The sequence below is a fragment of the Staphylococcus sp. HMSC62D11 genome (assembly GCF_001839145.1).
In the GTDB taxonomy this organism is placed as follows: domain Bacteria; phylum Bacillota; class Bacilli; order Staphylococcales; family Staphylococcaceae; genus Staphylococcus; species Staphylococcus lugdunensis.
The window spans coordinates 286,951-330,076 of sequence record NZ_KV840197.1 but is presented as its reverse complement, the minus strand read 5'-3'; the positions used below and the strand labels follow the sequence as shown (position 1 = coordinate 330,076).

Below are 43,126 nucleotides of genomic sequence, written 5' to 3'. Positions count from 1 at the left end.
AACTGTAAAAAAGAAAAACACTTCACTAGCATATTCTTCCATATATGCAACTAAATATACTTTCTCCCATGGGCCAGGAATCATATCGCTCACATAATTCGCTATTTTATTGTATTGTTCTCCTAATTTCTCTTCAAATTTCATTGTATATCGCCCCTGTCCATTCTGACTATAATTTCCAACTGGTTTCCATTTTCACCTATTTGGTTAAGAATACTTTAATAATTCATTAACTTATAGATATTCTATTTCATTATTTACTATTTAATCGCTTTCGCTGAATTTGAAAAACAAAATATGTACCAATCGCAAAAAATAACAAACTCAATATAAGCATTGGCATATTTATTATATTAAATGTATTACCATATAATTTTATTCCTATATCTGAATTTCCATCATCCAACACCACGTAGTCAAGTATGTTCATTAAAACAAGTATTACAAAAATACCTATGATAGATGCGTATATCGTTGGTTTAGCCGTACTTTCGAAAGCTTGAGTATTATTCTTTGGCGTATACACAGTTAACCAAATAATATTCAAAACTAAAATGATTAGTGCGCCAAATCCAATTAAATACCCATGAACACTCAACAAACCTAGAACACCAGCTATAGCTAAAATAATCCACCAGGCATTACCTATATTATTTTTCTCAATGACTATTCCTTTAAGTGCTTCTTTATTTTTTAACAACAATACGCCACAAAATGTCCATGCAAAAATCGCAATCAAATTAAGGCTTACAAAACCACCAATAATATAAAGCACTGCACTCATTGTTGTCTTTTTTGTCATAATTTTTAAAGCTATAATACCAATAATAAATGAAATGATACTTACAGCCATAAGTACAGCCAAAATCCAATTATAGATTAATGATGACGTTTCAGCACTTTGCATCGTTGTTTCACCATTAACTGTGGTTTGAATCTCAGATTGAGACAAACCGGAAATTGACGTTGCGAAAAAAAGGGCGAACATTAACGATAGAAATCCTTCCAAAATAAGTCCGATAAGAGATGTTACTTTAATTGTTTTAATCACAGTATTCACCTTTACTTTTTATATAATTTTAACACAATATATGTAGCAGAACTCACTTTATTTAATCTTGTTATAGCTTTGGAACAGGTAATTGAAGTCTTTTTATAGAAAAATATTTTAAATAACAAATGATTATTATACATTAATATTTGACGTAGAGCCCATTGAAAAAGGAGATTAAACAGATAGTGTTTGTCTAATCTCCTTTTATTAATTTATCTAATTTTATTATTTCTCTTGGCTTTCTTTTACATATTGTTCAACTTCATGCATTCTTTTAATTGCGTATTCCATTTCAGGCAAAATACCAAACTTTTTATATCGGTAATAATCAAATTTTCCACCAGGTCCAAATTTTGATGCATCCCAATCTGTGTATTCAAAAGATACATTTAAGTTTCCTTCAATGGTAAAGTCAAATTCACATGTACCAAATGGTTCTTGTCCATTTTTAATAAAAATTGCATTTAAATCATCGAACAAATCACATAATCGAAAAAACCTGGAATCATATTCATCCTCTGATACACCAAAATCTTTCGGTATATGTTCTGAATAATAAAGTTCATCCTTCTGTGGAACTGTAAAAAAGAAAAACACTTCACTAGCATATCCTTTCATATATGCGACTAAATATACTTTTTCCCATGGGCCTGGAATCATATCACTCACATAATTCGCTATTTTATTGTATTGTTTATTTAACTTGTTTTCAAAACTCATTTTACTCACTCCTAGTTATTTGGAATACGACTATGTATTTTTTGAGCATATTTATTGTGCCAATATTAATATAAAAAACTGATGGTTATAACGTGCATTTTAATTTAGATGTCTATAAATATAATTAAGCTTTTAAAAAAGAGATTAAACAAAATTGTCTAATCTCTCAAATTAGCCTTACTAGTCCTATTTAACATAAAACCAATATAACACATTTTAAAATTTTTGTTGTTTTCATTATTTACTATTTAATCGCTTTCGCTGTATTTGAAATGCATAATTTGTTCCTATTGCAAAAAATAAGATACTAAATATAAGAGTTGGTTTACTTACAATATTAAATGTATCACCATATATTTTTAATCCTATATCTAAAAAGTCATCATATAATACTATATAAAATAGTATATTCATTAAGACTGCCATAATAAAAATACCTATGATAGATAAATAAATAGTTGGTTTAGCTGTACTTTCAAAAGCTTGAGTATTATTCTTTGGAGTATAAACTGTTAGCCATACAATATTTAGTGCTAAAACCCCAAATGCTCCAAACGCAATTATAAATCCATGAACACTCAATAGTCCCAAAATTCCAGCAATAGCTAAATTAATCCACCATCCGTTTTTCATCTACTTTACCCTCCTTGAACTGCTTCTGTTCTTTTATTAACAATACTCCACATGCAATCCAAGTGAAAATAGTAATTAAATTGAGACTAACAATACTACCTATGATATAAAGAACTGCGCTCATATTCATATTTTTAGACATGGTTTTAAATGCTATAAGTCCAATGATTAGAGAAATAATACTCGCTACTAATAACGTGCCAAAAATCCAATTAAAAATATGTGATGAAGTTTCAGCACTTTGCATTGTTGTCTTACCATTTACTGTCGTCTGAACTTCAGAATGAGATACACCTAACACTGATAATACGAAAAAAATCAAAAACATTAACGATAGAAATGCTTCTAGCATAAGTCCGATAAGTGATGTTACTTTAATTGTTTTAGTCATAGTATTCACCTTTATTGTTCATTTTTTATATCTTTAAAGTCTGCTTCATGTTGATCGACGTATTCTTTCGCATTAAAACCCTGTTTATAATAAATTTTTTCCTTTTTAAACTCATAAGCAGCATAAAACATTTTTTTATTTTCTTTATATAACGGATAACTAATAATAATCATTTTGCCATCATTATAGACATAACGATTTACTTCATCTTTATTAAACTTAGGGTTTACTTTATCACTTTGCTTTACCATTTCTTGATGAGTTTTTTGCTGAATATTTAAAATTTGTTCTATTTTACTTTGATATTTGTTATTTTTATTATTATCATCATCCTCTTTGCTACAGCCATATACTATAGTCATCATTATAATCAACACTCCTAAAATTAATTTTTTCATAAACTTCTCCAATCTTTATTTTCTATTTACGCAATTCGCTATTTTTATTAATTTAAGATTAAACCTAACAAATTTGTAAAAATCAATATATACTTCAAAGTATTTTAGGGGTTTAGCTTAGATAAAAATTTAAAAACTAGATAATTAAGAACAAAATAATAATCATTTTTATAGAAAAAGAACATATTTATAGCTTAACACATTTTATAATATCTAATAGATATACAATTGTAAAGTCAGTTTTAAAGTAATATTAGGTACTGAAATTTAATTGGCTAATTTTAGTTTGCTATTTTTTCAATAGCTGCTATCAATGAGTTTATTGCATTTTTCAACCCAGATAGAGTTCCCTCTAAATTATTAACTTCATTTTCCATTTCAGTTATTTTATCAATTAATCTATCTATATTATCATCTATATTATCTATACAGTCCCTTAATGAACCATCTATTAAATCGGATTTACTTTTATCAATCCACTTTGAGTTATTATCGCCTTTCCAATAGTTATATTCTTTTAGTATAAAAGATGAGCTATATTTATGTACTGTCACATCTTTTTTTAGATCTTCAAGTTTACTTTTGATTCTTTTAGCTTTTTCAATTTTAGCATTTAAATCAGCAATCTTTGCTTTTGTCGCAGCAGATTCTCTAGTTTTACTATTTTTTTCAGCAATTAATTGTGTTTTTGACATATAATACACCTGCCTACCAAGTTATTTTAATTTTAGCTCCGAATAAGAATTTAGCATCTACTTCAATTCCTCTTGCGCCTGCTTCAACCTTACCTCCAGCTTGTGCACCAACACTACCTCCAACATCAAAGTTAATTCCACCGATAGCAAATCCACCATCGACTTCAACTTTTGCACCTACTGCCTCTGCTTCTGCACTAAATCCGTCAGCACCTCCTCCAATACCAGCACTGGCTGATAAAGCTTCTACATCTGTTTTTCCATGAAAGTTATAATCATCTGTCCCCAATTTAGTTTCAAGTCCAGCATCAAAAAGTTGTGCTTTTGCATTTGCTTCAATATGTTTTTCGTCAATTTCAGCTTTCCCTCTAGCACTTGCAAACTCAACTCCAGCCTGACTTTCGGAATATTTTTCTTTTGTTTTGACATTCGCTCTTGCAACTGCTGCATCTCCTTCTGCACCAATTGAATCTTTATCTACATGTACTTTCCCATGAGCACCAACTGCTTCAGCAGTACCGACTGTTTTTCCATCTTTAGAATATACTTGTCCTCTTGCAGTTTGATAATCTCCCTCAGCATATTCTACAGGACTTTCAGCTTTCATCTTTTTAAACTCACCAGAATTTACTTCGCTCTTATACCAAGGCTCTTTTGTAATTGAATTAATCTTCGAAGCAATAATTCCATTTTTATCATGGTACTCACTACTCAATTTATTAATTTGTATAACTAATCCCTGTATTTCACTTGTAATTGAAGATAGAGAACTTTGACCTTCTTTATCCATATTTTCAAGTTTTGTATTAGTATCTTTTATATTTTTTTCACTGTCATCATAACCACTTTCAACTTTATCTTTACCTAAAGGAACTGTATCAATAAATTCTGATGCATCAGATAATAAACTTGAAGAATCACTAGTTATATCAATAAATTCTTTTCTCTTATCATCAACATCTTTTTTTGTATCGTCTAAAGTATCTGAATCAATTTTAGCATTTGAATCACTATCACATTCATGTCCTAAATCTTTTAATTTTTGCACTGCTGTTTCAAAATTAGAGATTACGTTTATAGCTCTCGAAATTGTACCAATATGTGCTGAACTAACATATTTTTTAATACTATCCCCAGCATCTCCCTTAATGCTCCCTGTTTTAGATAAAGTATTACATTGAGTGTAATGATTATATAATGCTTCATTTAATTGACTTTTCATGTCACTTGTATTCTCTAAATAGTCTTCTAATTCCGAATTAATTAAACGTGTCATATTTTTTCACCTCAATGTTTATTCGATATTTTATCTGCATTTTCTTGGTCATTTTTTTGAATCGTTGCAGCTATCTTATCCATAGCATCTTTATCTGTACTTATCATTTGGGCGTATTTTTTCATGGCATTAGATAACTCATCAATTAAACCATCTAGTTTGTCTATGCTATCAAGTTTTGTTTCCTTTTTGGCATCCTTTATTTCTGAAATATTCACGCCACTAATTTCTTCTGAACCCTCACCAAAACTAGATAGTTGATCCTGAAATTCTATTGGATCTAAATAAATCTCTTTTCCCATTTATTACGCCTCCTTAAAGTTAATTTCAAATACATTCAGATGCATATTCTCAAAGAATTCTTTAAAATCATTGAGAGTGATATTTTTTAAGTAATCCAAAATTTTTGAAATACTCAAATTATCTCCAAATAATTTGGCTAAAATTGAATTAAATTCTTCACTACCACTGTGATACATGTTATTAATACTATTAATCAATATTTCTTTGTATTTGATAACTTTATCATCAGTAATATCTGATACTGATTTTTCATCATTTTGTCTAAGATCTGCTTGTCCTAATATACCTATTTCTTTTCTTGAAATTTGAACTTGAAAATTTGAATTAAATATATGATACCCCAAAATTAATACATTTGCGTAATTGTAATTGAAATCATTTTTAATGAGGTGATTGAAATGATATCCTATATAATTACTAGCATGTCTTGCTTCTTCTTCAATCGTAACATCATTTTCATCATTTTCATTTACTAAATATGAAAATTTATGGTTTAGCTTACTAAAATTCAACAGTTTCTCTTTATTATCTATATCTTTATTAATGTTAATGATGCAGTTTTCGTAAAAGATCATTTCTTTTTTAAATGTTAGTAAATCTTTAACATCAAAGTTCCATATATCATTAATCAAACTTTTCAAATTGAAATTATAGTAATCACTAAACATTTCCATAAATTTCATTGTAGCTCTATACTCATTTATTTTGAAATTGGATTCCATATCTTTTTTTGCATTATCAATTGCTGCATCAAAACTATCATTATCTATATTAATATCTAATAATTTCTCGACTATTTCATTAAAAGTACTTATATAGCCTTCATTTGACCCGTTTTTTATATCATATTCGAAGGATAAAACTGTACTATTCATGTAATTATTAATGTCTATTTTTATATTTTTCTTTGCTAACACGTCTTTCATATATTGTGCGAATACGATTGTAGTTGCATTTGAAAAAAAGATTTCTCTTTCATCTTCAAATTTCACTATTGAATGCCCAACGCCAGTACCGATAATAAAGCTAGTCAAAATATTATCTTCATCAGCTATTCCATTTTTGCTATTCAAGTCAAATTTCATTATTTTGCCTCCCTATTCAAATAATTTAATTCTTTTATACTCGTAGTCACAAATATAATACATTTCATTACGCTTAAGAATTTTTTCGTTAGAGTTATAGCGTACTTTTATCAAATCTTGTTCGCTAATGCTCATACCGACAAATGCATTATTTACAATCTCTTTTAATAATCTAGCTTGTGAGCTTATACCCCCAATAGTTTCTTGATAAAGTCCAAAAACTATAGGATACACATTATTTTTTGGTCCATCTAAAAATATTGATTCTATTTCATTATTTGTAGGTGCTGCAACATTTATAAATTCTTTGAAGTTAGAAATGATTACAATCCATTTTTTTTGTGGTTCAATGTTCTTTATAAAGTTAACTAATTCATTTTTAAAAGCAATTATATCCTTTTTTTCTTGACAGTATAAATAATTTTCGTATTCAGAATTTTTCAATCTACCTGTTGTATCTAATATAGCAATTTCATATTCCTTTGAAACAATTTTTAATTGCTTTTCTAATATATTAAAACCGTTATCAATATCAACTGGCTTAACCGAAGTAAATATATTAGATTTTTGGAGATCGAAACCGATTGGCTGTACTTCATCAAATTCTAATCCCATTGGTATTATCTTTTCTTCTAATATTATCTTATTAAAGTCAAATGTATTCAACTGTTTATCAAAATATACTTTTTCTGGCATCATTGGAATATGACTTGGATAATCGCCAACATAGTGTTCGTTCATTTGAGCGATTTCATCTTTGATGCGGTTATTGTACGTTTCACCTTCTGCTAGTTTGAATGGCTGTGCAATTTGGAATTGGGTGAAGTTGTCATCATTGATGGCTGCACGGCCTTTCATGTCTTTAACGCCTTTTTTGTATGAACCAATGATGTTGGTTAACTCATTGTTATCGAATAGATATAGAGCAACGCGTGTCTTAATGTTGGTGAAGATTGCGGATTTAATCGCACTTGAACGTGAACCTGTTAGGATAATGTATATGCCTAACGCTAAACCTTCTCGTGTGACTTTCATCATCATATCTTCATAGGCTTCCATTAATGGTGATTCTTTAACGGCGTCGTAGTTATCAATCATGATAAAGACGTTTGGTACATTGTCTTGTGTTTCGCGTTTATATTGTTCGATATTAACGACGCGTTGTTGGCTTAATAAGCGTTTACGTTCTGATACGAGTTCGTTAATGCGTTTTAAAGCTTTTGTGATTTTATCTTCTTGGTCTATCGTGAATAAGTCCGCCACATGTGGGATATCGGATACTGGCATTAAGCCGTTTGTACCGAAATCAAATAAATACATATGGGCTTGATCTGGTCTGAAATGACGTGCAATATCGAAAATAATGTTGTGTAAGAATGTCGTGCGTCCGTATCCTGGACTTCCGATTAAGGCAATATGTCCTGACGCTTTTAATTTTAGGGTTAATGGCCCTTGGAATTGTTCTTCTGGCACGTCTTTTAAACCAAGTGTTAATTCGACATCACCTGGTTGATCACTCCATAGTGCTTTAAAGTCTGTCGTCATTAACTCATCTTGATATACATTTTCTGGTAAAGGTGGTAACCATGGCCGTTTCACTTCTGTAATGTTTAAGCGTTCTGTAATTTCTTCAATATGGGCAATGACCGCTTCGAGTTCGGTTTGTGTTGGTTGCGCTTCAGCATCGGTTAAACCACTTAAGTCTTTATTGATAGCTTGGAGCTGACCATATTCATTGATAGCATAAATCGTTTTATCTTCTGTCTCGATAACATTTTCTTCAGTGTCATACACTGCACCGCTCCATGCGGATTGGAATAGTTCATAAATTTCGTTATTCCCTACTTGTAAGTATGCACGACCTGGCAACGTAATATCTGCAGCGTCTGGTGTCTTTAATATTTCGTTACTATCTTGACGGTCTTGTACTTTTAAGGCTAATTTGAATTTAGAGTTCGACCATATTTGATCGTCAACCACACCGGATGGCTTTTGTGTAGCCAAGATTAAGTGTATCCCTAATGACCGTCCAATACGTGCAGTTGATACTAATTCTTTCATGAAATCTGGTTGTTCTGATTTTAATTCCGCAAATTCATCGGAAATCAGGAATAAATGCGGCATCGGTTCTGTCGCAACGCCTTCTTTAAATAACTTGTGATATTGGTTAATGTGGTTAACATCAAACTCCCCAAATAAACGTTGACGTTTGCGCAATTCGGCTTTGATGGACTCTAGTGCACGCATGGCTTCGTCTCCATCTAAGTTGGTAATCGTTCCCACAAGATGTTTTAAGTTTTTAAATAGGTTCGCCATTCCCCCACCTTTGTAGTCAATTAATAAGAACGCCACTTCATGTGGGTGGAAGTTCACTGCGAGTGACAGAATGTAAGATTGGATGATTTCTGACTTACCTGACCCTGTTGTACCTGCAATTAAACCATGTGGCCCATGTGCTTTTTCATGTAGGTTCAGCTCTAGAATGTCATCTTGCCCACGCACACCGAGGGGCACTGCCATCGTCTTAAATGTTTCATTTTGTTGCCAACGCTGTACAATATTGAGTTGATCCACATCCTTGACTTGATACATTTGTAGAAATGTAATACTGTCTGGAATGGCATTTTTCATATGCTCAACATGATTTAAGTTGGCAATGCGTCGTGCGATATATTCTTTATCAATACCTTCCATACTTTCAGGTACAAATGGCGTTTTCACTAATTCTTTTTCTTTCATGATGAGTTCGCCTTCTGTGTGAGATTTGATATCGATAATCGTTTCTACATGTTCTGGTAAACTTTCAATCACGTCTTCAACAAAGATAAGTGAAATACCATAATCTGATAAATCTTGGTTGACGTATTCAAGAATAACGTGATCAATAATTAATGACATATCCGTAATAATAAATACTAAATTCGGTTTGAAAATAATTTGTTCATTGCTTCTACTACGTTCTCTGACGGTTTGAATGCGCTCTTTAATCATGCTGTAAATGGATGTCAATATTTGGTCGCGTGTACGTTGATTATAGACGAAACCTCTAATGTTCAGCGCTTTTAATGTTGTATGTGGTAACCAACGTGACCAATTCAACTTCTTATATTCATCTTCACGCGTCACTAATAAGAATTCTAGATCATGATAGCTATGGAATGTCGCGAGTTGCAGCATCATTTTTTCGAGTTCTTCTAAGATTAGACGGCGTGTCCCAATGTAGGCAATAGGCCCATGGGTTAAGTCGTTAGTTAATGGTGCTTGTTCGACATTTTCATAGAATTCATACAGGCGTTTCGCATCGTCAAACAGTTCGTCACGGCGCTGATTAAATTCTTCCTCCGAGTAATCCACTTTGAACGACTTTTGAATATCTGCAATCCCTAATTTATAGTAAAGATAATCGTGATGTTGTGGTGATTTTTCATAAATTCTTGGTGCTTTGCTGTCAACAATCTCTTTAATTTCTGCCAACGTTGGATAGTGAAAGTTCAAGCTAAAGCGTTGATCTTTAATGGCATGGTTAATCGCTGTTGATTTTTCATCCAAATAGGCTTTATAATCTTTCTCCCGCTTTTTAACTTCTTCCTTATACTTTTTCTTTTCTGAAAAGTATGTCGTAATACCGAAGATGATGGTTACTGTACTCATACCAATCATCATTAAAATATAGACACCTAAAGGTCGTACTAAAAAGATCACAACCGTCAAGGCAATCATCACTAATGGCGGAATGATGGAGCGCCAAATCATAGAGTTATTCTTCTGAATTGGTTGAGGTGGGCGCTCTATCTTAATGGTATCTGTCGGTTCACGATGAATAATTCTCGGTGAACGATGGTAATCATTTGATTCTATCGTATAATTTTCAAACTTATCGCTATTTCTGCGAATAAGTTCCGTCTCAATATCATCATGTGACAAGATGTTGATACCATCTTCTCTAATTTCAATCCACATGTCGTCAATAAACAAGTGATCGCCGACATAAGCTCTATCCACTTTATTATGTTGTTTATCGTAATTGATAAAGACTTCAGCTGCGTTATCATGAATGATTTTAATATAGTGTTGTTCTTTAATGCGATGAATATCCTTTAAAATAATGACATTGGTCGCGCCACTTATCTTTAAGTCATCGTATGCATGGTTGCCTATCGTCATCACTTCTTTAAGTGATGGATACATGAATGAATGTAAATGTTCTTGACCATAAAGTTTTAATGTCACTTCTCCATCTGCAACTTTACGCACCAATGTTTTAAACAAGGTCGTATGATTGGCTTGCCAAGCGCCAAATTCATTTTGTTCAATATGAATGGCCTCTGGCAAATGCTTTAGCGTGATATCTGCTTTGTCATCCGAACTGATAGTATAAGTTTTATCATCTTGGAGATTTAGCATTTTTAATTGGTCATTATATTGTATTATCAATTTATGCATCATTCTGCCCTCAATCCTATACTATTTTTTCCGTTCTGCTTCTTGACGTTTTTGTTTATCTTTTTGCGCTTGTTCTTTTTGTTTCTTCTCATTTTCTTCTTGTTGTTTTATTTTTTCATCTTTTTTCTTAGCTGCTTCTTCTTTTTCTTTGGAAGATTCTTCTTTAGCTTGTTTTTCTTTTTCTAAAATATCTTGTAATTTATCGTTATATTTTTTCGTTTCTTCTGAACGTTTATCGTTTGATAAGTTAGCATTATTTTTGATTGAATTTAATTTATTGATTAAAGCTAATTTAGTAATATCGTTATCATCTAAATATGTGGCAATATTAAGTGCTTCGTCATAGTCACCTTGACCTAATTCCATCCAATAAAGTAAATAATCTTTATTCGAATTTGGTGTAATATTGTTTAATAAGTTCTCTTTTTTATCTTTTTCCAAGCCTTGTTTATTTGTTTCAACGTAGCTTTTTGCATAAATGTATAACGCTTCTTTGTCTAAATTTTTACCATTTAAATCATCGTAATCATTGAGCACTTGTGTGTAATTCGATTTCACATATGATTTATAACCTTTTTCAATCTGAGCATTATTTTTCATTACTGAAAAGTACAGATAAGCAAGTATTGCTAGTAAAATAACACCAATTACGCTCATTGTAATGGCAATAGCTTTGAAAATCGTAAAGTTTCTTCTCTTCACATATGAGAAGTTACGACGATAATCTGATTGTTGTTTATCAAATTGTTCAACTAAAAAGGCTTTTAATTCATCTAACGTCGCAATATCAATGATTTTCTTTTCAAACGGTGTGCCTTTATGTAATTCAAGGTTACCTTCTACTAAAGAATCGAATGTGACTTTGTCATTAAATGCCGTGATAATCAGTGCTTTGTAACGCGCAAGAAACTCTTCATCCGATAAGGCAAGGGGTTCGACAATATTTTTCAAACCACGTGTCTTTAATAACGGTAATCCATCTTTCGTAAAGAATAATTCTTGTGGCGATAAGATGAAGGTGTAACGTGTTTTCAGCACATCTTCGAGCTTGGCAATGTTTAACAAATAACGCATTTTTTCATTTTTAGGGAAGGTCTTTATTTCTGAAAATGGCGTGTGATGTTGTGACAAATCATAATGAATTTGATAACTATCTCTTAATTCAGTCAGCCTCGCATTTAAAAATGCATTGTCTTGCTGTTCTAATAAATACATCAAATGATAATGTTCATCTTTAATCGAGGATTTAGGAATCTCTCGCATATCTTCGCGTTCATGCTTTGTTTCTTTAATTACGTCTTGCTCATTTCGTTCTTCAGCTTTGTTTTTTGCCATCTTTTGATTCTCCCTACAATATTTTCAGAATATCTCCATCTGCAATTTTGCCGTCCACGAGTCGGTCATTTTCTAGTAATAAGCGATCCTTAGTGGTCACTTTTATTTGATTTTTATAATCATATATTTCTAAATCTAAACTTTCTATAATCAGTGGTATTAGTTGTTTGATAGGAATAAATATGGGAACTGCTAAATCAAAGCTTCCGTGTTGATAGTTTGAAAAATCAAATGTCACTTTTTTATGCTGGCTCATCGTTTAACCCTTCTCCCTCGCTGGATGGTAAATACCATAAATCCTATAGTTAAAAAAGCCCCTATACTTAACAAGATATATGGAAAGAAATTTTTCTTTTGTTTGTCTTGTAAATAAGGGCTTTTATCACTCTCCGCTGTTTTGTTCAAATTCTTGTTTGAAAACAATACATGCTTTGTTTCATCCAAGCGGGACTTATTGCCCGCTTGGTTTTGAAACAAATTATTTTTTATATTTGAATCTTTATTCTGTTGTTGTTCTTTAATGCGTTGATTTATTTTTTTACTTTCATCATCAAAGAGCGTTGTATCGTATTCTTTGATATCTTTATTCACATTTTGTTGATCTTCATCATCGACTCTTATATCTAAATCACCTTGATGTGGATTGGCAGTTAATAGCGTCATCATGGTTAAGCCTTCAATGAGCATTAAATGAGCCTCTCTTTCTTAAAGTGCTTAATAAACATATTTAAGATGAATCCAATAATGGCAAGTACTGCAAGGATTAACATTGCCATGCCAACTGGATGTTCTGCATTCAAGTAGTTATAGAACACTTTATCTATATGTGATAATGGTGAAATCGCTGCAAGTATTGCGTTATTGCGATTCATGTCAATAAAGTATAAGGCAAGTATGACAATGATGATAAACATACCGATGGATTTTAATTGTCTCAATAAGTACGTATTGAGGAGTACAAAGACAATCATTGTCAAGATAATTAAACCGACAAACTTCGCACGGTATCCTGCCATAACTTCATATTGATTCATGGCAATCAAACCGATAATGAGACCTTCTGCTAAGCCAGCAACAGTAACAATACCTGCACCAATACCTTTATTCCACCAGTGATTATGTTTGCTGAATTCATCTTTAACAAAGTTCACTTGGCCTTTATGGCGTTCATAACTATAGAATAGGTATGCCGTCATTAATGAAACTAAGTACATGAGCAATACTAGAATTGTTGGTGAGAATGTGTTGTGATTGTCGCTATTTGCTAACACATTTTCCAGATTTTTCTTCTGAATTGGATTACTCATAAAGTCTTTTAAAACTTCGTTTTGACGATCGCCTTCTTTAGAGTTTTTCAAGACGTTTTCAAAGTCTTTAGCGAAGAGACGATTTTCTTTATCGTTTTTATTCATCACTTCATTTAAGTTGTTAGCTCTAACACCTAATGCACGTCCGCTAGCATGAAGCTTGCCAACATTGTCATCAAGTTTGTTTAATTCACCACTAATGTCATCGGCAGTTGATTTAGAATTTTGACTATCTGAAAGTAACTTCGTACTACGCTCAGATAAATCACTAATTTGTTTATCTAAATCGGTTGATATCGTTGTAAATTCTTTACCTTTTTCTTCATTGATTTTTGGTGTTTCAGGTTCATCACTTAATAATTTTTCAGCTTTTGATAAATCATCAAGTAACGTGCTGATGTCTTTTTTATTCTGTGCAACTTGGTCTTGATTATTGATGACATCATCAATAAATTTATCAGACTGTTGATTTAATTGATCTAATTGATTTAGTAATGCTGATTTATCATTTTTAAAGCTTTCCATATCTTTAATAACTTGATTAACCATCATATCGACAATTGCTTTATTATCAATCTTGATATCATTTGGATCGATTGCAACGTCTTTATAGATGTCATATTTAGATTTGAATTGATCAAGTGAACGGAGTTGTTGATTTAAATCGCCACTGATTAATTTGCCATCTAAATGATTGTTGATAGATAAATCAACGACATTCGCTTTTGGTTCATCTTTATCATTATCGGCTTGGCCGAATAACAATTGTAGCTTCATCGTTTTATTTTTAAGGAAATCTTCTTTATGTTGTGCATCAGCTTTAAGTTTGGCCACACCTTTGACTTTAACATGGTATGTTTTAACTGTCGTATCCAGTTTGACATTTTGATCTTTAATATCGTATTTCTTACCGTTGATATAAATATCACCGCTAAAATCAAAGTTAGGATCTGTTGATACTGTTAAATGGTTAATATCTTTAGATTTGATATCCTCTTGACGTTCAAACGTCGTACCTTCAGTTTCTAATTTCGATGTATCTGTGGCACTAATTTCACCGTGATAATCTTCTTGTTTAATTGGATTATCAAGATGCTTCACATTGTAGCTTGTTCTATATTGATTTACTTCTTTTAAAATTTCTTGGTATTCTTTAGTAGCTTTCTCAGATAATCCAGCGTCTGCGATATCTTTATTTGTTAACTTTCTAATATAAAATTCATCTTGACCAGACTGGTCGTTTTCAATAGCGTTTCTCAATTGATTAGCCATCGTATCTTGTATTTTTTGTTGGTCTTGTTTCATTTGATCCACGATATCGTTTAAATCTTGATTATTCTTCAATTGTTCTTGTAATGAGGCAGTCAATTTTTGACGATAGTCTCTAATCATATCTTCCGTAAATGGTGATTCTTGTGCTTTCACTTCATCTTTCACTTTATTTAGAGCGTCTTGATATGATTTTTGGTAGTCATCTTTCGTACGTTGTTGCGCTTCATGTTGTTGGTCTAACTTACTATCAACTTGTTTCAATTGATTAATATAATCTGAGATATTCACATCTTTATCTCGTGATTTCATATCATCAAGTGTATCCTCTAATAAAGACTGATGCGCATTGAAATATTCTGCTTGTTTGCCGACGATAGATGACACATCATTATCAGATTGAATGCTAAACGCTTCTGGCTTCGCACTTAATAAAGAGTTATTGTAACCTTGTAACCATTTCGTAATATCATTGTTCGCATTAATAGAATTGACTAATGTATCAGTAAATAATTCTGGAAAATCGTTGAGCGGATTCAACAAATAATTGGCAAAGTTTTGATTAACGTTTTGTTCACGTGTCATAATTGCGCCAACATTTTTCTGAGCGTTATGCAAATTGTCGATAATACTTGTTAAATAGATTTTAATTAAATCTTTGTTGAAATCATTTAAAATACTTGCGACGATTTTTTCAGTTTTCTTCGCAACTTCTTCTTTTTGTCCAACTGCTGTTTTATATTGAATCGCCATATTGGCTGGTTTCTTTTTGTCTAATTGCATCGATAATTTAGAAAAGTTTTCAGGGATAATGATCATGACTTGATATTTACCATCTTTTAAGCCATTTTCAGCAATATTACGCGTAACCGTCTCAAAATTATAGTTCGTTTGACTAGATAATTTCTTAACAAATGTATCCCCTAGCGTAATCTTCTTACCGTTATATGTTGTCGATTGGTCTTCATTGACAATCGCTATATGTATATCTTCATAATTTTTTGTTTCACTCTTATGACTTTGTCCTGATTGGTCACCATATTTAAAATGTACAAAAACAAAAAATCCTATAATGGCAATCGCGACGATTAAAATTGAGATAAGAGTATAGATCCAGTATTCTTTTTTCATTTTTTTGTCCTTTCAATCCACACTTATTAATGATAAAACAGGCTGAGACACGATTAAATGTCTCAACCTATATATAACTATTACTGTAAACCGAAATTATTAGATAATTGTTGGTCTTGTTCTTGAACAGCATCAGCTGTGCTGTTTAATTGTTGTTTAATCTCTTCTAATAATTGAGCAAATTTGTCAACTTTTGGACTTAATTGTTGGAATTGCTCTTCAAAGCGATTAAATGCTTGACCTTCCCAGTTTGCAGCAATTTCACCTTGTGCTCTAGTTAAATCAGAAAGAATTTGATGGATTTGCTCAGCACCATTTCCATAAGATTGTGACTTAGCTCTTATTTCTTCTGGGCTCATTTTAATCAATGCCATAATACGAAACCTCCTAAAAAATTTAATTGGTTACTTCTATTACAGATAGATTATGAAAAATCGTATCTTATTAAATAATATAAAAAAAATAGGTTCATGTATACACTTTTACTAAAATTTTACGTAAAATATATTGCGGAAATTTAATTTGCCTATTACTATTCATTTGTAAGTCTTTTTTATGTATACTAAATTTATATCAATAATTAAAAAGGATTAATGTACCCGTATGAAAAAAACACTAGTTACGACAATGTCTTCTTTATTATTATTTACAATCGTTAATAGCCAACTGACATATGCAGCAACATATACTTCATTACAAGAAGCTAAAAAGGCACATCCAAATGCCTCATTTAATGTCAATTCAAATGATGGCACGTTTACCTATACTTATGGCCAACAGCGACGTGGTTCTAATGATAACCATACACCACAAAGTCATGCACATGGCCAAGCTGGTGCCAATCAAGGCCAAAGAGCAAGCCAAGCACCAGGAAGCACATCTCAATCTCCATTAGGCGTGCAACAAAATGTCGGTCCTGTCAAAGCACCAGAACCAAGTCAACCAGCACCATCTATTGCGACACGTCAATATGCAGCTGATGCATCATTAGCAGCAGAATCGCAAAATGAACAAGCAGATTTTGACAAAGTATATAAAAAAGATGACTCCGGTATGATTACAAGCATTAATGTCGACGGTCTTTATGATGAGTTGAAGTTAAGTGAATTTAACGACAAGGCGATGACAGTCGATGGTAAACCACTTGCTTTAGGCAATGGTAAGATTATTTCAAACCCATTATTTACAAGTAAGAACAATCTCTATACGGCAGGTCAATGTACGTGGTATGTCTTCGATAAACGTGCACAAGCTGGCCACACGATTAGCACATTTTGGGGAGATGCGCGCAATTGGGCTGGTCAAGCTTCAGGTGACGGCTTTAAAGTCGATCACAAACCTGAAAAAGGTGCGATTCTACAGACTGGTAATGGCCCATATGGACATGTTGCTTTTGTTGAACGCGTTAACGCTGACGGTAGTGTCTTTATTTCAGAAATGAACTGGATCGCCCCATACATTACATCTACACGTACAATATCATCTATGGAAGCCGGGTCCTACAACTATATACATTAGAGAGAGCAAACACCTGGGACATAAATCTCAGAAAAATAACACTCAGATGAATTGAATTCAACTCATCTGAGTGCTTCTTTTTATTCAATACTTTGTATTGTTGGCTCTCTTTGTTGGGGCCCCTGTCTTCAGCTTGTCCTGTTCCCTCAAGAGTCTCGCCAAAATACGTCGTATTTATATGTAGTTTTACATCAACATACTTTTAAAAAATAAGGTGTTTTCGTATATATCACTGTTTGCTGTTTTGATGTTGTAAACGTGCTTTTTGTATTTGAAAAGCAAATATTGTACCTAATGCAAATAGAAGGATACTAATGAAAAATAGTGTTTTTCCTATAAAATGAAAGTTATCGCCATATAATTTTAAACCAATATCAAAGAAATCATCATACAATACTATATAAAATAATATATTCATTAAAACTGACATAATAAATAGACCGATGATAGATAAATAGATGGTTGGTTTAGCCGTACTTTCGAAAGCTTGACCGTTGTTCTTTGGCTTATATATGGTTAACCATACAATATTCAAAGCTAAGATGCCAAATGCACCTATGGTTATAATAAATCCATGTATACTCAGTAAACTAAAAATGCCAGCAACAGCTAAAATAATCCACCAGCTATTGCCTATTTTATTTTTCTCAATAACTGCCTCTTTAACTGCTGCTTTATTTTTTAAAATTAATATGCCACAAATCATCCAAGCAACAATCGTGATTAAATTAAGACTGACCACACCACCAATGATATAGAACACTGCACTCATCGTCGTTTTTTTCGTCATTAACTTTAACGCTGTAAACCCTATAATAAATGAAATAAAACTTGCAACCATCAGCACACCAAAAATCCAATTAAAGATTAATGATGACATTTCAGTGCTTTTTGTTGTTGTTTGCTCATTTATCGTAGTCCTAATCTCGGAATGAGAAATGCCTGAAACTGACCCTACGAAAAAAAGTAAAAATAGAAATGATAGAAATGCTTCTAGAATAAGTCCAATCAGCGATGTTACTTTTATTGTTTTAATCATCATGTTCTCCCTTATGCTTGATTTTATGTATGTTAATAGTTTGTAGCGCACAACTGTTGATAACACAACCATGCTACACGGTCAACAGTATTATGATTTTTATTATTTCATTGTGACGTAAAAAAGTAAATATGAATTATATAATAATAATTTTAAACACTTATTTATTACTTGCTCTATTAAACTCAAAAAGCCAGCAATACAATTGTACAATGACAATGCATTACTGGCTAAATTTTTGAAAGACCGTTAACCGGCTCTAAATATGAATAATACCGATTAATCTACTGATTGGTGTTCATCTGATAATGGATTTTTGAGTTCTTTTTTTCTTTGGATGATTAATACACCACATGCAATCCATGACACAAATGTAATGAAATTAAAGCTTAAAATAGCGCCTATAATATAGAATGTAGCACTCATTGCCATTTTTTTAGACACAAATTTTAATCCTACAAGTCCTAAGGCTAATGAAATAATACTAATAATAAATAGCACCCCAAAGATACCATTAAAAATAGATTGTGCTTCTTCCGGACTGTATATTTTCACTTCACCATTCACCGTTGTTTTGAATTCGGGGTGTAACAAGCCTGCTACGGATGCTAAAAATAAGAGTAATAATATAACGCTAATGATAGCTTGTAAAATTATGCCAATCAATGATGTTACTTTAATTGCTTTAGTCATAACAATCTCCTTTATTATTTAACTTTAATATCTTTATAGTCTGGTTTATGCTGCTCAACATAGGCTTTCGCGTTAAAACCACGCTTATAGTATATTTTGTCATTTTTATATTCATAAGCTGCATAAAATAACTTATTGTTTCCTTTGTACAATGGATAACTAATAATTATTAACTTGCCATCGTTATAAACATAACGATTCACACGTTCTTTCTTAAACTCTGGATTTACTTTATCACTACTTTTCACCATATCTTGATGTGTTTTTTGCTGAATTGATAATATTTCATCTATCTTGCTTTGGTATTTATTATTTTTCTGCTTATTGGTGCTTTGTTGTTTATTATCTGCTTGCTTATCATTATGACTATCTTTACTACAACCACTGACAACAATAATCACCGCAACCAGCATACCGATGAATATTTTTCTCATGATGTTCCTCCTTTTTCTTACATATTTGAAAAATCTGTTATTTCTCGGCATTAATGATACTTTTTAATAAAAATCTCCAAAAATAATAAGAGGACTGCCCAGAAATTTTATTATTCCTCAAGGAGCGAATATGTAAAATCTATAATCTATGGAATGTCAGGCAAGCCTGGACTATTGTGGCTGTTCCATCCCATCTAACCTCCCTAAGTCATAAAGCCAAACCGATTGTGTCTACAACATGAATCACTTACAACTGCTACACAACCCGTTCCACAACTCATATTATTCCACTCTTGGGTAAAAAAGTAAATATGAATTATATAATAATATTTTTAAACAGTTATTTGTAAATTTGTTTGCTTATTATCATTTTTGAATAGTCAAAAAAGCCACCAATGGCATTGTACGCAAACAATCCATTGATGGCTGTATATGATCATTGATTTTAATTGATAATTAACCGATAGAACCTTCCATTTCAAATTTGATTAAACGGTTCATTTCAACGGCATATTCCATTGGTAATTCTTTCGTAAATGGTTCAATGAAGCCCATAACAATCATTTCAGTGGCTTCTTCTTCGGAAATACCACGACTCATGAGATAGAATAATTGTTCTTCAGATACTTTAGACACTTTTGCTTCATGTTCTAAGGAAATATTGTCATTAAACACTTCATTGTAAGGAATTGTGTCTGATGTTGACTCGTTATCTAAGATTAACGTATCACATTCAATGTTAGAACGCGCACCTTTTGCTTTACGTCCAAAATGAACGATACCACGATAGATGACTTTACCACCATTTTTAGAAATAGATTTTGACACAATAGTTGATGATGTGTTTGGTGCTTTGTGAATCATTTTCGCACCTGCATCTTGAACTTGTCCTTTACCGGCAAAGGCAATGGATAGTGTGCTACCTTTAGCACCTTCTCCTAACAGTACACAGTTTGGATATTTCATTGTTAATTTAGAACCTAGGTTTCCATCAACCCATTCCATATTACCGTTTTCATACACAAATGTACGTTTGGTTACTAGGTTGTAGACGTTGTTAGCCCAGTTTTGAATCGTTGTATAACGGACATGTGCATCTTTGTGCACAATGATTTCAACGACAGCTGAGTGTAACGAACTTGTCGTATATACAGGTGCTGTACAGCCTTCTACATAATTTACGGAAGCACCTTCATCAGCAATGATTAATGTACGCTCAAATTGTCCCATATTTTCAGAGTTTATACGGAAATAAGCTTGCAGCGGTGTATCAAGTTTAACGTTTTTAGGTACGTAAATAAATGAACCACCTGACCACACGGCTGAGTTTAATGCAGCGAATTTATTATCTGCTGCTGGAATGACTGACGCAAAGTACTCACGGAATAAATCTTCATTTTCTCTTAACGCACTATCTGTATCTTTAAAGATAATGCCTTTTTCTTCAAGTTCTTTTTCCATATTATGGTAAACCACTTCTGATTCATATTGTGCAGATACACCTGCTAAATATTTTTGTTCTGCTTCTGGAATACCTAATTTATCAAATGTACGTTTAATTTCTTCTGGCACTTCATCCCATGAACGTTCTGTATGTTCTGAAGGTTTAACGTAATATGTGATGTCATCAAAGTTTAATTCTGACAAGTCACCGCCCCATTGAGGCATTGGCATTTTATAAAATAATTTAAGTGCTTTTAATCTAAAGTCGAGCATCCATTGAGGCTCTTCCTTCATTTTTGAAATTTCAGTCACGATATTTTCTGTTAAACCGCGTTCTGATCTGAAAATGGACACATCTTCGTCGTGGAATCCATATTTATAATCCCCAACATCAGGTGCTTTTTTAGCCATTTCAATCACTCCTTAAAAATATATTTAAACGACGTGCGTGAGATTTTTAATGTTATGAAAAGTCTACTGCCATTGTAACAAGTTACTTTTTGTATCAAAAGTGTGACCTCTCAATTGTCACACTCTGCTAGTCTTCTTCAGTAGAACCTTCCGCTTTGCCTTCTTTTTGAACCGTACCTTTTTCAAGCGCTTTCCATGCTAAAGTGGCACATTTGATACGCGCTGGGAATTGAGAAACGCCTTGTAGCGCCTCAATATCACCCATATCTTCAGTAATTTCGTAGTCTTCACCAAGCATCATCTTTGTAAATTCTTGACTCATTTGCATAGCTTCTGCCAATGAGTGACCTTTTACTGCTTCCGTCATCATAGATGCGCTGGACATTGAAATAGAACAGCCTTCACCTTCAAATTTCGCATCATGAATGATGCCATCTTCAATATCAAATGTAAGTCGAATACGATCACCACAGGTTGGGTTATTCATGTCTACAGTCATTGAACCGTTGTCTAAGACGCCTTTATTTCTAGGGTTTTTATAATGATCCATAATCACAGATCGATATAATTGATCTAAATTATTAAAATTCATACGAGAAAAACTCCTTCGTTTGTTTCAATGCGTTGACTAATTGATCGACATCTTGTTGCGTATTATAAATATAAAAGCTTGCACGTGCTGTAGAAGATACGTTTAACCATGACATCAAGGGTTGTGCACAATGATGGCCTGCACGAACAGCAACACCTTCTGTATCAACTGCTGTTGCTACATCATGTGGATGTACGTCTTTTAAGTTAAACGTAATAACACCTGCACGACGATCTTTAGGCGGACCATATATGTCAATACCTTCAATCGCTGACATTTGCTCATATGCATATTCAGTCAACGCTCTCTCATGCCGATGGATCGCTTCAAAGCCAATATTTTCAATGTAGCGAATGGCTTCTGCAAGGCCTATTGCTTGGGCAATGAGCGGTGTACCTGCTTCAAATTTTGTCGGTAAGTCTGCCCATGTCGCATCATACTTGCTAACAAAATCAATCATATCGCCGCCAAATTCTACAGGCTCCATGTCATTTAATAAGTCACGTTTACCATATAACACACCAATGCCTGTTGGCCCTAGCATTTTGTGACCACTAAAGCTAAAGAAATCACAGTCTAAATCTTGAACATCAATTGGCATATGCGGTGCTGATTGTGCACCATCAACGCTTATTATCGCACCGTGTTCATGCGCAATTTTAGCAATCATTTTCACATCATTAATTGTTCCTAACACATTGGATACATGTGTAATCGCTACAATTTTAGTTTTATCGGTAATTGTCGCTTTAATATCTTCTACACGTAATTCGCCTTCTGCGGTCATCGGAATAAATTTAAGTGTCGCTTGTTTACGTTTAGCCAATTGTTGCCATGGCACAATGTTGGCATGATGTTCCATTTCAGTTACTACAATTTCATCACCAGCTTCAACATGTGCGTCGCCGTAACTGTGTGCAATCATGTTGATAGATGCCGTTGTACCACGTGTAAAGACAACCTCTTCAAAATAGTGCGCATTTATAAAACGGCGCACGGTTTCGCGTGCACTTTCATAACCATCAGTGGCTAATGAACCTAATGTATGCACGCCACGGTGAACGTTTGAATTATAGCGCTTGTAATAGTCATCTAATACATTGAGTACTTGTATAGGCTTTTGACTTGTTGCTGTAGAATCTAAATAAGCTAAGCGTTTGCCATTCACTTGCTGTTGTAAAATCGGAAAATCTTTTATAACGTCTTCAACATTTAAAGTTGTGTCGGCCATTGACTTCACGACCTTTCTTATATTAAAAATCTCATTTGTTTCTTCAATTTATAACGTGTCTCAACGCTTGTGCTTATGAAGCACGCTTATATGATTTATTTTAGAATGCTGCTAATATTATATTTCATTTTACTTAGAAACTTTAAGTTCAATGACATCTCTAAGTTGACGTTTAACATCTTCAATTGGTAATTCGCGCACGACCGGATCTAAGAAACCATGAATAACAAGGCGTTCGGCTTCATGTTGTGAAATACCACGACTCATTAAATAATACAACTGCTCTGGATCAACACGACCTACAGATGCTGCGTGTCCAGCTTCTACATCGTCTTCATCGATTAAGAGAATTGGGTTCGCATCGCCACGTGAATGCTCAGATAACATTAAAACACGTGATTCTTGGTTCGCAATTGATTTCGTACCACCATGTTTGATATGGCCAATACCATTAAAGACAGATGATGCATGTTCTTTCATGACCCCGTGTTTTAAAATATAGCCATTCGTTTCTTTACCATACTGTACGATTTTAGAAGTTAAGTTGATTTTTTGATCTCCAGTACCTACGACAACCGATTTAAGTTCACTTGTTGAACGATCTCCTACAAGGTTTGTCGTGTTATCAATGATTTGGCTGCCTTCATTCATTAAGCCTAATGCCCAATTAATAGAGGCATCCGCTTCTGTATGTCCACGACGAATGATATAACCCGTGAAGCCTTTGTCTAAATAATCGACTGAGCCATAGGTGATACTTGAGTTTGCACCTGCAATTACTTCGGAAATAATATTAATTTGGTTACCATCACCACTTGCATCTGAAACGTAGTTTTCCACATATGTCACTTCAGCACTTTCTTCAGTGACTAAAATCACATGATTGAAAAAGCTCGCTTTATCATCATCGTGTAACACAACATAATGTATTGGATGTTCTACCACAACATTTTTTGGTACATAAACAAAGACACCACCATTGATTAATGCAGCATGTAAAGCTGTTAAACGATGTTCGTCTACTTGAACCGCTTCTGTCATTAAATACTTTTGAACTAAGTCTCCGTGGTTAACAAGGGCTTCAGATAATCCTTCGATAATGACGCCATCTTGCTTTGCTTGGTCTGACACTTGTGTGTAGGCCAGCGTATTATTATGTTGAATGATTAAGTTTTCGGATGTCTCAACATTAATGATTTTATTAATTGATTCTGGGAGTTCTGATAAATCTTTGAATGTTGCGCCATCAACATGATGTTGTTGAAATGAATCAAAGTCCCATTTTCTTAATTTGGTCTTATCTGGTTTAGGCATTTCTAAAGTTTCCGTTAATTTCAAAGCTTTTTTACGACTGTCTGTCATCCAAGAAGGTTCATGGAGTGCTTTTGAATAATCAACAAGTTGTTCTTCAGAAATGTTTAAAGTTTCCGTTGTCATAACTTTTTCCTCCTACTTGATGAAATATTAAGTTAGATGCTAAACACATAGCTAAACTTGAATTTTCTCCATACGTGATTGCGATTTATGCAATGCCATTTAAACACGCATGCTTGATTATTCTTCAGTACCGAACTCTTCTTTAACCCATTCATAACCTTCGTCTTCAAGACGTTTAGCTAATTCTGGACCACCCGTTTTCACTACTTTGCCTCCATACATCACATGTACTTGATCTGGCGTAATGTAGTTTAATAAACGTTGATAGTGCGTAATAATGAGTGCACCAAAGTTTTCACCGCGCATTTTGTTGATTCCTTTGGATACTACTTTTAATGCGTCAATATCTAAACCAGAATCGATTTCATCTAAAATAGCAAATTTTGGTTCTAGCATCATTAATTGTAGAATTTCATTACGTTTCTTTTCGCCACCAGAGAAACCTTCATTTAAATAACGTTGTGCCATGTTTTCATCAATATCTAAAAATGCCATAGTTTTATCTAATTTCTTAATAAATTGCATTAAATTAATTTCTTGGCCTTCTTCACGTTTCGCATTAATTGCTGAACGCATGAAATCCGCATTAGTTACGCCTGTGATTTCAGATGGATATTGCATTGCTAAAAACAATCCTGCTTTAGCTCTTTCATCAACTTCTAATTCTAAGATATTCACGCCGTCTAATAACACTTCCCCTTGCGTGACTTCATAGCTAGGATGCCCCATAATTGCTGATGATAATGTTGATTTACCTGTTCCATTTGGCCCCATAATTGCATGTACTTCGTCAGTATTAATCGTAAGGTTAACACCTTTTAAAATTTCTTTATCCTCAATAGACACATGTAAGTCTTTGATTTCTAATGTTGATGACATTTATATTCCCTCCGTAAAATATAAAGTTTTCTTAACTAGTTTATAGTAATTTTAATTTGTAGTCAAAAAGACTTTGAAATGTTCAATCCACTACATTATAACGCAAATAAGTAGCAATATAAACCGTTTGAACTGCTAAATTAGAGTCATTATTTAAATATAATTATTTTTGATAATCGTATTATTTTACACTTAACTGATAATGTTGGCCCCTCTGTTCTCAATATCCAAAATTTCGACAGATATTATTTCCTTATTAACACTATTTCTGCTATGATGCAGTTTCACTGCAATTTAACTAGAAAGGAGTCATTATGAAACATTTTAGATGGATTAATGTCTTGAAAGGTTTTGGTATGGGCACAAGTGATTTAGTTCCTGGTGTTAGTGGTGGAACAATCGCCTTGTTACTAGGCATTTATGATGATTTTATTCATGCTATCAGTGGACTATTTTCTAAACGTTTCTGGCCTAGTCTTAAATTCTTATTACCAATCTTAACCGGCATGTTGTTAGCTATCGGCCTTTTAAGTAAACTTTTTAATTATTTATTGGCCAACCATCAAGTACCAACCATGTTTTTCTTCACAGGATTAATCATTGGTATCATCCCCTATTTATTGCGTATATCTCATTTCAAAAATCGCTTTCAAGTTAAACATTATGCTGTAGTTGCTTTAGGTATCATTATCTTAGTCATAATCACATTGCTCAATCATGGTGACACGCATGCCAACACGTCACTTACATTAAATTCAAGTCTTATTATTAAATATTTTATCGCTGGCATGTGTGCGTCTAGTGCAATGCTCTTACCAGGCATTTCAGGTTCATTTATGTTACTAGTATTCGGTGCTTATGGCACAGTAATGTTTGCTATTTCTGAACTTATGTCATTTAATTTTCAAGCTATATCTTTATTATTCGTTGTTGGCTTGGGCATCGTAGCTGGCTTTATATGTTCTAGTAAAGTCATCCATTATGCGTTGCATCATTATCCTACATTGACCTTTGCCTTGATTATTGGCTTTGTGATCGGCTCTGTTTTTGCTGTTTTCCCAGGAATGCCAATGACGCTGCTATCATGGTTGATATCGATTATTACGCTTATACTAGGTTTTATCGTTAGCTTCGTTTTAGGCCAAATTACCGCTAAAAATGAAGCTTCAACATCAAGCAAATCACACAAAGAAAGCTCTTAAGCACACAGCCTAAGAGCTTTTTCTACTTTATTAGTTTGTATCTCTATTTTTCCCGTCTTTAATGTTATCAACAAAATCTTTTGCTTTGTCTTTTACATTATCGATTGTTTCTTTCACTTTACCAGAAGCTTTATCTTCTTTACCTTCTTTTTCTAAGTCTTTATTGTCTGTCACATTACCTACAGTTTCTTTTACATTCCCTTTTGCTTGTTCAAATTTATTGTCTTCAGCCATTTTGTATTCCTCCTAGGTTGTTTTGATATAGTTCTATTTACCCGTAGGCCACATTCATAAACATCTTTTCGAAAAAGATTCACTACAGTATGTGTCTTATTGGGTTGCATACTGTAAAATCAGAGCTAAATCACGGCTGACGTTCAGCTTGAGTTTAACGCTTAAGTTAAATATCTCTTTCCCAGAAAAATACTATACTACAAGATTTATAATTACCATATTCATAGAAAAATAGGAGCGGGACAGAATTCATAATAAATTCGTAGTCCCGCCCCATAGAGGTTGACTAGGATGAAAACAAGCTTGGTATCAGCGTGTTTTCAATCCAGTCAACTACTGTCAATATATAGTTCTTAGCCTAAAACATAAAGATGTTCCAAACTGATTTTACAATCAGACATGAATGATGCTTAAAATGCTTGTTGAGCTACAAATTCTTATCTGCACACTATTACGACTGTATCTGTATTATTCAGTTAATGCTTGTCTTAATGTTTTAATATTTTTAGCCATCAATGACTGATATGTTGCATCTTTGTCATCTTTTGTTAGCACAGCCATATTATGGAAACTTAATGGTTTCGTATCTGTTTCTGATTTAATGACATCCGTTGTTTTGTGTGGAATATTTTGTTCATACAATACATACGGCTGTTTTGATTTTTTGATTTCTTTGACGATATCCATGACTTTCTTTTGACTTGGTTCGTCATCATTCATACCGTTTACGCCTTCTTGTTCAAAATCATAGCGTTTTGCCAAGTATCCAAGTGAATCATGTGAGATAATGACTTTGTCTCGTTTTTTATTTTTTGAGATATCTTTCATTTGTTGATCAATATGGTCGATATCTTTGATTAATTTTTTGTAGTTATCTTCATAATATTGTTTATGCTTACTATCTTTGGCAATAAGTTCATCTTTGATTTCTTTAGCAAATTTTTTATTGAGTACAGGATCTAACCATACATGTGGGTCATGTTGTGTGTCCTCATCTTCATCTGCTTTAATCATGTCTTTTTTAGCCATATCTTTAGTTAATTGTAATTTCTTATCATCTTTATTGATGGCTTTGCCAATTTTTTTGGCAACTGGATCCATATCATCGCTAGAATAAACAAATAAATCACTCTTAGCAATATTTGTCATTTCCTTTTGCGTTGGCTCATAACTATGTATATCCGTGCCTTTCGGATAGATTGATTTCACATTGACATATTTACCACCAATTTGCTCAATAAAGCTTTGGAACGCAAAGACGGTCGTATAAACATTTAGCTTATTATCCGTACTTACTTTTTTATTGTCCTCGCTCTTACCACCACCACATGCTGTAAGTGTTATCGTTAAAATAATGGTTAATATACCTACTAATAACTTCTTCATAACCTACTCCTCTAAATCGTAATTATTACGCTTAAAACTATATACCTAGTTTCTAAATAAATCAAGCCCTTAAACAAATTTTTTGTTGTTAATATAAATTTTCTTATATTAGTAATCTCACAAAATATCTTTATACATGCAGAAAACCCGAGATACTCAATTAAATTGACCTTCTCGGGTTTTTAGCTATTATTTGGCTGGTACTACTGCACCGTCATATTTTTTATTAATGAAGTCTTTAATCTCTTTAGATTGTAATACTTCGATTAAAGCTTTAATTTTTTTATCATCTTTATGGCCTTTTCTTACTGCAATTAAATTCGCATATGGGTTGTTTGTTGCTTTTTCAAGAACGATTGAGTCTTTTTTAGGACTTAATTTTTGATCAATTGCATAGTTTGAATTGATAATTGCTGCATCTACATCTTGGTTTTGGTAGATTTTAGGTAAAAATTCTGCCGATTGTTTGTTATTAAATTTAATATTTTTCTTATTTTCTACAATGTCACTGAACTTCGCATCTTCAATTTTTACGCCTTTTTTAATTTTAATTAAATCTGCATCCACAAAGAATTTTAAGAATCGACCTTGTTCAGCTGGGTTATTTGAAACATAAACTGTTGCACCATTTGGTAAATCTTTTAAACTTTTATATTTTTTAGAGTAAACAGCCATTGGTTCTAAGTGTACGTTACCAGCTGATTCAATTTTATAACCTTTTTCTTTACTTTCTGTTTTTAAATAAGGTGTGTGTTGGAAGTAATTGGCATCGAGTTCACCTTTATCTAATAATTTGTTTGGCGTTGTATAGTCATTGATTGATTGAATCTTTAAGTCATATCCTTTTTTCTCTAATAATGGTTTAGCTTTTTCTAAAATTTCAGCATGTGGTGCAGGTGAAGCGCCGACTTTAATAGTTTTATCTTCACTGTCTCCTTTACCACAAGCCGCTAATGCGATCGTTAATACGAATACTGCAACTAAAGTTAAAATCTTCTTCATCTAATCATTCCTCTTTCCTTCTTATCGTTTGTCTAATTTATTTGTAATCCAATCCCCAATAAATTGAATTATAAATACAATAATTAAAATAAATACCGTCGAAACTAAAATGACATCATTTTGGTTACGAGTGAAACCAGTAAGGTAAGCTAGGTTACCTAAACCACCTGCACCAATAACTCCGGCAACAGCTGTTGAACCAACTAAAGCAATTGCTGTCACTGTAATGCCGGAAACGAGTGCTGGCATCGATTCAGGAAGTAATACCTTTCTTACTATGGTAAGCGTGGTAGCACCCATTGAAATTGAAGCTTCAATGACACCTTTATCAATTTCTTTAAAGGCGATTTCAACTAATCTTGCATAAAATGGTGAAGCACCAATGATAAGTGCTGGCAAGGCTCCCGTTGGTCCACTAATCGTACCTAAGACAATGCTTGTAAATGGAATTAGCAGCAAGATTAAAATAATAAATGGTATCGCTCTAAATAAATTGACTACAAATGACACAATACTATAGAAAATACGTGCACCTACTGAATTACTTTTCGCTGATAGGAATAAAAGCACACCTAAAATCAAGCCAAAAATAAACGCAAAAATGGTTGATATAATAGTCATGTAGAGTGTCTCGTAAATCGCTGTCCAAACTTCTGGCCATTGCACATTTGGCATTGTCACCATCTCATGGAAGATTTCGCTATATGATTTACCCATGTCTTAGCACCTCCACATTGACACCTTTTTTATGTAATCCTTCAGTAAAATGATTAAAGTCTACTTCTGAAATATGTGGTATATGAATCACTAAAAATCCTATTGTGCCATTGCGCGTATTCTTAATATCTGCCTCAAGAATATTAACGTCTATGTTATGTGTTTTCGTAATATAAGACACGATAGGTTGTGTCGTGTTATCACCGTTAAAGTTTAGACGCACGACATAAGCATCGTGCGCTAGTGGCTCGAGTTGATCTAATGATTCCTCAAAATCGTTATTTAAATCATCTTTTACGAAACGACGTGTCACTTCATGTTGCGGATTTTCAAAGACATCACTTACTTTACCTTGCTCAATCACACGGCCATTCTCCATGACAGCAACTTGATCACACACGCGTCGAATGACGTGCATTTCGTGTGTAATTAACACGATCGTTAAGCTCTGACTTTTTTTAATTTTTAATAACAAATCTAAAATTTCATCTGTTGTTTGCGGATCAAGGGCACTTGTCGCTTCATCGCATAATAGAACATCAGGGTCATTCGCAAGTGCACGCGCAATGCCTACTCTTTGCTTCTGTCCACCTGATAATTCAGAAGGATACGCATGTTCTCTACCTTTTAAACCCACTAATTCAACTAACTCAAGCGCACGTTTGACAGCAAGTCCTGACGGAACGCCTGCAATTTCAAGGGGAAATTTAATATTGTTTAATACGGTTCTTGACCATAATAAATTAAAATGTTGAAAAACCATGCTTACCTTTTGGCGTTTTAAACGCAGTTCTGACTTAGATAACTGACTCATGTTATCACCATCGATGATGATATCTCCTGACGTTGGGGACTCGAGTTGATTGAACATTCTGATTAATGTGCTTTTACCGGCGCCAGAAAATCCAATCACACCGTAAACCGAACCAGTTGGTATATTTAAATCAACGTGATCAACTGCGAGAACATCTTTTTTCTTTGTGTGATAACGTTTAACAACTTGTTTTAACTCAATCACGTTAAGTGCCTCCTTATGTAGCTGTATCTAATTAAAAATGCTTCCTCAAACTTTAGATGTTTGAGAAAGCATTTATATATCCTTTCTCTCATCTTCTAAAGTTTAACTTTATGTGAATTGGCACCATTTCTATTTCTAATATAGACGGTTGCCGGGCTTCGCAGGGCACATCCCTCCACCTCTCTCGATAAGAGTTTTCGCATTATTTAATTAATTTTAATCCTACCATTATGGTAATATTTCGTCAACTACTTTTTTAAATTTTCTAACAAATAAGGCACCGATTGAAATGCATAGATTCGTTTCAACTCTTGTGTTTGATTCATTAGCAGTAACACAGGGACTGATTGAATTTGATAATGTTCACTAAATTCCGGATAGAAATTCAAATCAAGCTTGGTTACTGGTAGTTGTAACATTTCATTAGCAATATCTAACATACGTTCAGATATTTTACACGTTCCGCACATTGGTGTATAACCAAAGATAAGGTGACGTGGTTGTTGTGCATGCTCTGTTATTTCAGAGATGTTGATATCTTTAGTCATTCGCTAAGACGAACCTTTCCATGTTTAAATGAGGCATGAGCTGTTGTTCTTGTCGAACCATGAACCCATGCTTGTGCAGTACTTTGGCTAAATATTTCTTAGGGCAGCGCGCAACTTCGCAATATGTTCTATCTATATAAATATGTTCACTTTCACTCAAATAGCGTTTAAACCATTTACGAATATTGGCGCCTTCATCATCTGAATCTGCCAGGATAAAAACCTGTTTGCCATAAAGTGATTCTATCATATCATCTATCTTATCTATACTCATTGTACCGTGTGTACAAATAATGTGAACGGGCTCAGCAATTACTTGTTGTACCCTTTTCTTATCTGATTTACCTTCTACAATAATAACTTTATTTACAAGTGTCATGTTCATCCACCTTCTACAGTTACATATTATAAGACAGTTACTTCTATACAAAAACGCGTGTCTCTAAACATTGAAATGCTGTAAAAATAATTATTATTTTGTTGCGTTTAGATTAATCATGTTAACAAAATGTTATATTACCAATAAACTGGTCATATACCTTTGTTTATAACTGATGATAGAAAAAACTCCAAGATACGTATATCAAGGAGTTCATCGCTTTTATTCGCCAATCATTTCAGCATATTGTTCTGCAGATAATAATTCATCTAATTGGCTTTCATCATCTAATTCAACTTTAACCATCCAAGCCTTTTCGAATGGTGATTCATTCACAAATTCAGGACTATCTTCGAGCTCTTCATTTGTTTCAATGATTTTTCCAGAAACAGGTGCATAAAGTTCTGACACTGTTTTAACAGATTCAACACTACCAAATGTATCCCCTTCGTTAATTTCATCATCAACGTCTGGTAGTTCAACGAATACAATATCACCTAATTCGCCTTGCGCGTATTCAGTAATACCAATTGTTACAACATTTCCGTCAACTTTCACCCATTCATGTTCCTTAGAATATTTTAATTCGCTCGGTACTGTCACGAAAATCCCCTCCTAAAAATAATTACAGTTTAATGATGCCATACCGTCTGCATTCATTCAACTATTATTCATAAAACTTTGAATAATTTCTGCACATATAATAATATATGTAAACTGTATTATATTATGCTAACCACGTTTCTTTATATTGGTCTTCTTTAAATCCAAGTGTGATTTTATCTCCTGAGATTGCAAGTGGACGTTTTACCAACATACCATCGCCAGCTAATAACTCTAATTTTTCATCTTGCGTTAAGTCTTTCAACTTATCTTTAAGCCCTAATTCACGATATTTAGCACCGTGTGTATTAAATAGTTTATTAACTTCCACACCTGTTTTCTTAATGATTTGTTCAAATTCTTTTTTAGTTGGTGTATGTTGCACAATATCGATTGGTTCAAAGCTAACGCCATAATCTTTTAGAAACTTTGCAGCCTTTTTACAAGTTGTACAATTAGAATATTGATAAAATTTTATCATTCAGTTGTAACCTCCTATAGTAGTTACGTTTAATATAACAGATATTAAATGAAAACGCTCTATTTTTTAAGCTGAATTTTTTATTAAAAAAGTAAATTTAGTTATAATACGATTACGACATTGACTAAAGGAGCGCATCAATATGGAAAGTATACAAACAACTGAAAATTTTAATAAGATTATTCAAAGTGATCAGCCTGTCATCATAAAATTTGAAGCGGGTTGGTGCCCAGATTGTAAAGCAATGGATTTATGGATTGACCCTATAATTGAAAAATACAATGCCTATCAATGGTATTCAGTCAATCGAGATGAGTTAGAAGATGTTGCTGCAAATCATGATGTAATGGGCATTCCTAGTTTATTAATCTTTAAAAATGGTGAAAAATTAGCACACTTACATTCAGCAAATGCGAAATCACCCGAACAGGTTGAAACTTTTTTAGCTGAAACATTTCAAGCATAAAGCAAAAGCATGAAGTTCCGACATAACCAGTCGTAACTTCATGCTTTATTTATTAGAATTTTTCTATAAGATTTTTGTTTTTACGTTGAACATGTGGCATATCAACTGATAAGTCTGTAAGATATAACAATCCTGCAATGGCTTCATCACCAGCGATACCAAAGATTTTACGTACTTTAGGTTCAAAAATATAAGGTGGTGTTTTCCAACAAGTGCCAATTCCTGCTTCGTGTAATAATAACATTAAGTTTTGAGCATAAGCACCCAAAGCAAAGAAATTCTCTCTATTTTGACGTTGGCGTGGATCTGTTTTCACAACCAATACCAATATACCGCCTAAACGCGTTACCGTTTGATAATGATCTTGCTGTTTATCCACACTATCTGGGAATGCATAAGGCGTGATTGCTTCACTCATATCCCCTAGTCTATCCTTTGTAATGTGAATCATGCGCCAAGGTTCTCGCATGCCATGGTTTGGTGCATCTGCTGCTTGTTCAATCGCTTGATATAATGCTTTATCATCGATTTCGACATCATGTTTAAATTTCTTAATACTTCTTCTATTTGCAATCGCTTCTTGTAATTCCACGACGTATCTCTCCCTTTTTCGTTGATAACTATTATCAATTATATGCGAGTTTATGAGATTATTCAATTATCGTATTTTTGATAGAAATTGATGATGTCATGTAATTGCGTAACTTGTATTTGACCAGGCGCTTTAGGTGTGTCAATACAGCCATAAGACATTGTACCTCCAAATAGCCCCTGAGCCGTACGGGAAATCACACCAAGTGATGACATCGAAATACCAATGACCTGTTGATCAACTGATTGCGCTGTAATCGACAATACATCTAATAATCTTAGTACATCACTTTGATTTTCAGGCATCACTGCTAATTTCAAATAGTCAGCTGGAAATTGACTCATTTTATAAAAGATAAAATGTAATGCTTCACTCTCCGGTGTATGTTGAAAATTATGATGTGATAAGATAACCGCTTTATGTTGTGCTTTCAAATGTGATATACATTGATGATAAATATCAAATGGTAAATGATTATGCCATTCCACATCGACCATATCAATGCCTTGAACTTTAGCCAATCGTTTTAGTAACGCGAGATAATTTTGCTCATCTAAAACCCCTTGACCCCCTTGTGATTCTGTACGATACGTCACTAAGATTTGAGGTTTGAAAGACAATGTTGCCAGTTGTTCCAAATTATCTTGTAGTAAACGATCTATATCCGTCTGCCATTGATCAATTCTAAGCTCTATAATATCAATAGCATGATGATCACGTTCTATCTTTGCTAATAACGTGTGATCTAAACGGCCTTTAGGTGCAATCGTTGCTGCTATGTTTACTTTAGTCATGGTGATCCCTCACTTTTAAATTCGCTTATTAATTATATTTTAAGTGACAACGACTAACTATGACAAATATTGGTGTTCGATGATTGAAACAAATTGCAGTGGGTATAGCATGAGTACAAACATTTTTAGGAGGTCTTTATTCATGGCAGTACAATATGAAACAAAAGCAACAAACGTTGGTGGCCGTAAAGGACACGTTCAAACAGACGATAAAGCGATAAATGTAGATGTATTACCACCTCAACAAGCTGATGGGAATGCGACAAATCCAGAACAATTATTTGCTGCTGGATACGCCTCATGCTTTAATGGTGCATTTGATTTAATTTTAAAACAAAATAAAGTAAGAGATGCACAACCAGAAGTTACATTAACGGTGCGCTTAGAGGATGATTCAGAGTCAGAAAGTCCGAAATTATCTGTAGACATCCATGCAAAAGTTAAAAATGTATTATCTCAAGAAGATGCGGAAAAATATTTACAAGATGCTCACGAATTTTGCCCTTATTCAAAAGCAACACGGGGTAATATCGATGTTGATTTAAGTGTCGAAGTCGTCGACTAATGATAGTTAACTCATATCATCTAAAAATAAATTTTATGTCTTTTTTATGACGGAATTGATCAGTCAGCAATGGCTGCGATTCCGTCTTTTCATTTCTTCAAATCTCTACGCTCTCATGCGTTTTCCCTAGATTTTAGCACCGTACAAATACGCCACTTTTCTAACAAAATACCATTGTAATAATACCTTTTTTAAAAAAGAATGAAATAAATATATAAATTTCAAACCTTAGCATATTGCATTGTTAGTTTATTTATTTTATTATCATCTTAATACAAGACTTTATTTTTTATTAATGGAGGACGCTATGAGTGATATTAGAATATTGACGTTGGATGACTTAGCACAATATAAAGCGTTATTAGAAACCGGAGACCATGCCTTTAATTGGGATAAAATTTATTTAACTCATATCACTGAAGAAAATTTAAATCTACTATTATCTCCAGATATGACTTATGCTTATATCTTTGGGATGTTTGATCAAAATGAACTTGTAGCGGCAGCCACATATTATCAAATTCAGTTTGTCGGTAGAGAGCATAAAGCAAACTTTGAAGACCTGTTTGTTAAAGAAAATAACCATGATTACAGCAAAGCTTTGATTCGTCATATCTTGCAATATGCCGAAGATCATCAAATTGAAAAAGTTATGACGTCTATTATTTCTAATAACATAAGTGATAAGATTATGTATAGCTCCATAGGATTTGAGACTTTAGGCTATGAAGAAGATGCCTATAAAATTAACGATGAATATCAAGATGTTCATTGGCTTATTTACCATACTAAACGTGCAAAACAAAAGAATGATTAAAAATGTTTAAAATAAAGCTGCTCTAGCGATTTGCTAGTGCAGCTTTAAACTGTCAACAAGTTCTCCTACTTTATTAGCAGTAGCTGACAAGGACTGAAAATACGCTTATATCAAGCTTGTTTCAATCCTAGTCAATTTTGCTAAGGCGAGAATACAAATTCAAAATAAATTCTGTCCCACTTTCTAATTTCTCTAGTAATAATACCTCAACATATTGTTAATTTTTCAATTATCATTAATAGGATTTATCACTTCAATAAACTTAAATGCGCCATCTTTATATGAAAATTTTAAGATATGGCAATTTCCCGCTTCGAAAAACTGCTCGCGTTCAACCCAATAATCTAAAAAGACCCCAATTGTGCTCCCATGACTCACTGCTAATGTACATCCTTGGCTATCATGTTCCATCACCTGTGTTAATGTCTCTATCATACGCGTCTGTACTGCTTGTCTTGCCTCACCACCAAACGGTACAACATAATCTCCATATAGTACACCTGGCTGTTTAATTTTGCGTAGTAATTGAATACTCTCCCCTTCAAATAAACCAAAAGACCATTCTTTTAATCCTTTAAGTCGCGTATATGGTTGTCCAGGAATTGCATGTTCTAATGTATCCGATGCACGTTCTTGTGTAGATGACACTGCGCTATCAAATTTAATTTGATGTTGCGTGAAATAATGACCCGCTGCTTGTGCTTGTTGTACACCTAAGTCAGTTAATGGCGAATCGCTTGAACCTTGGATTCTTCCTTTTAAATTAAATAATGTTTGTCCATGTCGCATTAAATATAATATTTTTTCCATAAAAACACTCCTAACCCTGCAACATATGATGTAATAAAAACCGTCACATCAACGTAACGGTTTAGGTCTATAGTTTTATTTTATCACGATTCCACATGTATCATTAATTATCTTAGCACTTTATTATCATTGCAGCTTGCTTACTATCACAATAAAAATGACTAGGTTGTGTTTGACTTAAATATATACGGGTATAACTTAACATTGGATTTACAATTTCTAAGGAGTGTTTGTGATGATTACTAAAAGTGAATACAAGTATGTTAATCCTAATAATCTCTCATTAGAATGGGAATGTTTAATTGTTAGCAAGAGTGACATGGTGCTTGACGGCGTACCACATGAACTCATTAGCAGTTGGATTGATAATGAAATCATCCAACCATATTCCATTAAAGGGAATGAAATTAACTTTAAAACACGGGATGTATGGCAAGCTTTACATGAACAGAATTGGTACTACACACAATCAAACTAATTTATACAAGCTAATGGCTCTATTAGTACTTTCAATCAGTTGCTGATTGGCATATTTTGATATCACATATTCGCGAATAATTTTGTTATTTTTTTCATCTTTTGGGAATTCGCAATCATTCAAAATATAGTTTGCTAAATAGCCTAATGGTGTATCATCATTACTAAAATCGATGATAAAGTCATAAAATGTCATCGTTATACCTCCCCTTAATTTCTTTTGATTATTAGGTTTATTAAAACTTACTTTCTTATTTTATTATATCTTAGCAGATTACTAAAGATTGTGCATGTTATTTTCATACAATTTTAATAGTGTTGTGCGCTTATATCATTGTTCTTAGTAAAGGTGAAAATAATTTCACATCATCAATGGCTTTACTAATCCACATATATCGACATTAATCACCTTTAAAAGTATATTTTTTCACAAAATTAATTATATTTTGATAAATGTGTCTAAATTGTGAAATAAAATATTTCATTGCAATTGCTATGATAGAACGACTATATTTTCAAGAGTGATTCTTTCCATCATTAGTTTAGCTTTGGCTTTTATACATCTTTCTATTAAGTGTTATAATGAATTAAAATTAATCATAGAATAATGTATAAAGTTAATTGTCTATAGGAGGTGGCTAAGATGAGCACACATTTAACAATTTTATTATGGTTAGGCATCATTTTTGTCGTTGCTGCATCTTTGATACTATTTAAATTGCTTCGAACAAAAGCTGGTTCAAAAAAAGAATCATATCTTGGCTTTACAGTGGTGTTCTATATATTTGGTATTGCACTTCTCATATATGTTTTAATATTTGGCGTATTATAGAAGCTCTATTGTATGAACAAAACAAACTGGGACATCATTCCCAAAATAATAGCACAAAGATGGTTTAAAATAAGTCATCTTTGTGCTTCTTTATATATTTAAGCTCGCTTGTTTAGAAGACAGCTTCAACCACCCCAGCTTGTTTTGTTAAAAAACTATTTTAGCCAGTTATTCTGTGCTTGGGGGCCCGTCGATTGTTTGCTATAATTGGGTAAACTATTAGATAGATAGAAGGTGTTTGTTGAGTTGGTTTTAAGAAGATTAAATATATTTATTATTGTTGGTGTTATTTTGTTTTTTGTCAGCTTAATACCAGCTACTGAGACTCAAAACACTCGTATACACAATAAAGATTTCAAGCTGCAGCCAGGCGATATTATTTTAACAAAAGGTCCTGTTTTATTCGGCTTTTTTGGACATTCAAGTATTGCCATAGACCATGATACTGTACTCCAGATTGAAGGACCTGGTGACAAACCAATTGTGGAATCTTTTGAATCATTTAAACATCGGTTTGGCGACGGAAAAAATGACTGGATAAAGGTTTATCGTAGTGTTAAACCAGGCGCTGGTATCAAAGCAGCACAATGGGCAAAAGCGCATTACAAAGACAGCGATAAAACCTATCTCGTAACATTAAACTTGAAGAGTGAAAATTATACATATTGTACCAAAATTATCTATCAAGCTTATAAATATGGTGTTAGTGACAATGCAATTAATGACCAAGGCTTAAAAATTATTTCCCCTTATGCACTTGTAGACAATTTTTCCAAAGACTATCGCTTGAAACTCGTTTATGATTATTAAAAAATATAAAGGCATATTTTTAGTGATATAATGGCGATACATTAAAGCTAGTTTGCAGTATTCATATGCTTTACATAATCATATACATTAAATTAACGTTCAAGATATCACTCCTATATTACCCGTATATATCTTGTATTTAAGTTCTTTTTCTTTTAATATATATTTACATTTTACATATAAAACATCCGAAAAATGGATGAAAAAAGCTTGATATACGCGTATTTTCAATCCAGTCAACTACTGCCAATATATATCGTTCATAGCCTAAAATATAATGATGTGCCAAACTGTCTCTGTTGGGCCCACCCCAACTTGCTGTGCTTGACGAAATGCGCTTCGCATTTCTCTCTGTTGGGGCCCCCACCCCAACTTGCGTTGTTTGTTGAAGTGCTTGGCGCATTCCTTTTTGTTGGGGCCCCCACCCCAACTTGCGTTGTTCGTTGAAATGCTTGGCGCATTCCTTTTTGTTGGGGCCCCTATTCTAGTTTGTATAGGTTGATGTGGGTGTTTTTTGTGTCTTTTAGGTCGATATAGGTGATGGATGTGAATGGTATGATTCGTGTGGTTTGGGGCATGGGATAGATGATGACTTCGTTTTGGTAGTCGATGTTTATGTCGTTTTCTAGGGTGATTCTTTTGGCTCCTACGACAATAGTAATGGGGTGAAAATCTTCGTTTTGGAAGTATTTTCTTAATAGATCTTTATTCATAATCATCACGTCCTTCACTTATTTTCTATCCTTTTTTTGTAAAGTTTGGATGAATTTTATGTATTATATGCGTTAATCTTTAAATTTATTTAATTTTTTTAGCATTTATAATGCTTTAAAGCCGCAAATGCTTTATATTTAAATTGTTTTCAATTATACTTTCTAAAGTTTAAGTTTTATATTATTTTTTACTAAAAGGAGTTTTTATGCAACGACACTGGAATAAAAAATATTATTATGCCTTGGTTATTGGCCTTATTATAACAATTATCGCCCTTTTTAGTGCGATTTATTTTACGCGTCAAAATGCCGTTAACCAAACCTCAGATACCTACAAAGATTTTAATGACTTAAAGCATCACACGACACAAAACAAAGACTGGAAAATTAGCACTAAGCATGTGAAAAACGATAATATTTTAATCACTGCCATACATGGTGGTGGGATTGAACCTGGATCGACTGAAATTGCTCGCCGCATTGCTAATATAGGGAAGTATGATTTTTATAGTTTTCAAGGATTATTACCTGCAGATAATCAACGTTTACATATTACTTCAACCAATTATGATGAACCTCAATTAATGAATATGCTAGCAGCTACAAAAGAAACGATATCGGTTCATGGCTTTAATGGTGAAGATCCACTTATTTACATCGGTGGAAAAGACAAATATATGGCCAAAGCGATTCGCACTGAACTGCGCAAAGCTGGCTTTACTATTAAGTCTAGCCCTAAAGGAATTGAAGCAATGTCGGAAGATAATTTTGTTAATCAAAATGGCACTGATTCAGGTGTGCAATTGGAGTTAACTACGAAACAACGTCAACTCTTTTTTAAAGACTTGAAACTAGATAAAACAACACGTAATAACAGTGATAATTACACGCATACTTTTTATAAATTTGCGAAAGCTGTTCATAAAGGGATAGAAAAAGCAAAATAAGACATTTTTATTACAATATGCCGTTCAAAACATTTCCTGACTATATAGAGGGTATTTATAGGTATATGATGTTTTTTAGGAGGCATATTTATGGATGAATTAACGCAAGAACAAAAATATACCATTGCAAAGTTTTACAAACTTTACATGGAACGCTCAAATGCTGGTCAACCTGAGGATAAAGCAAACGACTTTAAAGATTCTGTATCAGCACAAGACGCCTATTTTTGTGATAGAGATTATCATGATTTTGTTGAAAATTGTAAGGTGCTCATTAATAATGGTTATATTAATGGTGATGTGTCAGGGGATCGCATCAATCATATAAGTGTAACGACTAAAACTTTTGTAGAATTTGAACAAAGTTTTAGTTAATATATAGAACTATACGATAATGAAAAAAGTGATAACATGCCAGCATGGGATATTCATATTCAATCTAAACGCAACATCGCTGTTCAAGAATTTGAACAAAGCCTTTCAGTTATAGAGCCAATTGATGATAGTAGTTTTCAAATATTAGCAGAAATTGACTTAAAAGGTGAAACGCCCACTACATATCTTTTCGATGATACGTTGGTGATTGATATACAATCAGAAACTACAGAAATAAAAATCTTTGATAAATAGTAATCATATGTTTTGCGAGGTGCATAAACTTGCCTCGTAATATTTTTATTGTTATAGTATATTTATTATACTAAATATACTATTGAAAGGGTGATTTTTTGAAATTTGGCCTTCTTCTAATTCGTGTCATGTTAGGCATTACATTCACTGTTCATGGTGCTCAAAAAGCAATCGGTGGTTTTCACGAGCCTATGACAATGATGTCTAATATGGGCTTCCCTGCATTTGTCGGCATTTTATTAGGCCTCTTTGAACTTGTTGGTGGTATCATGATGATTGTCGGTCTATTAACTAATTACATCGCTATTGGCTTCATAGTCATTATGCTTGGTGCACATTTCACGGTTCACTTACCGCAAGGCTATATGGCTTCAGAACTCCCTCTTTTATTATTAGTTATGAGTATAGCTATAGCCGTTAGCTATCAATGGAAAAAATTATTTCAACCATATTAATATTTATAACTTGCGCCTCACTGCATCATAATATGCTGTGTGGCGTGCTTTTTGTTTTAACTTCTTTACTATTTTTATATAACACTATTCTGCTTACTTTATACATAAAAAGTCATATGTTGTTTGTCATCTTTATAATAAGCTAGACGATCTTGCAACGTGCCAGTATGAAGTTCTAATTTATGACCATCTGGATCTGTAAAGTAAATTGATTTTTTATCTTTAAGATGTCTTAGTCGTCCATTTAAAATAGGTACTTCATGTTTTTCAAGCCAATCATACCAAGCATCAAAATCTTTATTTTCAATAGAAAAGGCAATATGTGTATAGGAATATTGAATCTCGTTTCTTGGTATATTTTGTTCTTCATTCAAAGCAATCCACAATCCTCCAATATTAAAATAAGCTGTAGTTCGTCCTTGTACTAATAAATCACCTTGAAGAATACGTTCATAAAAGTCTATAGATGTCGCTAAATCAGCTACAGAAAAACAAATATGGTTAATGGCTTGTATCATTATATCTCTCCTTTATTTTTTCTATATTAATCTGTCATAAGCGTCTTAGAGCTACCGATAAAATAAAGTCATATGTTTCTTGCTCTGAATACATACGATTTTCTCCTTTGTATAGCTCATTCCTTAATTAAAGACACATTTTATTACTTTCATTCCCTATTTTATTGGGATAAGTATGTCACCACTATTTCAAAATTTTCAACTAGCTTAGTTTTGTTCTTTTATATAAAATTTCACCCTTAACATTAAAATATAACGCTAAGGGTGATGCGTCTGAGACATCATAACGTTTTAGGCTATGAACGATATATTGGCAATAGTTGACTGGATTAAAAATACGTTTATACCAAGCTTTTTCAATCCTAGTCAACCTTGGCGAGGCGGGACTACGAATTCATAATGAATGCTGTCCC

53 protein-coding genes and 1 riboswitch are annotated in these 43,126 nt (G+C 33.1%); of the genes, 12 read left to right on the top strand and 41 right to left on the bottom strand.

The window, feature by feature from the left end; genetic code table 11:
• The 16 genes from HMPREF3267_RS12800 to HMPREF3267_RS09705 form a co-directional block, all read right to left on the bottom strand.
• Window positions 1-84, bottom strand: an 84-nt coding sequence (locus tag HMPREF3267_RS12800; protein WP_256323763.1) for an immunity protein YezG family protein, incomplete at its 3' end; no start/stop codon positions are given.
• Window positions 85-253: 169 nt separating this feature from the next.
• Window positions 254-1,051: a DUF5084 family protein gene (locus tag HMPREF3267_RS09775; protein WP_062078728.1), complete on the bottom strand. Its 798-nt coding sequence runs from the start codon at window positions 1,049-1,051 to the stop codon at window positions 254-256.
• 228 nt (window positions 1,052-1,279) lie between these two features.
• Window positions 1,280-1,774 (bottom strand): TIGR01741 family protein, encoded by a 495-nt coding sequence (locus tag HMPREF3267_RS09770; RefSeq protein WP_062078726.1) that lies wholly within the window; start codon window positions 1,772-1,774, stop codon window positions 1,280-1,282.
• Window positions 1,775-2,011: 237 nt separating this feature from the next.
• Entirely contained in the window at window positions 2,012-2,407 is a 396-nt protein-coding gene (locus HMPREF3267_RS12795; protein ID WP_002459606.1) for a DUF5084 family protein, read from the bottom strand.
• Window positions 2,385-2,798, bottom strand: a complete 414-nt coding sequence (locus tag HMPREF3267_RS12790) for a DUF4064 domain-containing protein (protein WP_002459607.1) — start codon at window positions 2,796-2,798, stop codon at window positions 2,385-2,387. The genes HMPREF3267_RS12795 and HMPREF3267_RS12790 overlap by 23 nt, the downstream gene beginning before the upstream one ends.
• Before the next feature lie 11 nt (window positions 2,799-2,809).
• The gene (locus HMPREF3267_RS09755) at window positions 2,810-3,196 is read right to left on the bottom strand and encodes a cystatin-like fold lipoprotein (RefSeq protein ID WP_062078724.1); all 387 of its coding nucleotides are present in this window, start codon (window positions 3,194-3,196) and stop codon (window positions 2,810-2,812) included.
• 281 nt (window positions 3,197-3,477) lie between these two features.
• Window positions 3,478-3,891 (bottom strand): YwqH-like family protein, encoded by a 414-nt coding sequence (locus HMPREF3267_RS09750; protein WP_002459609.1) that lies wholly within the window; start codon window positions 3,889-3,891, stop codon window positions 3,478-3,480.
• Between the two features lie 13 nt (window positions 3,892-3,904).
• On the bottom strand, window positions 3,905-5,167 hold the full coding sequence (locus HMPREF3267_RS09745; RefSeq protein WP_062078722.1) for a T7SS effector LXG polymorphic toxin: 1,263 nt from the start codon (window positions 5,165-5,167) through the stop codon (window positions 3,905-3,907).
• Window positions 5,168-5,178: 11 nt separating this feature from the next.
• Window positions 5,179-5,469 carry a hypothetical protein gene (locus tag HMPREF3267_RS09740; protein ID WP_002459611.1) on the bottom strand — a complete coding sequence of 97 codons (291 nt, stop codon included), beginning with the start codon at window positions 5,467-5,469 and terminating at the stop codon, window positions 5,179-5,181.
• Between the two features lie 3 nt (window positions 5,470-5,472).
• Entirely contained in the window at window positions 5,473-6,555 is a 1,083-nt protein-coding gene (locus HMPREF3267_RS09735; protein WP_002459612.1) for a hypothetical protein, read from the bottom strand.
• A gap of 12 nt (window positions 6,556-6,567) precedes the next feature.
• The gene (gene essC, locus HMPREF3267_RS09730; protein ID WP_172952955.1) at window positions 6,568-10,998 is read right to left on the bottom strand and encodes a type VII secretion protein EssC; all 4,431 of its coding nucleotides are present in this window, start codon (window positions 10,996-10,998) and stop codon (window positions 6,568-6,570) included.
• Between the two features lie 21 nt (window positions 10,999-11,019).
• Window positions 11,020-12,333: a type VII secretion protein EssB gene (gene essB / locus HMPREF3267_RS09725; protein ID WP_002493023.1), complete on the bottom strand. Its 1,314-nt coding sequence runs from the start codon at window positions 12,331-12,333 to the stop codon at window positions 11,020-11,022.
• Between the two features lie 13 nt (window positions 12,334-12,346).
• The gene (locus tag HMPREF3267_RS09720; protein ID WP_002459615.1) at window positions 12,347-12,589 is read right to left on the bottom strand and encodes an EsaB/YukD family protein; all 243 of its coding nucleotides are present in this window, start codon (window positions 12,587-12,589) and stop codon (window positions 12,347-12,349) included.
• Window positions 12,586-13,020, bottom strand: a complete 435-nt coding sequence (essA, locus tag HMPREF3267_RS09715) for a type VII secretion protein EssA (protein ID WP_037544686.1) — start codon at window positions 13,018-13,020, stop codon at window positions 12,586-12,588. The genes HMPREF3267_RS09720 and essA overlap by 4 nt, the downstream gene beginning before the upstream one ends.
• A complete protein-coding gene (esaA, locus tag HMPREF3267_RS09710) occupies window positions 13,020-16,040 on the bottom strand; it encodes a type VII secretion protein EsaA (RefSeq protein ID WP_062078718.1) in 3,021 nt (1,006 codons plus the stop codon). The genes essA and esaA overlap by 1 nt, the downstream gene beginning before the upstream one ends.
• 80 nt (window positions 16,041-16,120) lie before the next feature.
• Window positions 16,121-16,414, bottom strand: coding sequence for a WXG100 family type VII secretion target (locus tag HMPREF3267_RS09705; protein ID WP_002459618.1), 294 nt, complete (start codon window positions 16,412-16,414; stop codon window positions 16,121-16,123).
• A gap of 229 nt (window positions 16,415-16,643) precedes the next feature.
• Between HMPREF3267_RS09705 and HMPREF3267_RS09700 the strand changes: the two genes are divergently transcribed.
• Window positions 16,644-17,558 (top strand): CHAP domain-containing protein, encoded by a 915-nt coding sequence (locus HMPREF3267_RS09700; protein ID WP_062078716.1) that lies wholly within the window; start codon window positions 16,644-16,646, stop codon window positions 17,556-17,558.
• 229 nt (window positions 17,559-17,787) lie between these two features.
• Here the strand turns inward: HMPREF3267_RS09700 and HMPREF3267_RS09695 are convergent, their stop codons facing one another.
• From HMPREF3267_RS09695 to sufC, 9 genes are all read right to left on the bottom strand, one after another.
• A complete protein-coding gene (locus HMPREF3267_RS09695; RefSeq protein WP_062078714.1) occupies window positions 17,788-18,597 on the bottom strand; it encodes a DUF5084 family protein in 810 nt (269 codons plus the stop codon).
• Window positions 18,598-18,876: 279 nt separating this feature from the next.
• A complete protein-coding gene (locus HMPREF3267_RS09690) occupies window positions 18,877-19,290 on the bottom strand; it encodes a DUF4064 domain-containing protein (protein WP_062078712.1) in 414 nt (137 codons plus the stop codon).
• A 14-nt stretch (window positions 19,291-19,304) separates the two neighbouring features.
• Window positions 19,305-19,724: a cystatin-like fold lipoprotein gene (locus HMPREF3267_RS09685; protein WP_002459622.1), complete on the bottom strand. Its 420-nt coding sequence runs from the start codon at window positions 19,722-19,724 to the stop codon at window positions 19,305-19,307.
• Window positions 19,725-19,761: 37 nt separating this feature from the next.
• On the bottom strand, window positions 19,762-19,854 hold the full coding sequence (locus HMPREF3267_RS12890) for a hypothetical protein (RefSeq protein ID WP_353956374.1): 93 nt from the start codon (window positions 19,852-19,854) through the stop codon (window positions 19,762-19,764).
• A gap of 326 nt (window positions 19,855-20,180) precedes the next feature.
• Complete coding sequence (gene sufB / locus HMPREF3267_RS09680; protein ID WP_002459623.1) at window positions 20,181-21,578, bottom strand: Fe-S cluster assembly protein SufB; 1,398 nt, start codon at window positions 21,576-21,578, stop codon at window positions 20,181-20,183.
• 127 nt (window positions 21,579-21,705) lie between these two features.
• Entirely contained in the window at window positions 21,706-22,170 is a 465-nt protein-coding gene (gene sufU / locus HMPREF3267_RS09675; RefSeq protein ID WP_002459624.1) for a Fe-S cluster assembly sulfur transfer protein SufU, read from the bottom strand.
• Entirely contained in the window at window positions 22,160-23,401 is a 1,242-nt protein-coding gene (locus tag HMPREF3267_RS09670) for a cysteine desulfurase (protein WP_002459625.1), read from the bottom strand. Before HMPREF3267_RS09670 ends, sufU begins: the two co-directional genes overlap by 11 nt.
• A 129-nt stretch (window positions 23,402-23,530) precedes the next feature.
• A complete protein-coding gene (gene sufD / locus HMPREF3267_RS09665) occupies window positions 23,531-24,838 on the bottom strand; it encodes a Fe-S cluster assembly protein SufD (RefSeq protein WP_002459626.1) in 1,308 nt (435 codons plus the stop codon).
• Window positions 24,839-24,955: 117 nt separating this feature from the next.
• Window positions 24,956-25,717 (bottom strand): Fe-S cluster assembly ATPase SufC, encoded by a 762-nt coding sequence (gene sufC, locus HMPREF3267_RS09660; RefSeq protein ID WP_002459627.1) that lies wholly within the window; start codon window positions 25,715-25,717, stop codon window positions 24,956-24,958.
• A gap of 314 nt (window positions 25,718-26,031) precedes the next feature.
• On the opposite strand from sufC, the gene HMPREF3267_RS09655 reads away from it, so the two are divergent.
• On the top strand, window positions 26,032-26,919 hold the full coding sequence (locus HMPREF3267_RS09655; RefSeq protein WP_062078710.1) for a polyprenyl-phosphate transporter PopT: 888 nt from the start codon (window positions 26,032-26,034) through the stop codon (window positions 26,917-26,919).
• 30 nt (window positions 26,920-26,949) lie between these two features.
• On the opposite strand, the gene HMPREF3267_RS09650 is transcribed toward HMPREF3267_RS09655, so the two are convergent.
• From HMPREF3267_RS09650 to HMPREF3267_RS09610, 9 genes are all read right to left on the bottom strand, one after another.
• Window positions 26,950-27,153 carry a CsbD family protein gene (locus HMPREF3267_RS09650; RefSeq protein ID WP_002459629.1) on the bottom strand — a complete coding sequence of 68 codons (204 nt, stop codon included), beginning with the start codon at window positions 27,151-27,153 and terminating at the stop codon, window positions 26,950-26,952.
• 468 nt (window positions 27,154-27,621) lie between these two features.
• Window positions 27,622-28,539, bottom strand: coding sequence for a metal ABC transporter solute-binding protein, Zn/Mn family (locus HMPREF3267_RS09645; RefSeq protein ID WP_062078708.1), 918 nt, complete (start codon window positions 28,537-28,539; stop codon window positions 27,622-27,624).
• A 189-nt stretch (window positions 28,540-28,728) separates the two neighbouring features.
• Window positions 28,729-29,541: a MetQ/NlpA family ABC transporter substrate-binding protein gene (locus HMPREF3267_RS09640; protein ID WP_002459651.1), complete on the bottom strand. Its 813-nt coding sequence runs from the start codon at window positions 29,539-29,541 to the stop codon at window positions 28,729-28,731.
• A 21-nt stretch (window positions 29,542-29,562) separates the two neighbouring features.
• Complete coding sequence (locus HMPREF3267_RS09635) at window positions 29,563-30,258, bottom strand: methionine ABC transporter permease (RefSeq protein ID WP_002479302.1); 696 nt, start codon at window positions 30,256-30,258, stop codon at window positions 29,563-29,565.
• Window positions 30,251-31,276 carry a methionine ABC transporter ATP-binding protein gene (locus tag HMPREF3267_RS09630; RefSeq protein WP_062078706.1) on the bottom strand — a complete coding sequence of 342 codons (1,026 nt, stop codon included), beginning with the start codon at window positions 31,274-31,276 and terminating at the stop codon, window positions 30,251-30,253. The genes HMPREF3267_RS09635 and HMPREF3267_RS09630 overlap by 8 nt, the downstream gene beginning before the upstream one ends.
• An 85-nt stretch (window positions 31,277-31,361) precedes the next feature.
• Window positions 31,362-31,470, bottom strand: a riboswitch (SAM riboswitch).
• 54 nt (window positions 31,471-31,524) lie between these two features.
• A complete protein-coding gene (locus HMPREF3267_RS09625) occupies window positions 31,525-31,824 on the bottom strand; it encodes a thioredoxin family protein (protein ID WP_002459654.1) in 300 nt (99 codons plus the stop codon).
• Window positions 31,817-32,203 carry a toprim domain-containing protein gene (locus HMPREF3267_RS09620; RefSeq protein WP_002479304.1) on the bottom strand — a complete coding sequence of 129 codons (387 nt, stop codon included), beginning with the start codon at window positions 32,201-32,203 and terminating at the stop codon, window positions 31,817-31,819. The genes HMPREF3267_RS09625 and HMPREF3267_RS09620 overlap by 8 nt, the downstream gene beginning before the upstream one ends.
• A gap of 222 nt (window positions 32,204-32,425) precedes the next feature.
• Complete coding sequence (gene gcvH, locus HMPREF3267_RS09615) at window positions 32,426-32,806, bottom strand: glycine cleavage system protein GcvH (RefSeq protein WP_002459656.1); 381 nt, start codon at window positions 32,804-32,806, stop codon at window positions 32,426-32,428.
• 124 nt (window positions 32,807-32,930) lie between these two features.
• Window positions 32,931-33,287, bottom strand: coding sequence for an arsenate reductase family protein (locus HMPREF3267_RS09610; protein ID WP_002459657.1), 357 nt, complete (start codon window positions 33,285-33,287; stop codon window positions 32,931-32,933).
• Between the two features lie 142 nt (window positions 33,288-33,429).
• Between HMPREF3267_RS09610 and HMPREF3267_RS09605 the strand changes: the two genes are divergently transcribed.
• Window positions 33,430-33,753 (top strand): thioredoxin family protein, encoded by a 324-nt coding sequence (locus HMPREF3267_RS09605; protein ID WP_002459658.1) that lies wholly within the window; start codon window positions 33,430-33,432, stop codon window positions 33,751-33,753.
• Between the two features lie 52 nt (window positions 33,754-33,805).
• Here the strand turns inward: HMPREF3267_RS09605 and HMPREF3267_RS09600 are convergent, their stop codons facing one another.
• Together HMPREF3267_RS09600 and aroD are read right to left on the bottom strand one after the other, a co-directional pair.
• Window positions 33,806-34,345 (bottom strand): nitroreductase family protein, encoded by a 540-nt coding sequence (locus HMPREF3267_RS09600; RefSeq protein WP_002459659.1) that lies wholly within the window; start codon window positions 34,343-34,345, stop codon window positions 33,806-33,808.
• Between the two features lie 62 nt (window positions 34,346-34,407).
• Window positions 34,408-35,139 carry a type I 3-dehydroquinate dehydratase gene (gene aroD, locus HMPREF3267_RS09595; protein WP_002459660.1) on the bottom strand — a complete coding sequence of 244 codons (732 nt, stop codon included), beginning with the start codon at window positions 35,137-35,139 and terminating at the stop codon, window positions 34,408-34,410.
• A gap of 142 nt (window positions 35,140-35,281) precedes the next feature.
• On the opposite strand from aroD, the gene HMPREF3267_RS09590 reads away from it, so the two are divergent.
• Together HMPREF3267_RS09590 and HMPREF3267_RS09585 are read left to right on the top strand one after the other, a co-directional pair.
• Window positions 35,282-35,704: an organic hydroperoxide resistance protein gene (locus tag HMPREF3267_RS09590; protein WP_002459661.1), complete on the top strand. Its 423-nt coding sequence runs from the start codon at window positions 35,282-35,284 to the stop codon at window positions 35,702-35,704.
• A gap of 307 nt (window positions 35,705-36,011) precedes the next feature.
• On the top strand, window positions 36,012-36,521 hold the full coding sequence (locus HMPREF3267_RS09585; RefSeq protein WP_002479307.1) for a GNAT family N-acetyltransferase: 510 nt from the start codon (window positions 36,012-36,014) through the stop codon (window positions 36,519-36,521).
• 225 nt (window positions 36,522-36,746) lie between these two features.
• Here the strand turns inward: HMPREF3267_RS09585 and HMPREF3267_RS09580 are convergent, their stop codons facing one another.
• The gene (locus HMPREF3267_RS09580) at window positions 36,747-37,331 is read right to left on the bottom strand and encodes a histidine phosphatase family protein (RefSeq protein ID WP_002459663.1); all 585 of its coding nucleotides are present in this window, start codon (window positions 37,329-37,331) and stop codon (window positions 36,747-36,749) included.
• Window positions 37,332-37,566: 235 nt separating this feature from the next.
• Here HMPREF3267_RS09580 and HMPREF3267_RS09575 point away from each other — a divergent pair, with 235 nt between their 5' ends.
• Window positions 37,567-37,809 (top strand): hypothetical protein, encoded by a 243-nt coding sequence (locus HMPREF3267_RS09575; protein WP_070823848.1) that lies wholly within the window; start codon window positions 37,567-37,569, stop codon window positions 37,807-37,809.
• On the opposite strand, the gene HMPREF3267_RS09570 is transcribed toward HMPREF3267_RS09575, so the two are convergent.
• Window positions 37,801-38,004 carry a YozE family protein gene (locus HMPREF3267_RS09570; RefSeq protein WP_002459665.1) on the bottom strand — a complete coding sequence of 68 codons (204 nt, stop codon included), beginning with the start codon at window positions 38,002-38,004 and terminating at the stop codon, window positions 37,801-37,803. The two genes, HMPREF3267_RS09575 and HMPREF3267_RS09570, sit on opposite strands and share 9 nt — an antisense overlap.
• Before the next feature lie 447 nt (window positions 38,005-38,451).
• On the opposite strand from HMPREF3267_RS09570, the gene tsaT reads away from it, so the two are divergent.
• Together tsaT and lnsA are read left to right on the top strand one after the other, a co-directional pair.
• A complete protein-coding gene (tsaT, locus tag HMPREF3267_RS09565; protein WP_002459666.1) occupies window positions 38,452-38,640 on the top strand; it encodes a type II toxin-antitoxin system toxin TsaT in 189 nt (62 codons plus the stop codon).
• A 246-nt stretch (window positions 38,641-38,886) separates the two neighbouring features.
• On the top strand, window positions 38,887-39,450 hold the full coding sequence (lnsA, locus tag HMPREF3267_RS09560) for a lipoprotein N-acylation protein LnsA (protein WP_002479309.1): 564 nt from the start codon (window positions 38,887-38,889) through the stop codon (window positions 39,448-39,450).
• 166 nt (window positions 39,451-39,616) lie between these two features.
• On the opposite strand, the gene HMPREF3267_RS12525 is transcribed toward lnsA, so the two are convergent.
• Both HMPREF3267_RS12525 and HMPREF3267_RS12360 read right to left on the bottom strand, forming a co-directional pair.
• On the bottom strand, window positions 39,617-39,853 hold the full coding sequence (locus HMPREF3267_RS12525; protein WP_070866799.1) for a hypothetical protein: 237 nt from the start codon (window positions 39,851-39,853) through the stop codon (window positions 39,617-39,619).
• Window positions 39,854-39,929: 76 nt separating this feature from the next.
• On the bottom strand, window positions 39,930-40,163 hold the full coding sequence (locus tag HMPREF3267_RS12360; protein WP_002459669.1) for a hypothetical protein: 234 nt from the start codon (window positions 40,161-40,163) through the stop codon (window positions 39,930-39,932).
• A gap of 206 nt (window positions 40,164-40,369) precedes the next feature.
• Between HMPREF3267_RS12360 and HMPREF3267_RS09550 the strand changes: the two genes are divergently transcribed.
• From HMPREF3267_RS09550 to HMPREF3267_RS09535, 4 genes are all read left to right on the top strand, one after another.
• Entirely contained in the window at window positions 40,370-41,110 is a 741-nt protein-coding gene (locus HMPREF3267_RS09550) for a poly-gamma-glutamate hydrolase family protein (protein WP_002459670.1), read from the top strand.
• Window positions 41,111-41,200: 90 nt separating this feature from the next.
• Window positions 41,201-41,485, top strand: a complete 285-nt coding sequence (locus HMPREF3267_RS09545; RefSeq protein ID WP_062078702.1) for a hypothetical protein — start codon at window positions 41,201-41,203, stop codon at window positions 41,483-41,485.
• Between the two features lie 36 nt (window positions 41,486-41,521).
• A complete protein-coding gene (locus tag HMPREF3267_RS09540; protein ID WP_002459672.1) occupies window positions 41,522-41,740 on the top strand; it encodes a hypothetical protein in 219 nt (72 codons plus the stop codon).
• Between the two features lie 98 nt (window positions 41,741-41,838).
• Complete coding sequence (locus HMPREF3267_RS09535; protein WP_062078700.1) at window positions 41,839-42,195, top strand: DoxX family protein; 357 nt, start codon at window positions 41,839-41,841, stop codon at window positions 42,193-42,195.
• 98 nt (window positions 42,196-42,293) lie between these two features.
• Here the strand turns inward: HMPREF3267_RS09535 and fosB are convergent, their stop codons facing one another.
• Entirely contained in the window at window positions 42,294-42,713 is a 420-nt protein-coding gene (fosB, locus tag HMPREF3267_RS09530; RefSeq protein ID WP_002479312.1) for a FosB/FosD family fosfomycin resistance bacillithiol transferase, read from the bottom strand.
• Between the last annotated feature and the right edge of the window lie 413 nt (window positions 42,714-43,126).

Coding starts and splice junctions, on each gene's coding strand:
- HMPREF3267_RS09770 (WP_062078726.1), bottom strand. CDS start 1,774: ATGAGTTTTGAAAACAAGTTAAATAAACAATACAATAAAATAGCGAAT.
- HMPREF3267_RS12795 (WP_002459606.1), bottom strand. CDS start 2,407: ATGAAAAACGGATGGTGGATTAATTTAGCTATTGCTGGAATTTTGGGA.
- HMPREF3267_RS12790 (WP_002459607.1), bottom strand. CDS start 2,798: ATGACTAAAACAATTAAAGTAACATCACTTATCGGACTTATGCTAGAA.
- HMPREF3267_RS09755 (WP_062078724.1), bottom strand. CDS start 3,196: ATGAAAAAATTAATTTTAGGAGTGTTGATTATAATGATGACTATAGTA.
- HMPREF3267_RS09750 (WP_002459609.1), bottom strand. CDS start 3,891: ATGTCAAAAACACAATTAATTGCTGAAAAAAATAGTAAAACTAGAGAA.
- HMPREF3267_RS09745 (WP_062078722.1), bottom strand. CDS start 5,167: ATGACACGTTTAATTAATTCGGAATTAGAAGACTATTTAGAGAATACA.
- HMPREF3267_RS09740 (WP_002459611.1), bottom strand. CDS start 5,469: ATGGGAAAAGAGATTTATTTAGATCCAATAGAATTTCAGGATCAACTA.
- HMPREF3267_RS09735 (WP_002459612.1), bottom strand. CDS start 6,555: ATGAAATTTGACTTGAATAGCAAAAATGGAATAGCTGATGAAGATAAT.
- essC (WP_172952955.1), bottom strand. CDS start 10,998: ATGCATAAATTGATAATACAATATAATGACCAATTAAAAATGCTAAAT.
- essB (WP_002493023.1), bottom strand. CDS start 12,333: ATGGCAAAAAACAAAGCTGAAGAACGAAATGAGCAAGACGTAATTAAA.
- HMPREF3267_RS09720 (WP_002459615.1), bottom strand. CDS start 12,589: ATGAGCCAGCATAAAAAAGTGACATTTGATTTTTCAAACTATCAACAC.
- essA (WP_037544686.1), bottom strand. CDS start 13,020: ATGCTCATTGAAGGCTTAACCATGATGACGCTATTAACTGCCAATCCA.
- esaA (WP_062078718.1), bottom strand. CDS start 16,040: ATGAAAAAAGAATACTGGATCTATACTCTTATCTCAATTTTAATCGTC.
- HMPREF3267_RS09705 (WP_002459618.1), bottom strand. CDS start 16,414: ATGGCATTGATTAAAATGAGCCCAGAAGAAATAAGAGCTAAGTCACAA.
- HMPREF3267_RS09700 (WP_062078716.1), top strand. CDS start 16,644: ATGAAAAAAACACTAGTTACGACAATGTCTTCTTTATTATTATTTACA.
- HMPREF3267_RS09695 (WP_062078714.1), bottom strand. CDS start 18,597: ATGATTAAAACAATAAAAGTAACATCGCTGATTGGACTTATTCTAGAA.
- HMPREF3267_RS09690 (WP_062078712.1), bottom strand. CDS start 19,290: ATGACTAAAGCAATTAAAGTAACATCATTGATTGGCATAATTTTACAA.
- HMPREF3267_RS09685 (WP_002459622.1), bottom strand. CDS start 19,724: ATGAGAAAAATATTCATCGGTATGCTGGTTGCGGTGATTATTGTTGTC.
- sufB (WP_002459623.1), bottom strand. CDS start 21,578: ATGGCTAAAAAAGCACCTGATGTTGGGGATTATAAATATGGATTCCAC.
- sufU (WP_002459624.1), bottom strand. CDS start 22,170: ATGAATTTTAATAATTTAGATCAATTATATCGATCTGTGATTATGGAT.
- HMPREF3267_RS09670 (WP_002459625.1), bottom strand. CDS start 23,401: ATGGCCGACACAACTTTAAATGTTGAAGACGTTATAAAAGATTTTCCG.
- sufD (WP_002459626.1), bottom strand. CDS start 24,838: ATGACAACGGAAACTTTAAACATTTCTGAAGAACAACTTGTTGATTAT.
- sufC (WP_002459627.1), bottom strand. CDS start 25,717: ATGTCATCAACATTAGAAATCAAAGACTTACATGTGTCTATTGAGGAT.
- HMPREF3267_RS09655 (WP_062078710.1), top strand. CDS start 26,032: ATGAAACATTTTAGATGGATTAATGTCTTGAAAGGTTTTGGTATGGGC.
- HMPREF3267_RS09650 (WP_002459629.1), bottom strand. CDS start 27,153: ATGGCTGAAGACAATAAATTTGAACAAGCAAAAGGGAATGTAAAAGAA.
- HMPREF3267_RS09645 (WP_062078708.1), bottom strand. CDS start 28,539: ATGAAGAAGTTATTAGTAGGTATATTAACCATTATTTTAACGATAACA.
- HMPREF3267_RS09640 (WP_002459651.1), bottom strand. CDS start 29,541: ATGAAGAAGATTTTAACTTTAGTTGCAGTATTCGTATTAACGATCGCA.
- HMPREF3267_RS09635 (WP_002479302.1), bottom strand. CDS start 30,258: ATGGGTAAATCATATAGCGAAATCTTCCATGAGATGGTGACAATGCCA.
- HMPREF3267_RS09625 (WP_002459654.1), bottom strand. CDS start 31,824: ATGACTAAAGATATCAACATCTCTGAAATAACAGAGCATGCACAACAA.
- HMPREF3267_RS09620 (WP_002479304.1), bottom strand. CDS start 32,203: ATGACACTTGTAAATAAAGTTATTATTGTAGAAGGTAAATCAGATAAG.
- HMPREF3267_RS09610 (WP_002459657.1), bottom strand. CDS start 33,287: ATGATAAAATTTTATCAATATTCTAATTGTACAACTTGTAAAAAGGCT.
- HMPREF3267_RS09605 (WP_002459658.1), top strand. CDS start 33,430: ATGGAAAGTATACAAACAACTGAAAATTTTAATAAGATTATTCAAAGT.
- aroD (WP_002459660.1), bottom strand. CDS start 35,139: ATGACTAAAGTAAACATAGCAGCAACGATTGCACCTAAAGGCCGTTTA.
- HMPREF3267_RS09590 (WP_002459661.1), top strand. CDS start 35,282: ATGGCAGTACAATATGAAACAAAAGCAACAAACGTTGGTGGCCGTAAA.
- HMPREF3267_RS09585 (WP_002479307.1), top strand. CDS start 36,012: ATGAGTGATATTAGAATATTGACGTTGGATGACTTAGCACAATATAAA.
- HMPREF3267_RS09580 (WP_002459663.1), bottom strand. CDS start 37,331: ATGGAAAAAATATTATATTTAATGCGACATGGACAAACATTATTTAAT.
- HMPREF3267_RS09575 (WP_070823848.1), top strand. CDS start 37,567: ATGATTACTAAAAGTGAATACAAGTATGTTAATCCTAATAATCTCTCA.
- HMPREF3267_RS09570 (WP_002459665.1), bottom strand. CDS start 38,004: ATGACATTTTATGACTTTATCATCGATTTTAGTAATGATGATACACCA.
- tsaT (WP_002459666.1), top strand. CDS start 38,452: ATGAGCACACATTTAACAATTTTATTATGGTTAGGCATCATTTTTGTC.
- HMPREF3267_RS12525 (WP_070866799.1), bottom strand. CDS start 39,853: ATGCGCCAAGCACTTCAACAAACAACGCAAGTTGGGGTGGGGGCCCCA.
- HMPREF3267_RS12360 (WP_002459669.1), bottom strand. CDS start 40,163: ATGAATAAAGATCTATTAAGAAAATACTTCCAAAACGAAGATTTTCAC.
- HMPREF3267_RS09550 (WP_002459670.1), top strand. CDS start 40,370: ATGCAACGACACTGGAATAAAAAATATTATTATGCCTTGGTTATTGGC.
- HMPREF3267_RS09545 (WP_062078702.1), top strand. CDS start 41,201: ATGGATGAATTAACGCAAGAACAAAAATATACCATTGCAAAGTTTTAC.
- HMPREF3267_RS09540 (WP_002459672.1), top strand. CDS start 41,522: ATGCCAGCATGGGATATTCATATTCAATCTAAACGCAACATCGCTGTT.
- fosB (WP_002479312.1), bottom strand. CDS start 42,713: ATGATACAAGCCATTAACCATATTTGTTTTTCTGTAGCTGATTTAGCG.